We start from the raw sequence: 57,671 nt of genomic DNA on the forward strand, positions 1-57,671 counted from the left end.
ACAGGAGGAGCTCCATGAATGATAGATACCTTGTTATGACGCGCTTACCTTTTTAGCATGCCCTTTTATGGATCAATAAGTGATAAAAATAAGACAGTAACCTCAGAATAGCTACTGTCTTATCTCTTTTTAGTGACGGTAAAGTTTTTACCATCACTAGCAACCAAAGGGCGCTAGCCCTCAATTTTTCCTCCCAAAATGTGTCTAGGATATTGACAGAAATCCAATGTACAAAATGGAATCCTCAGATTGATGTTCCCCATTTGTATTTTAACCAAAAAGTGTTTCTTATCAAAAATAAACTTTCCTGTTCGGATTATATTATAAATAATTTTTTTAAAATACCTTATTGAGACTATCAAAATATACATGAAATACCGTAGTTAGATAATAATCGAGCATATATTATATCGCAGATAATCTCCCCTCACCCCTCAAAGAAAGAACATTTACGGGAAAGGTAGCGGCTCTGTATTTAATTCTTTATAGTTCAAAATTTTATCTGAGTAACCATTTTTATAAGCCACTTCATAGAATCTTTTATGACCTAAGCAGGGATAGTTTGGTAAAAATGCCTGAGTTAATTCAGGAATATATGATTTCATTAATTTTATGTACTTGAAATCTTTAGGAGTAAAATCGAAAATAATTGGATCAATCTGATATGTCCCTAAGATCGATTTGAAAACTCCCTCTCCATCACTAGCACGTCCTTTTGTTTCTCTTGTCTTATATTCTACGCCATCTTTTATATACCAATCCAGTTTATGCCGAGTATCTTTTAAACCATAATAAGGTACAATCTCATAAAATAAACGTATATTGTGTACATCAAACTCCTCGGGCTCAAAGCCAAAAAGCTCAATCATTGATCGTGATGAATACCAATTTGGATTATAAAAAAGTAATTTTAGATTCAGTTCACTTTGACCGTATTCTTTAAACGAACTCTCTACAGACTCAATAAGGTCGTCTCCTGCCCCTCCACCAGCACAAAATGAAAATTTATCTAAACTATTATCATAGGAAATTGTAGTTATGACTGGGAAGTCATGCATATCCATATTATGATACTGTGAACTAATAATTTTGTTTGTTTTCTTTGCTTCAGATAAAATAATTTTGCCATATAAACTCAACCCCTCTAACTGATCATAATTGATTCGTTCGGGTGGAATTTTATTGTACCATCTTAGGTTGATCTGGTCACGTTCAATACATTCGGTGATACCATGGTAGAGTGCTAAAAATTCATTATCATGTAGTGATAAACCTCCACTAGTACTGTAACCAATCTTATCTTCGCCAGATTGTTCAAATGGAAAGAATAAATAGACCAATTGTGCTGGAACCCAAATCTCGTTTCCAGAAATCCACTTCTTCCCTCTAACCCACCTTAGCTGACTTTCAATTGTAAATTCCTGATAGAAAACTTCATTATTTTTCAGTTGCTCTTTGGCAAATATTTGTAAATCTTTAGGATTTAATAAGTTGTATTCCTTACTAAGTTCTTTGTAACTACCAAAAAGAAAATTCTCTTTATCTTCATAATATGCAAATGAACCTAGAATTCTTTCAAACATTTCTCCTAGTGTCGAAATCAAAATTTTACTAAAGTTATTCCCTTTTCCCCCTCCAAAGAGTGACTTAGTTAATTCAGGATTAAAAGAGTCTCGATGAACAATTTTTTGGAGAATATAGTCGATATTTGAATACACTCCCTTACCAATATAACTTGGTAGCTCGCTAACAGAACGAAAATAAGTTGTAACTTTAGTAAAAAGTTCATAGGGACCATAATAACGTTCTAATTCCTCATAAGCTTTATATGTTTCGTAAGTCTCTAAGTAATTATGACTGATATTGCAACTATTTATTATATAAATCTTCATTCATCAACCTCTTCTCTCTGTGCCCACCGTTCTAAATTTTCTAAATTTGAAACAATATACTGTTTGACTTTTTTGGGAATAGGATGTTTAGCAATACTTAAACTCACTTTATTTTGCATCTCCTCTAAAGTTAGCATTTCTGTGAATTCTCCATTCTGAAAACAACTGCTGCAGTAGTTTTCAGAAAAAACCCCGTTGTCAAGTGTACCTTTATTTTCTCTGTTCAAAATCTTCCCGCAACTCTGGCACATCTTTTTAATCATCTTTTTTCATCCTTTGTAGATTAATATAACTTGTTAGAGTTGGAACACCCCAACAAAGAATTGGCCACATTGCAAAGAAATTTTTTGGAAAAGAGTAATTTTCATTTAACATAATAACGACTAAGTTAAATATGATAAACAATCCATTAAAAATAATGTAATTCCTTAGGTTTTTAAATACTTTTATTTTATAAGATTGATATTTACTACTTGTGTTCATTTAGTCCTCCTTATTAAAAATACAATTTGAGAGATATCTGATTTTTCACCAAAAATAGAGAAGAATAGTTGAGTTATTAACATGGCAATAACTGCATTTCTATATAAAAATTGGTAATAAAAACAAAATAATAATAGAATTCCTGTCGCTAGTGGTCCTACAATATAAATAATAATCTGCTTTATTGTGGAGAGTGAATGTTCTATCTTAAATTTAACAGAACCACTAAAAGGTAGTAAGCCTATGGATATTTTTGAAAAATATAAAACTTCTAATTTGCCAATTTGGATTTTAGTTATATTCTGTCCGAAAAGTTTTACTGCTAATGCATGTGAAAATTCATGAATAGCAACACATCCTGTTGCTATTACCCAAATTGTTATTAATTCCTTCATCTTTTTTTCCTAATTTTTATTAAAATACTGAAGCATATAATAGCAATACTAAACCATAAGATATTTATCATAAGTGTATGAAATACAATGTTTTCATTCCAAATACCATCTAAGGTAGAGTACACAATATATGTAGGGGAAAAATAAATAAGTCCCTGCAAAGCTTGTGGTAGGTTTTCTTTGGGTATTACTATTCCTGAGACAAATAATAAAATGAAAAAAATACCTGATAGAATGAGCTGAAGAGTTCTTGCACTATAGTTAAAAGATACAACGAATTTAACAAAGGTAACAAAAACATAATAAGAAACAATCATAAAGAAAGCATATAAACTAACTGAGCCTTTAAATTCAATACCTGAATAATTGAAATATGTATACATACTAACTAGAAGTGTGGAAATAAATAAAAGCAACAAATAAGATATAGACTCAACAATTAATTTCATTGTATTACTAATAGGAAGTAGTTCATTGGCTTCAGAAATACCACTTTCTTTCTGGATAGCCAAGTCATTACCAACACCCATTAGAGTTAAATTGGATATTAAGAATGCAAGATCAATTGAAACTAGAGAATTATAGTATGTTACCCCTGTTTCTCCATTTGATGCCGAACCAAAACTATCTCCAAAAACATAAATTAGAATAATTGGAAAAATCAGAGTAAAAAATAAACTAATGGGTTCGCGTATAAAACGCAATAATTCAATTTTTAGATAGGTCAGAAATACTTTCATCCTAAATCTCCTCACTAATTGCCAAAAAGTAATAATCTTTAATTGTCAAAGGAAATATTAATTCCTTCTGAATTTCTTTGCAATCCTCCTCAGATAACAATAAATAGGAAGAACCAAAAATATCGACACTTGCTTTGTTAGTTTTTTGAGCTAAATTTGGTGTAGATTTAACTTTGACTAGATTTTTAAATTTATCTAAAAATTCCTTTACATTTCCCTCGAAAACTTTGCCTCTATTTATAATCAATAAATTATCGCAATTTTCAAAAAAATCTTCTAAATCGTGAGATGATACTAGAATATCAACTCCTTGGGTTCGAAGATAATTTAAAACCTCTATTATTTTAACCTTTATTTCAACGTCAATTCCTGCGGTGGGCTCATCTAATATTATTAAGTCTTTATCTCCGATAAGCGCTAAAAAAAGTGATAATTTTTTCTTTTCACCGCCCGAAAGATTGAATGCATACTTATTAAATAGACTATTGACTCCTAATATATTTTTTATTTTTTCAATATCATACTTCGAACTAGTATTACCATAAACTTGAGAGTACAATTCAATATATTCTTTAACTTTTACGGATTTAAGGAAACTGTCGTTCTGTAGTTGTAAACCAATTTTCCGTTTTAATTGATTATCTAAGACACCTTTCACAACAGTATTACCATATAGTGCTATCTCCCCTGAATCTGGTCCAATTAGCCCAAGAATTATCTTTATTAAAGTGGATTTCCCTGCCCCATTAGGCCCGGCAAGTAGAGTTACACCTCTCTTACAAGTTATAGAATCATTTTCAAAAATAATTGTTGATTGATATTTTTTATATAAGTGTTTTATATCTAAGTAAACATCATTCATGAGTAATTCCTCCAACTGAAATTCCTAAAAGAGGCAACTCCGTCTGATCTAAGTTAAGATTTTTCGAAACTGCATCGTCAACAAAAGCAGCTATCATACAAGAACCTAACCCAAGATATGTTGATAACAGTGATATATTCTGTGAAAGGATACCACAGTCAATATTTGAAAATCTATAGCCTCTTTCTCCATACTTCCAAAGGAAGCGGTTAATATCTGTGACTACAAAGATATTTATATTTGCATATATAGGGAATTCTGTAGAATAGTTACTAAACAAATCAATTTCTGTAGAACCGACATACAGCTCGACCAAACAATTTTCACTTGGTGAGTAGTAGTAAAGTCCATCCTCTAACTCTGCGACTTTCTTTACATATAGATAAAGATTAAATGGATTTAAACCTCCTGCCGCTGGAGAAAATGGCACAGGATAGTGCTTTTTGTTGTATGCATATTCGCGATATTTCTTAATACCATACGAATAATAAAGTAAGTTACTCAATTTCTCAAATGAAATTTCATTCTTGGCGTAGTCTCTTTTTGACTCTCTCTTTTCCAAAATGTTATATAGATTATCTGTATTAGTAAGGTTTAAATCTATGCGTAATGGAATTCTTTTTAACGACGACGAGAATATCTTCTCCGTATCTGGAGCTTGCTTATTTTTGGCTGCCGTCAGTGTTTTCAAGTCTACATTTTCAAAATGTTTATGGATTTCAATAATTGAATCTTTCATCTCTAGCCTCCCATTAGATAATCACTGATGTATCTCAAAGATATGTGATAAAATGCGATCAGAATCTTCGTAACCTATTATATTCAACCAATTCAAATCATAAAATTGTTGAATTGCTCTCATTTTTAAAGTATTCTCTGGAATTGAGGATAATAAGCTTTGTAGTAAAAACGAAAGTTGACCAGCTAAAAGCAATGATTTCTGATAAGATTTTTCACCACAAGCTACTGCAAGACGCTTTGGGTTAACAAGGATACAAATCATTTCTTGTAGGGAATCCAAGTAAGCTTGTTCAGGATGAAGTTTTTGGATTTCATTTGAATCGTAGCTATAAATTTTCAAAAATAAATTTTCCTTAAGTAAATAGCGATAAACAATACCGTTTTTTAATAAAATAATATCACAAGCTAATAGCATCTCTTTTGCCATTTCAAAGTTTTTATGTAGAATATCGAAAAGATTTCCAGATGCTAGTTCATTATTTTTCTTCAATATTTCTTCATTGTCACTAAGAATATCTTTTTGCAAACTATAAACAGTAGAATGATACCAATCAATGGTCTCAGCTAAATTCTGGGCTATCATTTCGAGGGAATCATAGTCTGATTTAGAACTTCTTGAAAGTAGAATCTGTTTCTCAAATTGATAGGCATTTCCTAAACGTAAAAAATACTGAGTTTCATTATTCTTTTGTAAGTCAAATGAATCTGGGTAGGGTATTAAAGTTTCTTCCAAATTTAATTTGCTATCTTTAAATTCCATACTAATCTCCTATAAAAAGTCATGAGCTTTTTTATTTTCATTTCGACAACCTAAACAATATGGTTCTGGTAGAATATCAACAATATCATAGCGTAAACTTTCTAAATCAAATAAAAGTGCCCTGTTTTTTGTTTTTAATCGATTTGTAATTAAATAGTCTATAGTAAAATGTATTGAGTAGAAGATCAGTTGGCCTAATAAAAAGTTTGGAATCTGGTAATGCCCCTCTGTGTCGTTTTTATAAGCTAAGTAACTATCTTTATAAAAAAGTGCTGCTTCAAGTTGTACTTCCATTTCGTTATAACAAACTGTTTCCTGACCAATAAAAATTGGGGAAATAAATGTTGTATTACCATCTAGAAAATTAATCATGAAAGGTATTTTTTTCTTAACTAGAATATTATTAATTTGATGGAAGGTTAATGAATCGAAATGATCTGAAATAACTAAAACAAAACTAATTGATTTAAAATCTCCATTTAAGTCATCTAATGTTAAATCTTTAACTTGTATAAATGCCTCTTTAAGGTTTTCTTTGACTTGCTGATTAGCAAATTTGTTGTGGCAAAGCAATCCAACACTCTTTCCCTTCAATAGTTTGTTATCTTTTCCTGAATTAATTAATTGATAATATTTTTCCGAATCTGACAGATGTTCTTCTATTAAAATGGACTCTTCCATTAAAAATTCTACCAACTTGCTTGAATACCCATTATTTGTATCAATTTCTACAGACTCTCCAATTGCAATTTGATTTAATAATTTAATGTCAGCATCAATTAAATCATCAGTTTCCAGAATAAAGGACTTTGAACTAATAATTCCTTGTTTAATTAAATATTTTTTTAGGCCAGCTTTTCTTATAGTTACATAAGGGTTAACAGTATATTTGATTTGTTTCATTTTATATCCTTTTTAGTATGTATATTTCAATAACGTAATAAAGGAGATTTGCACAAAACAAATCTCCTTTACTTTTTTTAGGCACACCAGCACCAACAACACCAACCATCACCAAGAGCGGCTACAGCATCTTTCTTGAAGACTGATTCTGCTTTATTCACTTTTTTCATGATCTTAACTCCTTCCTTTTTTTCTTTAATTCTAAACTTTTTTTTATGTCTTGTCAATAGAATAATCACATTTTTTTGTTTTTTATAATTATTCGCTAACTTCTCAAAGTAACTTCCACTTGCCTAACCGAAGTGGAAATTAGTCTAAAACGGATTTTTATGGTGGAATTAAGTGTGAGACGTTTGAGTTAGAAATGAGATCTACTATGACAAAACATAAACATCTTACCCTTTCAGACCGTAATGATATCCAATTGGGCTTAGAGCGCGGTGAAACCTTCAAAGCTATTGGGCAACTTATTCTAAAAGACCCAACTACTGTTTCCAAAGAAGTCAAACGAAACAGACAAGTCCGAGAGTCTACATGCCATAACCTTCCTTGCCCTCTACTCGACAAAGCTCCCTTTGTCTGTAACGGCTGCCCTAAAAGAAGACAAAACTGTGGCTATAAGAAGATTTTCTACCTCGCTAAACAAGCTAAAAAACAATACGAACAAACTCTTGTTGAATCTCGTGAAGGAACTCCCCTCAATTCCAAGACCTTCTGGGACATGGACAAAGTTATTTCTGATGGGGTTAAAAAGGGACAACACATCTATCATATCCTCAAAACTCATAATCTTGATGTCAGCTCCTCAACCGTCTATCGACACATCCGAAAAGGTTACCTGTCTATCGCTCCTATTGATCTAGCCAGAGCCGTTAAATTCAAAGAAAGAAGAAAAAGTAAGCTACCTTCTATCCCTAAAGAAGCTAAAAAAGGCCGTTCCTATGAGGATTTCCAAAGCTATTTAGCCCTTAATAAACTAGACTCTTGGCTAGAAATGGATACAGTTATGGGTAGAATGGGAGGTAAAGTCCTACTCACCTTCAATCTATCTTTCTGTAACTTTATCTTCGCTAGACTTCTGGATAATAAAACTGCCCTTGAGGTTACCAAACACCTCTATGACATCAAGAACACTTTTCACCAAGCGGACAAAGATTTCTTCCAACTCTTTCCTGTCATCCTGACAGATAATGGTGGAGAGTTTGCAAGGGTTGATGACATCGAAATGGATGTACGAGGAGAGAGTAAACTCTTCTTTTGTGATCCTAATCGCTCTGACCAGAAAGGGAGAATTGAGAAAAATCACACGCTGATTCGCGACATTCTACCTAAAGGAACTTCTTTTGACGATTTAACTCAAGAGGATATTAATCTCGTCTGTTCGCATGTCAACAGTGTCAAACGCGCTGCTTTGAATGGAAAGTCAGCCTATGAACTCTTTGCCTTTACTTACGGAGAAGAAATTCCTAAGCTTCTCGGCATTTCTAAAATACCTGCAGAAGATGTCTGCCAGTCTTCTACATTACTCCAACATAAAATCTAAATACTAACCTAAAACCCCATTCAAACGTCTCACACTAACTTCCACCATAGCGGAACTTAATCTGAAACGCTTTCAGATGAGGGGATTTTGTGCGCTCTTTTTTTCGATTCATTTTGGCTGCAAAAGCGATGAAATCAAGCATGATTCAAACCAGTGGAACTTACCCTGACACGGAATTCCACTGGTTTTTACAATTTTTATCAGACTAACTTCCACTTGGATTAGCGGTGGAACTTAGTTTGGGAATTTACCTTTTTTTTGCATATCTTCTTACCAAGTACGGATATCAAATTCTTTAAACACAATACGTAAGTCTCTTAACACTCTTTGACGCCCTCGGAATCGTTCATTTCTTAAAATGCGTTCTAGCTCTTCTTGTTTCTCTTTACTTTGTTTGTTTCTATAATCTCTTAGTGTTTCATAAAAGAGATAATAGTCATCTATCCACAGACCTCCCTCACTTATACGATGACTAATCTCACCTACTTCTTCATATGGTTCTTTATTATATCTTCGTTTGTAGCTTTCTTGTTTACGGATATAGTCTAGAATTCGATTCCGAAACTTAGTCTTAAAATATTTCCTTAAACGAGAGATATCTTCTACTAATCCTTCTTCTTTACTAATCAATTCATATAGACATATCATTCCCTCTTGGTCCCAATCCGACAATTCCCATAAATGAAGGTAATATTCATTTCTACACTTATACACAGTCCCTTGGACTTCTTCATATAATTCTTTAATCATAATTTTCCCCTTTCTAGATACAGTCTAACAGATTAGAAACACTTTTGGTACATTTCATCCATTCTGCACCCTTTAGCTCCTCAACTGCACAAAAAAGAGAGGTCTTGCCTCTCTTTGGGTTATTTTTCATCATTCATTTTTGACTTTACTTCATCATAAGATAATGCATGAGATTCCTCTTCTACTGCTTCAGGCATCTTTCCTGTTTCATAGAGAGATTTAATTTGTGTACTATCCAATGTTTCGTATTTCAATAGTGCTTCTGCAATCAACTTGTGAGTTTCACGATTTGACTGAATAATTTCAGCAGCTTTATTTCGTGCTTCATTCAATAATAAACGAACCTCTTCGTCAATTTCATAAGCTGTTTGTTCTGAAATTGATTTTTGAGGACTCTGTGCACCAAACATAGCATGATTTCCTTCATATTGTACTGGGCCAAGTTTTTCACTCATACCGTACTCTGTAACCATTGCACGCGCCATTTGTGTCGCCTGTTCAAAGTCGTTTGAAGCTCCTGTAGTTTGGACATTAAAGATAATTTCTTCAGCTACACGTCCACCCATTAAGCCAGCCAATTGCTCTTTCATATCTTCTTTAGATAGAAGCATTTGATCTTCTTTAGGAAGTGCAATCATGTAACCCCCTGCACGACCTCTTGGTACAATTGTAACCTTATGAACAACGCGGGCATTCGATAAGACTAGGCCAACAATGGTATGTCCTGCCTCATGGTAGGCAACCAATTCACGTTCTTTTTGTGAAACTGTCTTATCTTTCTTAGAAGGTCCAGCAATCACTCTATCTTCTGCTTCATCAATATCTGAAGCATCAATTATCGATTTATTGCGACGAGCAGCAACCAAGGCTGCTTCATTCAAGACATTCTCTAAATCAGCACCAACAAAGCCTGGAGTTTGTTGAGCCACTAATTTCAAATCAACATCTTCTGCTAAAGGCTTGTTCTTAGCATGAACTTTCAAGATTGCTTCACGACCTTTAACATCAGGGCGACCAACCAATACTTTTCTATCAAAACGTCCTGGACGTAAAAGGGCCGGGTCTAGTACATCTGAACGGTTTGTCGCAGCAATGACGATAATCCCTTCATTTCCCTCAAAACCATCCATCTCAATCAAGAGTTGGTTCAAGGTTTGCTCACGTTCATCATTTCCTCCACCGAGGCCGACACCACGTTGGCGACCAACAGCATCAATTTCATCGATAAAGATGATAGCTGGCGCTGCTTTTTTGGCATCTTCAAAAAGAGAACGAACACGACTAGCTCCAACTCCGACAAACATTTCTACAAAATCAGAACCTGAGATACTCAAGAATGGAACACCTGCTTCTCCGGCGACTGCTTTAGCAAGCAAAGTTTTACCTGTTCCCGGAGGTCCCTCCAGAAGGACACCTGCTGGAATACGAGCCCCAAGTTTTGTAAATCGTTTTGGATCTTTTAAGAATTCAACAACTTCAACTAGTTCTTGTTTTTCTTCCTCAGCTCCAGCAACATCTGAAAATCTTACTTTAATATCTTCTTTATTTGCAGCTTTAGCCTTACTACGTCCAAAACTCATTGGATTACGGCCATTTCCTCCTCCCATATTTCCCATCATAGAGAATAGGAAGAAGAATAGAATTCCAAATGGCACAATGGATACGAGTAGATTAATCCACATACCACTTGAACTTTCATGCTTAACAGTTACTTCTGCTTTATGGTCAGTAGCAAGTTTTTGCAATTCTGATACGGTAGTATCTGCAGGAAGAATAGTGCTGGTAAATTTCTCTACCTTAGTAACAGATGGCGTGAAAAACTGAATGCCTGTTTCTTCTCTACTTGTTTTAGGATTTTTATAAACACCCGAAACTTCGATAACACTGCCATTTGGTTGGTAGGTTAATTCTTTTACATTGTCATCGGTAATTTCTTTTACCAATTCTGTATAATTAATTTGCTCACTTTTCCCTGCAACACTACCTGTACTAAAATACTGGTAAGCTGTAACTAGGAAAAAAATAAGTAATAACCATAGAAATGGATTTTTAATTAAACCATTATTTTGTTTTTTCATTAAAAATTATTCTTTCTAATTTGAATACACTTCTTCTTTCAATACTCCAACATAAGGAAGATTACGATAATTTTCTTTGTAGTCTAAACCATAACCTACTACAAACTCATTTGGGATAGTAAAGCAGGTATAGTCTGCCTCAATTTCTACAACACGTCCTTCTGGTTTATCCAACAAGGTTGCAATCTTAACAGAAGCTGCTTCTCTTGCAATAAACATATCTCGCAAATTCTTCAAAGTTTGACCTGTATCAATGATATCTTCTACAAATAGAACATGTCTTCCTTTGATATCTTGAGTCACATCTTGTTTAATATTGATAACACCACTACTTGCTGTTCCACCATGGTAGCTAGAAACCATCATGAAGTCCATTTCAATATGTGTATCAATATGTTTGACCAATTCAGCCATAAAAGGAATAGATCCTTTTAAAATCCCAACCAAGATTGGATTTTTTCCTGCATAGTCTTTAGTGAGTTGAGCACCTAATTTTTTAGCAGCTTCTGTAATTTCATCGTGTGAAACGAGAATTTTTTTAATATCGTTTTCTAACATTTTTTTACCTATCTATTTTTTCTATATAAAGTACAGTGTTCATTATATCATTTTTCGTGTTTTTACTCAAATTACTGGTCGCAATTCCCAAAATTGAGACAATTTCACCAAATTGCTCAATAATCAGAGCAGATTTTCGCTTTTCCATAGGGATTTTCAAATCAATAAAGAGACGTCTGAGTTTTTTTCTATGCCCATTTTGAATCAAAACATCTCCTGTTTTTCGATGACGAATGTGTATGGATGTTTCACGTGAAACAGGTATTTGTTGAATTGATTCACCTTCTAATGGAAGTCCAAAAGAAAATAAATATCCTTGATAAGCTACCTGATTTTGATAGTGTAACACAAGTTCATCTTCCTTTTCATCAGCCTGCGGACTGATTTTACAAATCTGAAACTGTTGGTACTCTTTTATCAATTCATAGCCATTTTTAAGTGGATGACGATACTGGCTTTTAGATTTTAAAATCTGCCGAACTTCAGCAAACTGCACTTTTGTAAGATTCAAATCTGGAAAACGATTCAGATAAGTTTGAAGTAAAACTCTTTGTGTAGACTCAGAATAAGAAAATAACTGCTGTAAATTTTCCACATCAATATTATTAGATAATTCAGCTATAGCTAGGTCATAATCTAAAATTTCATTGCCGATGCTTAAGATTGCATCTCTAAATCGAGGATTTTCTTTTTCCAATTCTGGTAAATAAGAATTTCGAATACGATTTCGAAAATAATGATTTTTCTTATTTGATGTATCTTCAAAGTGAAAAATTGGTGGAAAGTCTTTTTTCTGGAAATGCAAGAAGGGCCGAATAAGTTCTATCTCTCCGACTACTTGCTTCTCCTTAATTCCTGATAGATAGCGCAAGCGAGTACCTCGAATCAAGCGCATCAAAATCGTTTCCACCTGGTCATCCGCATGGTGGGCAGTGACTAAGGCTGTCGCACCTGTCTTTTTCATGACCTCTTGAAAAAAATCATAGCGAAAATTTCGTGCACGCGCTTCTGAAAATTCTCCTGAAAAATTGCTGACATAAATAGGAAATCCAGATTCAGCAGCCAACTTCCTTAATTCCTGTTCTTCCCAATCTGATTCAATTCTCTGCTTATGATTCACATGAGCCAGAATCAATTCAATCTCTAACTCTTTTTGATAAGTAGACAATACCTTAAATAGAAACATAGAATCTAATCCACCAGAAAGAGCTAGCACCACCTTAGTATGCTTTTTAAAATATCCTCTCTTGAGAAAATGATTTAAAAAATCTTGTTCTCTCATTTTAGAACCTCATAAACATCCTTGGCTATCTTGGAAATCGTATCGTAATCAGAATCTTTAGTAAAAATAGAAAGCACAAATGGAGAATCTGCATAGACGACACCCGTATCATGCTTAAATTCATCCGCATCCCCAATTTTATGAGCTACCTTCACAGAAACACCTTTGGCAATGCGCTGATTATCAAAATCTGTTTTAGTCAAAGACTCCAATACAAATCCATTTTGATTATAAATAGCTTCCATGACTTTTCCAGCCATTTTAGAAGAAATCAATTTTTCTTTTGGATCCCAATCATCTCCCATAATAGCAGACATCTTGGATTTAAATGTGGCATCAGATTGGTTTGAAATGTAATATCCCAATATGTTATGAGCTACATTATCCGATTCTTTTGATACTTTTGTGATTAAGTCCTTGAGAGAATACTCTTTATTATCCTCTTTTTTAGGAAGACTACCACTTCCCTCTGGTTTATAAGAACCTGGAAAATCATTGACTTCAGATACGTATTTTACAGTCGTATCTAACTGATAAAGACCCTCATTTATTTTTTCTTGCGCATAATAGAGATAAGGGAGTTTCAAAACACTAGCTGCATACATCTTTTCATCTTGATTGATATCAGCTTCTTTTCCAGTAGTCAGTTGCTTAACATAAATAGAGAATGAATCCTTCTGATATTTTTCCGATAACATTTCTTGGACCTTACTCATCCGATTATCTTCTTCAGAAGTTGATTCTTTAGCTACCCATCCAACCTGATCAATATGTAGAAATTCTCTTCCTTCTACAAATATGGTCTTGTCGATTGATACTTGTGAATAAGCTGATAAGGATGATTTCACTTCTTTTAAATCATAAGGACTATTGTACAGTTTAAAATCAGATTCTAACCATACTTTTTTTATTATTGGAGTTACCTCTGACTGATCATATAAAAATCGTTTGTCCGCAGCTATGAATTGATGATTTGATAGCTTAAATACCGGAATCCCTTGTTTATTTAAGCGCCACTCAGTTATTTGAAAACTTGTTTTGGGAGTCAATTTTCCAGATTCCACTACTAAATCTTCATTTGCATAAACAGGAACTTCTCCATAAACCATAGGAGAACTTAGCTTTTCTCTAAAATAAATACCAAAGTCAGATTGTGAAAGGTAATAAATTTCTTTCGAAGTATAGACGACTTCTTTTTCTGTGCTAACGACTTTTGAAATGGTCAAAAAACTTGGTAGCAACAAAATAATTAAGAATTTACGCATTCTTCCTTTCCTTTTCTTCTTGTAAACGCAATAATTGATTTTTATCAGTCAATTCTTCCAGCTTTTCATCCGATAGACTCAAAAATTGCTCAATTACGTCTAATAAATTTTCCATTTTATCACCTTTGAAGCAAGTCAGGAATCGTATAAACTATTTCCCTCGACTTAGAATAATAGTACTTCGCTCGTGTATATTTGGCAGCATAATCCTCATCTTTCAACTTGGTAGCAAATGCTGTCTCCTTATCCTTTTCATCACTCAAGGTTTGATACTGAGTTTGCAAGTCTGCTAATTGCTGACGTCTTTGAAGTAATTGTTGATAGCTCTGCGCTAAATTAAAAGTTGGCAAGATAAATAATAGCATAATCAAAATCAATACCCACCCCATAAAACGATTCCGTTTTTGTCGTTCTTTCATCAGGTAGCGACGACGTTGATATTCATTTTGAATAAAAGAATTATTCAATTGTACGATATTTTTAGACATTTTCTTCTACCCGTGTTTCACTGATAATTTCATACATGCCTGCTGCATCTTCTTTTTTTGTACTATCTTTCATCTCCAGTACTTTTACAAGTAACAATTTATTTCCAAAACGAATTTCAACTTGGTCATTAACTTTCAAGTCCGTTGAACTTTTGGCCAAGATTCCATTCACCTTGATTCTACCTTTATCTGCTACTTCCTTTGCGACTGTACGACGCTTGATAATTCGCGATACTTTTAAATATTTGTCTAATCTCATCCTTATTACCTCAACTTATTATTGTACCATTTTTATCTATTTTATAGAAGAAAAATGTCAAAGAGAATTGCCTTCTTTCGACTCTTTTATCCCTAATAAACTTTCTCCAAAAATCCGCAGACCTTCTAAAATTTCATAATCTTTCTTATTTTGGACATCAAATACAAGCTCCATTAATCCCTTATTCTCAGCTATAGCTACTTTTAAGTTTGTTGCCGATAAAGCTTTAAAATAATCTTGAGCCAAAAACAGTCGTTGAGTGACTTTTTCAAATTGAACTGTAATTTTATTATCTTTTCTTTCCACACGTTGAACAAAGACCTTGTCCAAATATGACTTGACCAAACCAATCTCTAAAAGATAAGCAACCACATCTGGGTATTCTCCAAAACGGTCTATCAACTCCTCTTGTAACTCTTCATAATTGACACGGTTGTCAATTTGACGAATTTTCTTGTAAATTTCAATCTTATGTCGTTGGTCTGAAATATAAGTCTCAGGAAGATAGGCATCAATTTGCAAAATCAACTCAGCATTCCCTTTGGTTCTTGTGTTAGTGTTAGCATTACCGTTTCGTTTAGCAATAGCTTCCTCCAATAACTGCGAATACAATTCAAAACCAACAGAATCAATGAAACCAGACTGGGATTTTCCTAAGAGGTTTCCTGCTCCACGAATAGAAAGATCTCGCATAGCAATCTTAAATCCTGAGCCCAATTCTGTAAATCCTTTTATCGCTTCTAATCTCTTTTCAGAGACTTCACTGATTAATTTTTCTGGACGATACATGAGATAGGCATAAGCAATACGATTACTACGACCAACTCTTCCTCTTAACTGATACAAGGTTGACAAACCCATATGGTCCGCATTTTCAATAAATAAAGTATTAGCATTTGGAATGTCCACCCCAGTCTCAATAATGGTAGTCGTTACTAAAATATCGTATTGTCCCTCAATAAAGTCTAATAGAGTATTTTCCAACTGGATTTCACTCATTCGACCATGAACATAACCGATCGAAGCCTCTGGAATCAACTCCTGTAATTCTGAAACCTTCTGGTCAATCGTGTCAACTTTGTTGTAAAGGTAGTAAACTTGACCTCCACGCTCCATTTCACGCAAAACAGCATCACGAATGACACTATCATTTTTTTCCAAAACATAGGTCTGAACAGGATAGCGATTAGTCGGCGGAGTTTCAATGACAGACAAATCTCTGATTCCCAACATAGACATATGGAGGGTACGAGGAATTGGCGTAGCGGTCAAGGTTAGGACATCCACTTGTTTTTTTAACTCTTTCAACATTTCCTTATGCTTGACACCAAATCGCTGTTCCTCATCAATAATCATCAAGCCCAAATCTGAAAACACAACATCCTTTGACAAAACACGATGTGTTCCAATCAAAATATCAACTTGACCCTTTTTCAATTTTTCAAGTGTTTCAGTCTGCTCTTTTTTACTTCTAAATCGACTCAATACATCAATATTAACTGCAAAATTTTGGAATCGTTCCTTAAAATTCGTATAGTGCTGTTGCGCTAAAACCGTCGTCGGAACTAGAACGACAACCTGTTTGTGATCATTGACTGCCTTAAAGGCTGCACGCATAGCAACTTCAGTCTTTCCAAAACCAACATCCCCAACTAAAAGTCGATCCATTGGATTAGAATTCTGCATATCTCTCTTGATTTCCTCAACACTACGAAGTTGATCATCCGTTTCAACATAAGGGAAGGCATCATCAAAAGCATGTTGATCCTCATCATCAGCTGAGAAAGCAAAACCCTTCAACTGACTGCGTTCAGAATAGAGTTTGACTAAATCATCAGCTATATCCTCTACCTGGTTCTTAACTTTTTGCTTGGCCTTTTTAAAATGACCGTCATTTAATTTATTGAGTTTAGGAGCTTTCCCATCACTTGAAATATATTTGGACAGTAGATGAATCTGTTCCACTGGTATGGAGATTTGATCCCCATTTTGATACTGGACACTGACATAATCACGGTGAATCCCCTTAATTTCAATGGTTTCAATTCCTAGATATTGACCAATCCCATGAATATGGTGAACAACGTAATCCCCTTTTTCAAGTTCATTGTAATCTTTTAATCTCTCTGCATTCGAAACATGTTGTCTTCGAAAACGACGTTTTAATTTCTTTTGAAAAATCTCATGTTCAGTAATCACCAGAATTTTTTCATCTACAAAATGAAAACCATGTCTTAGGTTACCCTCAATTAAGTTTACAGATTGTTGACAGATTCTTGACTTATCTCTGAAATCCAATTTAATCTGATATTCCTCTAACATATCCTCCAATGCCTTACTTCCCATTGAATTGCTAGATTGCAGGATAATAGTGTAATCCATTTTTTTGTATCGTTCAATTTCTTCTTTTAGAAAAGAAAACTGATTGAAAAACTCCTGCATAGGATATTGATTAAATTGATAAATCTGGTCAAACTTGAGATTTCCTAGTCCCTTTTGAAGATTAGAGAAAAAGGTCACCGGACTTTGTTTTTTATAGATTTGTTCAATATCAGCAAAATACTGCATATCAGAAAATGCTTTACTATTCTGTAATTCTTCTGTAAAGTACTGCGCTAATTCTCTTTCAAAGACTTCATACTGATTCATCAATTTTTGATAATCATCAAAGAATATTGGAGTATCTTTTTCAATATAATCAAAAACAGTCCATATCTTATCATAGCACAAAGATAAAAACTTCCGAGAATCTGCATGGCTTTGTTTTTGGTGAAAACTTGAAAGAATTTCTTCTAGGTAGGATTTCAAAATAGGTGATAAAGTCTTTGAAATTTGTTTTTCTAAAGCTGACTGACCTCTTTGATAATCCTTTTCTCTCAAAAGCATATCGCTAGCTGGAAAGATTGTGAGTTCTGTCTGATTTTCTTTCGATAATTGTGTTTCTACTTCAAATGACCTGATACCATCAATTTCATCACCAAAAAACTCAATTCGGCAAGGTTCTAACTGGGATATTTCAAAAATATCTAAAATATCTCCTCGCAGACTAAATTCGCCCTGAGTTTGTACTTGTGTAACTTTTCGATAGCCAATTTCCTTTAACTGATGGATAATCGCGTGTTGATCATATTCTTCACCGATTGAGATTTTTACAATACTATCTTTGAATACATTTGGAGACGGTAAAATCAATCGACTTGCTGCGATATTACAAACTAAAATCCCTTTCTTAGATGAATCAGTCAAAAAACGCAAGGCTTCAACCCGTGAAATGATTTTTTCTTGTGAAGACATCAAAAATTCTACCATAGGGGAGTCATCTACCAAAAACGGATAAACAAGTTCCTCACCCAAGATAGAGATAAGATCACTAACAAGTCCTTCTGCTTCTCCATAAGTTGACGTCAATAACACAATCTTATCTTCCTGTCTCAAACTACTAGCTATTGCTAAAGCTTTTGTAGAAGTTGACAAACCTAACATTAATTGTCTTTTCTTATCTGTCAGATTTTGATTCCATTTTTTTATCTGATCATTTTCTGAGAATAAATCTAATAAGGTCACCATTTATCCATTATACCTCTGCATTGTTTTCTCAAAATTTTTCTCTTGTAAATAGTAGTTTACAGAATCGTCAACCTTGTCAATAGACTGTAAAATACCGATATAATCATCCCTGTCAAAGGTACTCAAAACATGGTGAACAACTGACATACCATTTTTAGGTCTCCCAATTCCAATCTTAACACGGTTAAAGACCTGAGTTCCAATATGTTGAATAATAGACTTAATACCATTGTGACCACCTGCTGAGCCCTTTGCTCTTAAACGAATCTTTCCAACTTCCATGTCAAGGTCATCGTAAATGATAAGTAAATCTTCAATATCCAAACCATAGTAAGTCAATAAAGCATGAACTGCTTTTCCACTTTCATTCATAAAGGTCGTTGGTTTAACCAGATAAATTTTTTCTCCATTGAAGAAAAAGGATGCTAGGTCTGCTTGAAATATCTTATCGTGTGTAAAAGTGACATTTTGTTTTTTCGCTAGTTGGTCAATCAACATGAAACCAACATTGTGTTTTGTTTCAAAATATTTATCCCCTGGATTTCCCAAGCCTACAAGTAATTTGGTCATTTATTTTTCCTTTCAAAAGCCAAAAGGGTTGGAATTTTTTTCCAACCTAATTGACACCATTTATTAATTTTTTAGACATTAAAGCGGAATTCCATGATATCGCCATCTTGAACGATATATTCTTTTCCTTCTTCACGCAAGCGTCCAGCTTCTTTTACGGCCTTTTCAGATCCGTATTTCACTAAATCCTCATATGACATGGTTACTGCACGAATAAATCCTTTTTCAAAGTCTGAGTGGATAATCCCAGCTGCTTGAGGAGCCTTCATACTACGTTTGAAAGTCCAAGCGCGAACTTCTTTTTCACCAGCTGTGAAGTAAGTTCCCAATCCAAGCAAGTGGTAAGCTGCACGCGTCAACTTATCTACACCTGATTCTGTCAAACCAATGGCTTCAAGAAACTCTTTTTTATCTTCATCGTCCAATTCAGAAATTTCTTCCTCAGCACGCGCAGAAATGACGACTACTTCAGCATTTTCTGTCGCTGCAAATTCACGAATTTGTTTGACATAGTTGATAGAGTCAGGTTCTGAAACCACATCCTCGTCAACATTAGCAACATAGAGCACTGGTTTAGTCGTCAAAAGGAAAAGACCTTTTACAACCTTTTGTTCCTCATCTGTAAATTCAATAGTTCGAGCTGATTTCCCATCTTCAAGGACTGGTTTAATCTTTTGAAGAACATTAAACTCAGCTACTGATTCTTTATCTTTTTGCGTACGTGCCATCTTTTCTACACGCGCATATCGTTTGTTCACCGATTCTAAGTCAGCAAGAATCAATTCTAGGTTAATGGTGTCAATATCGGCAAGTGGATCTACAAAGGCGTCTTCACGTCCTTGCTCGCGCATCACATTTTCATCATCAAAAGCACGAACTACGTGAACAATCGCATCTACTTCACGAATATTGGCCAAGAATTTATTCCCTAGCCCTTCTCCTTTTGAAGCTCCTTTTACAATCCCTGCAATATCTGTAAATTCAAATGTTGTTGGCACTGTCTTTTTAGGAGTAATCATTTCAGTTAGTTTTTGTAGGCGTTCATCTGGAACTTCAACCATTCCAACGTTTGGATCAATCGTCGCAAATGGGTAGTTTGCTGCCTCTGCTCCTGCTTTTGTAATTGCATTAAATAGTGTTGATTTACCAACGTTTGGCAAACCAACGATACCTGCTGTCAAAGCCATATTTCTCATTCTCCGTTTTCATTTCAATCCCTAATATTATAACACAAAAAGGGAAAACTTGCTAACCCTCTAACTAAGGGTTCTCAGTCAATAATTTTATTCATTTTTCGATCAAAATCATAGCGTCCCATCATGACAACATGGTCACAATTACTGCATTTGATTTTGATATCTGCTCCTACACGTGTAATTTCCCAACGATTAGCTTTTTTTCCTGTTGACTTGATGGTGCAAGCATGTGGTTTTTTCATTTCAACAAAATTTCCAACTTGATACATACTATTCTCCTTTTCTTTTTCGATTATATCATAAAAGAGGCGAGCTAAGCTCAACCTCTTTCACTTAATTTGTACGAACTGGTGTAATGAGCTGCATGAAGTCTTCGTCAGTATCTGCTGGCACAAGAGTAAATGGACGAACAGCTGAGATAAAGCTAATGGTAACCTTTTCGCTATTTAAAGCTTTAAGAGAATCAATTAAGTAAGTTGGGTTGAAACTAATGGTCAAATCTTCACCAGTAACCTGATCAGTATCGATTTCTTCGTTTACTTTACCAACTTCTGGAGAGTGAACATGGGCGCTAACAATACCACCTTTAATTTCAAGTTTCACAGTACCATTTTGAGTCGCACTTGATAAAAGACGAGCACGCTCCATTGACTGGCGTAAGTTTACCACATCAAAAGTAATAGTAGTGTTAAAGTCTGTTGGAATCAAGCGATCTGTATCAGGATAGTTTCCTTCTAGGAGACGAGTATAGAAGCTAATATTTTCGCTTCTAAAGAGGATTTGGTTATTGGCAAAGAAAATCTCTACAGTTTCGATATCATCTGTAAATACCACTGAAAATTCGCGTAGAGAACGGCTAGGAATCACGACATCAAAATCATCACTATTTTTCTCAAGCATTAATTTTTTCTGGCTTAGACGATGAGAGTCTGTTGCCACTGTTTTTAGCTCCTTATGCTGACTCAATACAAAATGAACACCTGTTAAAATTGGACGACTTTCTTGTGTACTTGCAGCAAAAGCTGTTTCATTGATAATTTTCTTGAGCAATTTTGTTTCAAGAACCAAAGGAGTGCTTGCTGAAATTTCTTGGATTCGTGGATACTGTTCACTATCTTTTCCTTTTAAGGTAATTTCTGATTTGCCGCTGGTTAAAACAATTTGATTTTGTTCAATTTCTTTAAAATCAAGAGTTACATCAGGTAGGCTAGATACCACATTGATAAAGAAAGAAGCTTCAAGAAGGATCGAACCTAAAGAAGTAATTAATAGACCAGCATCTTCATTTTTTTGAGAAATAAAATTTTCAATTGAAATTTGACCATTTGAACCAATTAAAGTAACACCTTCATTGGTCACGTCAATTTTGACAGTTGATAAAATAGGAATGGCATTTTTAGAACTAATAGCTCTTTTAGTTGTATTTAAGGCTTGTAGAAATAAATTTTTATTAATTGAAAAATGAATCATGGATTCTCCTTTATTTATTTTTAGTATTAGAAGGATAATAGTAATAATAGAGTCTGTGAAATCTGTGGAAAACAGACTTTAAACAAGTCATATCAAGTTTTTTGGCTTGTTTAAAAAATGTGGATAAAAAAGATAATAAAGTAAAAGTTATCCACAACTTATTTGATTTTCTTTTTGATTGATTCAATTTCTAAGCGTAAATTATCGTCTTCATCAATCAAAGATTTAATTTTAGCATGGGCATGAATAACTGTTGTATGATCTTTTCCACCAAATTCCTTCCCAATTTTTGGAAGACTATTATCTGTTAGTTCTCTAGATAAATACATGGCTACTTGACGGGCTAACACAATGTTTTGAAGGCGTCTGCTTCCCTTCATTTCTTTGACACTAACTCCATAGAAGTTACCAACTTCATTTTGGATTTTGTCAATTGGGATGACGAGCATTTGGCTAACATCTTGTTTTCGAGCTCTAATAGCTTCTGCAGCAATATCAATAGTGATATCCTTGATATTTTTTACTCTGGCAATTAAAGTGATGTCGTTTATGGCTCCCTCAAGATCTCGAACATTTGAATCAAATTGCCCAGCTAGGTATTCTAGAGTATCACTTTGGAAATTGTAGCCTAAATGTTCCGTTTTACTTTGTAAAATGGCAATGCGTGTTTCAAAGTCAGGGGGTGTGATAGTTTGTGTCAATCCCCAACTAAAGCGCGTGACAAGCCTCTCCTCGAGCCCTTCTAAATGTTTTGGACTACGATCACTGGTTAGGACAATCTGTTTTTGCTTGTCATGAAGGGCGTTAAAGGTATTGAAAAATTCTTCCTGAGTTGCGACTTTTTTTCCGCTGAGTGACTGGATATCATCGATTAACAAAAGATCAAGACTACGATAGGTTTTTTTAAATTTTTCCATTTCCCCAAGTCTTAGGTGATCAAGAAAGTCATTAATAAAGCTTTCAGCAGGTATGTATTTGACACGTGCATTTGGAATATTTTTTAGAATTTCATTTCCAATAGCGTTTAATAAGTGAGTCTTACCAAGGCCTGGTCCTCCATAGATAAAAAGAGGGTTATAGGTCAGAGCCAAATCTTCAGAGACAGCTAAAGCGGCTGATACAGCCCAAACATTTCCATCCCCTTGAATAAAGTTATCAAAGGTATACTTTTCTTTTAATCCCGTATCTGAATAAGGAATAGATACTAACTTTGGACTATAGTCATAAAGAGTTAAATTTGTAGTTTCTTCAACTTGTGAGCTAGTCGTATCTTGAGGTTTGGTGAAAATATAGTGGGGAGTTATTTCAGCGTCATAAATTTCAAAACCAGCTACTACAATAATATCTTTTAGTTGTTTTTCCCAGACCATTTCCATTTCAGAGCGAGGTAGAAATATAGTGGCAACATTTTCCTCTACCTTGATGAGTTCAGCTTGAATAGCATAGAAATCATACATGGATCGAGTCAGTCTTTCTTGTGCAAATTCTAATATACGATTCCAAAATTGTTTTTCTTTCAATCTTTTCTCCTCCTTTACTATTTAAAAGTTTAATACTAGAGATATTTTACCATAGATAGCAAGAATTTTCCACAAGCTGTGAAAAATAATCCACAATGTTACCAAACTTTATCCACAGGTTGGGGATAAAAGAAGAAATTATTGATTTATTAAGCTTTTTATCGAAAAACATAGTGGATAACCTTGTGAGATAAAAAAATAAAAGAACAGCCTTATTTCAGGCTGTTGATAATTCTACTATATTCTTCTTGATTTGAAAAAGAAATAATGATTTTTCCACTGTCTTTTTTAGATAGTTTAATTTCTACATCTAATCCGAGTAGTTTTCTTAACTGTTTTTCTTCATTTTGTATGAAATGATTCGTTTTTTGCTGTTTCTTTTGTTTTTTCTCTGTCAGAAGAGCTTCTAACTTCCTTACAGAAATATCTTCTTCTATAATCCGTTGAAAGAAATAGTCTTGTTGTTCCTTATTTAACCCAACTAGGGAACGCGCATGGGCTTGTGATAGTTTGCCATTTTCTACTTCTGAGAGAATCTGTTCTGGCAAGGAAAGTAAACGAATGGAGTTGCTGATATATGGACGAGACTTGCCCATTTTATCTGCAATTTCAGCATGGGTGAATCCTTTCTCTACGAGAGATTCATAGGCGCGTGCTTCTTCTATTGGGTTTAAATTTTCTCTCTGTAAATTTTCAATAATGGACTGAACCATCATCTCTTGGTCTGAAATCTGTTTAACAACAGCTGGGATAGACCGTAGACCAGCTAAAAGTGAAGCCCGATAGCGTCTCTCTCCTGCAAGGATTTCATAACCAATAACAGGAGATTGACGAACAATAATCGGTTGAATGACCCCATTTTCTTTGATAGACTGTGCTAGTTCATCTAGTTTTTCTCTATCAAATTCTTTTCGGGGTTGATAGGGATTTTTTTGTATATCTGTGATAGAAATCATTTCAAATTTTTCCATGATTCTACACTAACACATCTTTTCTCTTATGTAAAGCTTTCTTTACATAGATGTCAATTAAGATTCTAAATCACCTGAACTCTTGTCAAGTTTAATAGATGTAGTTTCTTCTTTACCGTTGCGATAGTAAGTGATCTTAATGGTGTCTCCGATAGAATGATTGTAAAGAGCACTTTGTAAGTCTGTTGATGAAGCAATCTCTTTGTCATCTACTTTTGTAATTACATCGTATTTTTCAAGGTGACCATTGGCAGGCATATTACTTTGTATCGAACGAACAACTACACCAGATGTAACATTACTTGGAATATTGAGTCTTCTGATGTCGCTTGTACTCACATTAGATAAATTAACCATCTGGATTCCCAAAGCTGGACGCGTCACTTTTCCGTTTTTTTCTAACTGTTCAATAATATTGATAGCATCATTTGCAGGAATTGCGAAACCAAGACCTTCTACAGATGTTCCTCCATTTGTAGCAATTTTACTTGAGGTAATTCCGATAACCTGCCCTTGAATATTGATCAGTGGGCCGCCAGAGTTACCTGGGTTAATAGCAGTATCAGTTTGGATGGCTTTTGTAGAAATAGCTTGTCCATCTTCCGATTTTAAGGATACATTTCTATTGAGACTAGATACGATACCTTGAGTAACAGTATTTGCATATTCAGAACCTAACGGGCTACCGATGGCAATAGCAATTTCTCCTACAGTTAACTTACTAGAATCACCAAACTCAGCTACTGTTGTCACTTTTTCTGAAGAGATTTTGACGACAGCAATATCAGAGAAAGTGTCAGCTCCGACAATTTCTCCAGGTACTTTAGTCCCATCTGACAATCGAATATCTACTTTGCTGGCGCCATTTATAACGTGATTGTTGGTGACGATGTAAGCTTCTTTATCATTCTTTTTATAAATAACTCCAGATCCTTCACTAGAGATTCGCTGAGAATCTGTGTCAGTATCATCATTGCCAAATACGCTATTTTGTCTGTTTGCCGAATAAGTAATAACAGAAACAACAGCATCTTTTACTTTGTTAACAGCCTGTGTTGTTGAATTTTCGTTCTTATAGGCAATTTGTGTAATAGTACTATTGTTGTTAGAGTTGTTTACACTACTTTTTTGAGTTAGTTGAGTTATTGAAAAACTACCCAAGGCTCCACTAAAAAAGCTAATGACGATAACGACTAATAATTGAAACCATTTTTTGTAAAATGTTTTTAGATGTTTCATATTTGCCTCCATATGTTTGAATTACTGAAAGTATAAACTGACTAGCTTAATTATAACTTAAACACAAAAGTTTTACACAAACTGTGGATAACTCTTTTGAAGCTGTGATTTTCTTAATTGAAATCTATTTTTTATTTTGTGAATAAGATGTGAAAAAATAGAGAATATGTTAGAATAGAGTCATGAAAATTAAAGTTGTAACAGTTGGGAAACTGAAAGAAAAGTATTTAAAAGATGGTATCGCAGAGTATTCAAAACGAATTTCTAGATTTGCTAAGTTTGAAATGATTGAGTTATCAGATGAAAAAACACCAGATAAGGCCAGTGAATCAGAAAATCAAAAGATTTTAGAAATAGAAGGTCAGAGAATTTTATCAAAAGTTGCTGACCGTGATTTTGTTATTGCATTAGCTATTGAAGGGAAAATGTTCTCTTCAGAAGAATTTAGTAAGCAGTTAGAAGAAGCTTCTATAAAAGGATTTTCTACTCTTACCTTTATTATTGGGGGAAGTTTAGGATTGTCATCAGCTGTAAAAAATAGAGCCAATCTTTCTGTCAGTTTTGGTCGCCTAACCTTGCCCCATCAGTTAATGAGACTAGTTCTTGTTGAACAAATCTATCGCGCTTTTACGATTCAGCAGGGATCACCCTATCATAAATAAATTGACTTTTAATTGAATTTTTGGTAGAATAATTGTGTTAGGTCTCATAGCTCAGCTGGATAGAGCATTCGCCTTCTAAGCGAACGGTCGCAGGTTCGAATCCTGCTGGGATCAATATAATAGCAAAGCTGGGAATTTTCCCGGCTTTTTTCTTAAAAAAGTACACTTTGGGAGAAAAAAATGACAGTTGAGAGAATTTTATCTAAAACGAAATTCCATTTTGTATAATGGTTTTTGTAAGTTAGCTTACAAGAAAAAACATTTTAGGAGATTTTATTATGAAAAACACAGTTAAATTGGAACAGTTTGTAGCCTTGAAGGAAAAAGACTTGCAAAAGATTAAAGGTGGGGAAATGAGACTTCCAAAAATCCTCCGTGATTTTATTTTCCCAAGAAAAAAGTAATAAAATAAGGGGAAAGAGTAATGAATTTATTTGGATTTGGGACAGTTATTGGTCATTTTTTAATTATTAGTCACAGTTACCGTTTAATTTGTAAAGGTCAAATAAAATCAAAGGAACTATATTTTTTTGGTCTCTATACATTACTAGTAGAAGCAGTACTTGAACTTTCCTTTTATCTTCTATATTTAGATGAAATAGTGATTGAAAGATTTTTATTTCCTTTGGGCCTATATTCCTATTTTCGATGGATTAAACAGTATGAGAGGGATAGAGGACTATTCCTAAGTTTACTACTATCTCTTTTATGTGAGAGCACTCATAACTTTCTGTCCGTAACTTTCTCTTCTATAACAGGAGACAATTTTGTTTCACAATATCATGCCCCATTCTTTTTCGTTGTAACGGTGTTGACCTATTTTGTTGTCTTAAAAATCATTCATTATTTCCATTTGGAACTAGCCTATTTTGACAAAGACTACCTCTATCCTTTCTTGAAAAAAGTATTTTTTGCCTTACTACTGCTCCATATTGTATCTTTCGTTTCAGATATGGTAAGTACGGTTAAACATTTGAATAGTTTTGGAAGTATTTTGTCATCTATTGTTTTTATCTCGTTACTTTTGACCTTCTTTGCAATGAATTCGCATAAAGAACAAATGGAAAAAGAGATTGCTTTGAAGCAGAAGAAATTTGAACAGAAACATTTACAAAACTATACAGACGAAATTGTCGGACTGTATAATGAAATCCGTGGTTTTCGACATGACTATGCTGGAATGCTTGTCAGCATGCAGATGGCAATTGACAGTGGTGATTTACAAGAAATTGACAGAGTTTACAATGAAGTTTTGGTCAAAGCTAATCACAAACTGCGTTCAGATAAGTACACTTACTTTGATTTGAACAACATAGAAGATTCAGCTTTACGAAGTTTGGTTGCTCAGTCCATTGTCTATGCTCGAAATAATGGTGTAGAGTTTACACTGGAAGTAAAAGATACGATTACCAAGCTCCCAATTGAACTATTGGATTTGGTTCGTATTATGAGTGTTTTATTGAACAATGCTGTCGAAGGATCGGCTGATAGTTATAAAAAGCAGATGGAAGTAGCAGTTATTAAGATGGAAACTGAAACAGTGATTGTGATTCAGAATTCATGTAAAATGACGATGACTCCTTCAGGAAATCTATTTGCCTTAGGATTCTCCACTAAGGGAAGAAATCGCGGAGTCGGATTAAATAATGTGAAGGAACTACTAGATAAGTACAACAATATTATTTTAGAAACAGAGATGGAAGGCAGTACATTTAGACAAATCATTAGATGTAAGAGGGAATTTGAATGAAAGTTTTAATTTTAGAAGATGTTATTGAACATCAAGTGAGACTAGAGAGAATATTGGATGAAATTTCGAAAGAATCGAATATTCCAATATCATACAAGACAACGGGAAAAGTCCGTGAATTTGAAGAATACATTGAAAACGATGAAGTAAATCAGCTTTATTTCCTAGATATTGATATTCATGGAATTGAGAAAAAGGGATTTGAAGTGGCTCAGCTCATTCGTCATTACAATCCTTACGCTATTATCGTCTTTATCACCAGTCGATCAGAGTTTGCGACTCTAACCTATAAATACCAGGTATCAGCCCTAGATTTTGTTGATAAGGATATCAACGATGAGATGTTTAAGAAGAGAATTGAGCAAAATATCTTTTACACGAAGAGTATGTTACTTGAAAATGAAGATGTGGTGGATTATTTTGACTACAATTACAAGGGAAATGATTTAAAAATCCCTTACCATGATATTTTGTATATTGAAACGACAGGAGTCTCTCATAAATTACGTATTATTGGTAAGAATTTTGCCAAAGAGTTTTACGGTACTATGACAGATATTCAGGAAAAGGACAAACATACTCAGCGATTTTATTCTCCTCATAAGTCATTTTTGGTAAATATAGGCAATATTAGAGAGATTGATCGAAAAAATCTAGAAATTGTTTTCTATGAAGATCATCGTTGTCCTATTTCAAGATTAAAAATTAGAAAATTAAAAGATATTTTAGAGAAAAAATCTCAAAAGTGATTGACAATTAGGAAGAAATTGATATAATGGTTATATCTGCTACAGATAGAAGGTCCGTTGGTCAAGGGGTTAAGACACCGCCTTTTCACGGCGGTAACACGGGTTCGAATCCCGTACGGACTATTTTATCCGCCATAGCTCAGTTGGTAGTAGCGCATGACTGTTAATCATGATGTCGTAGGTTCGAGTCCTACTGGCGGAGTATAGATAAAAGGGAACACAGCTGTGTTCCTCTTTTTGTATCAATTTGTATCACCAAGCATTTTCATAAGGAAGTTTGTTATTTCTTGAGAACTTTCTTTTTTTCCATGTGCAATCCAAGTTTGGCAGACACCAAAAAGTGCATGAGTTAGATAGATGCTACTATATTCTAATTCAGTGGTATTTAGATTCAGTTGCATAAATCGCTTTTGTAAATCTGTACTGAGCATGATATGAAGTTTATTTCGTAAGAAATTTTGGATTTCTTTAGTCCCATTTTCAGAAAGAAGGGCAGCCAGAAGTGGTTCTGACTCTAGATATTCAAAAACTTCTAAAATAGCGTCTCTTTTGTGATGAGCATGTTTTTGAAAAATATATTCAAATGTATGAAATAGCTTGCTTTGATAGTGCTCAATCATATCATACTTATCCTTATAGTGCGTATAGAAGCTGGAACGGCTAATTCTGGCTTTTTCTGCTAACTTGACAGTAGAAATTTGATCAAATGGTTGTTCCATTAGTAATTGTACCATAGCATTTTCAATAGTTCGCTTTGTTTTTAAGCGTTTGTTACTTTCTTGCATATTTCCTCCTTGTAAACAAATTAGACTATATGTCTAAAAATGGATTTTTTATATTGTAATTTAGATTTTTTATTGTATAATCTATTATATCAAAATTTTAGACAATATGTTTAAAAAAGGAGAAACTATGTTTAAAGAATGGAAAGCAATTTTTAAAAAACCAACCTTTATTATTGTCATGATAGGGATTTCTCTTATTCCAGCTCTGTACAATATCATATTTTTGTCATCAATGTGGGATCCATATGGGCAATTGTCTGACTTACCTGTGGCAGTTGTCAATAATGATAAAGAGGCTTCCTATAATGGTAATAGCATGTCTATAGGAAAAGACATGGTGTCCAATTTAAAAGAAAATAAAACCTTGGATTTTCATTTTGTAGATGAAGAAGGTAAGAAGGGTTTAGAAAATGGCGATTACTATATGGTAGTGACTTTACCAAGTGATTTATCTGAAAAAGCAGCTTCTATTTTAACGGATTATCCAGAGCAAATGCAAATCGATTATCAGACTTCAAGTGGTCATAGTTTTATTGCCAGCAAGATGAGCGATTCTGCTATGACACAATTAAAGCAGAGTGTTTCTACCAATGTAACCGAGACCTATACTAAAGCTTTATTCAACAAAATGGTCTATTTAAAGGATGGTATGAGCCAAGCAGATTCTGGAAGTGAAAAACTAACTGATGTAGCGAATCAGTTAGTGGCAGGAAGTCAAACATTAACTACTAACCTACACTCTTTAGCAGCTTCAAGTTTAACATTTTCAAATGGACCGGAGCAGTTTACTAAAGGATTATCCTCTTATGTCTCTGGTGTTGAACAACTTCATCTTGGCTTAGGGAATTTTAATAGTGGTTTAGTTACATATACTGGTGCAGTGAGTCAATTAGATAGCGGATTAGGTCAATTATCTTCTAAAAGTCCTGAATTAGTAGGAGGAATCAATCAGTTATATTCTGGTGTAGAATCCTATACTGGCGGTGTTTCTCAGCTTAATGCTGGTCTTAATCAATTTTCATCTGGTGTTAGTGCCTACACCAATGGAGTGGGAAGTCTTGCAACAGGTGCTAATCAGTTATCTAATCAATCAGCTACACTTCGAATAGGGGTGGAGCAATTAAGTGAAGGGATTCAACAACTTTCTAGCAAGTTAGATGCTTCGTCTGGGAAAAAAGATCAAATTAATCAATTATCTTCTGGTCTGAATCAGTTAAATCAAGCCATTCAAAATATTGATGTTGGAGATACAAAACAATTAGATTCTGTTTTATCAAGTATAGTATCTCTTTCTAATCAAATGTTAGCAAGTGCTCAGTCTGCTAAAGCGACTACATTAGCCAATATTCAATCGACAGCAGCTTATCAATCTTTGACAAGTGAGCAACAAGCTGAAATAAGTGCTTCTGTATCTCAAAATTCGACTGATAGTATTCAATCAGCACAGTCAATTGTAGCTGTAGTTAAAGGTTTACAGGGAAGTTTAGAAAACTTACAAAATCAATCTTCTAATCTTGCGACTTTAAAAAATCAAGCTAATCAAGTATTACCTATTGCTTCTACTTCTTTGACAAGATTGTCAAGTGGATTAACAGAGATACAAGGAGCTGTTACTAGCAAATTAGTTCCTGATAGTCAGTCGATTGCATCAGGTGTAAACGCATATACTACAGGTGTTGATAAAGTTTCTCAGGGAGCAAGTAAACTAAGTGAAAAAAATGCCACCTTGACAGGTAGTTTGGATCAACTAGTTTCAGGCTCAAACACCTTGACACAAAAATCTTCTAGCTTGACAGCAGGAGTTAGTCAATTAGTTGAAAAAACTCCAGAATTAGTATCTGGTATTGAAAAATTATCAACTGGCTCTAACCAATTGAATCAAAAGAGTCAAGAATTGATAGCAGGAGTTGATAAATTGCAGTCAGGATCTAGCCGACTAGCTGACAAATCCAGTCAGTTACTTTCAGGTGCTTCTCAATTAGAAAGTGGAGCTAATAAATTGGCAGATGGAGCTGGGAAATTAGCAGAAGGTGGAACAAAGTTAACTTCTGGATTGGAAGGTTTACAGACAGGAGTTGCTTCTTTAGGACAAGGACTAAGTAATGCTAGTGATCAACTCAAATCAGCATCTACGGAATCTCAAAATGCAGATATTTTGTCAAATCCACTCAATCTTTCCAAAACAGACAATGACCAAGTTCCTGTAAATGGAATTGCAATGGCTCCTTATATGATATCAGTTGCTCTCTTTGTTGCAGCAATATCAACGAATATGATCTTTGCGAAGCTGCCTTCAGGACGTCATCCAGAGAGCCGTTGGGCTTGGTTGAAATCTCGGGCTGAAATAAATGGTATTATAGCTGTTTTGGCAGGAATTTTGGTATATGGAGGAGTTCATCTTATTGGTCTAACGGCTAATCATGAGATGAGAACATTTATTCTCATTATCCTAACAAGTTTAGTATTCATGTCCATGGTGACCGCATTAACAACATGGAATAGCCGTATAGGAGCTTTCTTCTCACTTATTTTGCTTTTATTACAGTTAGCATCAAGTGCCGGTACTTATCCACTTGCCTTGACAAATGATTTCTTTAGAACTATTAGTCCTTGGTTACCAATGAGTTATTCAGTTTCGGGATTACGACAAACAATCTCTATGACAGGAAATATTCATCAGCAAGTCATTTTCCTAGATGCCATACTAGCTCTATTTACTGGTTTAGGTATGCTAGCCTATCAACCTAAGAAAATGGAAGAAGATTAAAAAAATCGACCGATTAATTGGTCGATTTTTTATGCCTTAGATGACTTTCGTCTGTGATTATAGGTTCCAAATAGTAAGAGAGAAGTAAAGGAACAAATTGCTCCAGTAATAAAACCATTGGGAATGAAGGAGAGTGTAATAGTTCCTTTCCCCTTGGGAACCTCAACTTTCATAAATCCAGTTTGAGCTTGTTTAATTTCTATTTTCTTACCATCTTGGTAGGCAGACCAACCTTTGTCATAAGGAATGGTGAAGAAAATGGACGTATCTTGTTTAACATCATATCTAGCAAAGACCTTGTTTTTAGAAGTTGATACTGTGACAGGTTGTTCTTTAATTTTTTGAATTGCCTCGGTGAATGTTTTGGTATCTAAACGGTAGAAGGTAGGAGATTCAAATGATACTTGTGAATTTCCAGGGAAACTAACATTGATATTGAAAGTTTTTTTCTCTTTTGTATAGCCTAGATTAAAGAAGGAGAAGATATTATCAGTTGTAAAAGTTTTCTTTTCTCCATTTACAAGGATGTCAACCTTTTTTTGTTTATCATTAGAAAAGTGAAGGTTTGTGAAAGAAAGATAAACTTGGCTGTTTTCTGGCACTTCAATTTGATACTGGATTGCTGCATCCTCATTTGAAGAACTTGTGACAATAATCAAATCATTAGTATTTTCTGTTTTGTCATAAGGGATTGTAGAAAAATAATCAAAATCGACGTTAGCAAGTTGATTTAAAAACGAGGCTTGATTATCTAAAGTATGTTCATTGAACTTGACATCATTGTAAACAGATTGACTAGCAAAGGCAATCGGAAGAGAGAATTGATTTTCATATAGGGTAAGATTATCTTTTTGATAGATATCTTTAAAACCATACTTATCACTAGGACTGTCTGAGATATTGTACTGGATACCAAATAAACTATCAGCCAAAATACTATTATTTGCATAGCGTAGATTGAGATTAGTCCCAGAGGATTTAAACCCAAGTTTATCCAAAGTAGAGCTTGCTGAACGATTTCGAACAGATGAAAATTGAGATATTCCATTGTAGTTGAATTTCATACTGTCATTTCCTGTTTGAGTCTCTAGTTTTTCAGTACGAGTAAATTGATTTCCAATATATGTTGAGAAAGATTTCATAGCTGGGATATCTCGATTATATGCACTTCGAGAAGCAAATCCCCATTCTTTAGCAATTCCGTCTATTTGAGATGAAGCATTTAAACTTATTTCAACCATTATAAATAAAGAGATTAGAATGGCAAATAGATTTACAGAGATAAACTTTTTGATAACTGCAAGGAGTAAAAGAGAATAGACAACTAAAAATTCAAGAGTCAGTAGAATATTCAAATCTGTTAAAAAAGAATAATGTGATTTTAGATAGATGGTAGCTAAAAATCCTGTTACTATAAGAAAAAGCGAAACTAAAAAATTCCAGATTTTAATTTCTTTCAGACGATTTAAGACTTCCGCTGCTGTGTAAATTAACAAGGTAGAGAAAATCCAAGAATAGCGATGTAAAAACATATTTGGAGTATGCATACCTTGCCAAAATAAGTCAAGAGCTTCTATGTAAAAGCTTGCAATTAGAAATGCAAAGAATATTACATATATGAGTTTCACGTGAAACTTAATAGATTTCAGCGTAAAAAATAAAATGGTCAAAATAAAGGGAAGTAGTCCAACAAAAATCATTGGGATGGCCCCATACTTTGTTGTGTCAAAGGAACCAATGAATTGCTTAGCAAAGAGATCAAGATACCAGCTACTTTCAGTTTGAAACTTTGTAACTTCAGTCAATTTTTCCCCATGTGTCTGTAAATCAAACAGAGTGGGAAGAGTCATAATCAAACTAGCCATACCAGCTAAAAAGGAGATAACTATGAAATCAAGAACAGATGATTTTCGAGTCTTAAAGTCCCACGAAATTTGACAGAGATACCAGAAAATAAGAAACAATACTGTCATATATCCAAAATAATAATTTTGAATAAATAAGATTGACAGACTTGTAAAGTACAATAGGAGTTTCTTTTCAGTTATCAGTAGATGTAAACCAGTTATAATTAAAGGAATCAAGATAAAAACATCTAGCCAGGTTTTTATCTCTAATTGACTGACAGTGAAACTCATCAGAGTATAGGAAGTAGATAAGGCTAGTTTTAAAGTCTGAGGGATAGATTGAAACAATTTATTCAAACTAAAAAAGGTTGACAGACCAATCAATCCAAATTTTAAGAGAGTGGTCAGATAGACAGCATCTGGCATATTCGTTAGATCAAAAAAGTAAACCAGAGGTGAAAGAAAACTACCCAAGTAATAACTAGATAGAGCATAGAAGTTTAGCCCTAGACCACTTGTAAAGGTGTAAAACAGACTACTATTTCCATGTAGGATATTTCTTAGAGCTATATCAAAAATAACGTATTGATGAAAGCCATCTCCTAATAGAGGAGATTTGTCGCTATTCCAGTAGATACCTTGAGATAGATATACTCCTATCATAATTACTACAGGAATGATGAAAGAAACAAAATAGATCCAATATGTTTTAAAAAATAATTTCATGTTACCTCATAAAATGTTAGAAAACTCAGCTGGTTAACCCAACTGAGTTTTGAATTTTTTTAGTCTTTCCAAAGTTCTTTAACTTTTGCTTGTACTTCTGCATTTTCTAGGAATTCATCATAGGTTTCATCGATACGGTCAATGACGCCATTTTTAGACAAGACAATGATATGGTTAGCTAGAGTTTGAATAAACTCGTGGTCATGGCTGGCAAAGATGATTGATTCTTTAAAGTTTTTCAATCCATCATTCAAGCTTGAGATAGATTCCAAGTCCAAGTGATTTGTTGGATCATCAAGTACAAGGACATTTGATTTTAAAAGCATGAGTTTTGAAAGCATGACACGAACTTTTTCTCCCCCTGACAAGACATTTACAGGTTTGTTAACCTCATCTCCAGAGAAGAGCATACGGCCGAGGAAGCCACGTAGGAAAGTATTGTCATCTTCTTCTTTACTTGCGAATTGACGCAACCAGTCAAGGATTGACTCTCCTCCTGCAAAATCTGCCGAGTTATCTTTTGGCAAGTAAGAACGGCTAGTAGTTACTCCCCACTTGACAGTTCCTTCATAGTCAATGTCCCCCATGATTGCACGAATTAATGCAGTCGTTTGGATGTCATTTTGACCAATAAGCGCTGTCTTATCACCTGGACGCAAGATAAAACTGATATTATCTAAAATAGTCTCACCATCAATCTTTACAGTTAGATTTTCTACTGTCAGGAGATCATTACCTATTTCACGCTCCGCTTTAAAGTTAATAAATGGATATTTACGACTAGATGGTACAATCTCTTCTAGTTCAATCTTATCAAGCATTTTCTTACGTGATGTTGCTTGTCTTGATTTAGAAGCATTAGCAGAGAAACGAGCAACGAATTCTTGCAATTGTTTAATTTTTTCTTCTGCTTTAGCATTACGGTCTGCTAGCAATTTAGCAGCGAGTTCAGAAGATTCCTTCCAGAAGTCGTAGTTTCCGACATAGAGTTTGATTTTTCCAAAGTCAAGGTCGGCCATGTGAGTACATACTTTGTTTAAGAAGTGACGGTCGTGGGATACTACGATAACTGTGTTATCAAAGTCAATCAAGAAGTCTTCTAACCATGTAATTGATTGGATGTCTAAACCGTTGGTAGGCTCGTCCAAGAGAAGAACATCTGGTTTACCAAAAAGTGCTTTGGCAAGGAGAACCTTTACTTTCTCACCGTTGGCCAATTCGCTCATGTTTTGGTAGTGTAATTCTTCTGGAATGTTTAGGTTTTGAAGGAGTTGAGAGGCTTCGCTTTCTGCTTCCCAGCCTCCAAGCTCAGCAAACTCTTCTTCGAGTTCGGCAGCACGAACCCCGTCCTCGTCTGAGAAATCTTCCTTCATGTAGATAGCATCTTTCTCTTTCATGATGCTATAAAGTTTTTCATTTCCCATGATAACAACATCAATGGCACGTTCATCTTCATAGTCAAAGTGATTTTGACGAAGAACAGAGAGACGTTCATCTGGACCAAGAGAGATGTGACCAGTAGTAGGTTCGATATCTCCGGCTAAAATTTTTAAAAAGGTTGATTTTCCGGCACCATTAGCACCGATTAATCCGTAAGTATTTCCTTCTGTAAATTTGATATTGACATCATCAAAAAGTTTGCGATCACTAAAACGTAGTGAAACATCAGATACTGTAAGCAATGTTTTTCTCCTATATGTGTAATATATTTATTCTACTAGAAAATACGGAAATATTCAAATTTTTATCTGTCAATTTTGTGTAAATTAATTTTACAGCATACTTTACACAAATCCGTGAATAGTAAGGTTGATTTATTTTGATAAATTGCGGTTATTTCATTAAAAAAATGCTATAATTGAAGGGACTATATCGAAGGAGAACAAAATGACTAAACCCATTATTTTAACAGGAGACCGTCCAACAGGAAAATTGCATATTGGACATTATGTTGGAAGTCTCAAAAATCGAGTATTATTACAGGAAGAGGATAAGTATGATATGTTTGTGTTCTTGGCTGACCAACAAGCCTTGACAGATCATGCCAAAGATCCTCAAACCATTGTAGAGTCTATCGGAAATGTGGCTTTGGATTATCTTGCAGTTGGATTGGATCCAAGTAAATCAACTATCTTTATTCAAAGCCAGATTCCAGAGCTGGCTGAGTTGTCTATGTATTATATGAATCTGGTTTCATTAGCACGTCTGGAGCGTAATCCAACTGTCAAGACAGAAATTGCTCAGAAAGGATTTGGAGAAAGCATTCCGACAGGATTCTTGGTCTATCCAATAGCTCAAGCAGCTGACATCACAGCTTTCAAGGCTAACTATGTTCCTGTTGGGACAGATCAGAAACCAATGATTGAGCAAACTCGTGAAATTGTTCGTTCTTTTAACAATGCATATAACTGTGATGTCTTGGTAGAACCGGAAGGTATTTATCCAGAAAATGAGAGAGCAGGGCGTTTGCCTGGTTTAGATGGGAATGCTAAAATGTCTAAATCACTCAATAACGGTATTTATTTAGCTGATGATGCGGATACTTTGCGTAAAAAAGTAATGAGTATGTATACAGACCCAGATCATATCCGCGTTGAGGATCCAGGTAAAATTGAAGGAAATATGGTTTTCCATTATCTAGATGTTTTTGGTCGTCCAGAAGATGCTCAAGAAATTGCTGAAATGAAAGAACATTATCAACGAGGTGGTCTTGGTGATGTGAAGACCAAGCGTTATCTACTTGAAATATTAGAACGTGAACTGGGTCCTATTCGTGAGCGCCGTATCGAATTTGCTAAGGATATGGGAGAAGTTTATAATATGCTTCAAAAAGGTAGTGAAAGAGCGCGTGAAGTTGCAGGTCAAACCCTATCTGAGGTTAAAGGAGCAATGGGACTTCATTACTTTAACTAAGTTTATTTTACAAGAAACTATCATTTCTATCTCGAAGAAAAGATAGTTTTTTATTTACCCCTGTAACATTTGACAAATTTTTATAGAATGGTATGATAGATACAATATAAAAAGAGTCAAGCTCAAAAAGAAAGAAAAGAGGAAACTTCGAATGTCTAATTGGGACACTAAATTTTTGAAAAAAGGTTTTACCTTTGATGATGTATTACTTATTCCAGCTGAAAGTCATGTGTTGCCTAACGATGCAGATTTAACAACTAAATTGGCAGATAATCTGACTTTAAATATCCCAATTATTACCGCTGCCATGGACACAGTTACAGAGAGTCAAATGGCTATTGCTATTGCTCGTGCAGGCGGTCTCGGAGTTATCCATAAAAACATGTCAATTGCTCAACAAGCAGACGAGGTTCGTAAGGTAAAACGTTCTGAAAATGGAGTTATTATTGATCCGTTCTTCTTGACACCTGAACATACAATTGCTGAAGCAGATGAGCTTATGGGTCGTTACCGCATCAGTGGTGTTCCAGTTGTTGAAACACTTGAAAATCGTAAATTGGTTGGTATTTTGACAAACCGAGATCTTCGTTTTATTTCAGATTATAACCAACCAATCTCAAACCATATGACTAGTGAAAATCTTGTTACTGCTCCTGTGGGTACAGACCTTGCAACAGCTGAGAATATTCTTCAAGAACACCGTATTGAAAAACTTCCGTTGGTAGATGAAGAAGGTCGTCTTTCTGGCTTGATTACTATCAAAGATATTGAAAAAGTTATTGAGTTTCCAAATGCTGCTAAAGATGAGTTTGGTCGTCTTCTAGTTGCAGGTGCAGTAGGTGTTACTTCAGATACATTTGAACGTGCAGAGGCTCTTTTTGAGGCAGGAGCGGATGCGATTGTTATTGATACTGCACATGGTCATTCTGCAGGTGTCTTGCGTAAAATTGCTGAGATTCGTGCTCACTTCCCAGATCGTACTTTGATTGCTGGAAATATTGCTACTGCTGAAGGAGCGCGCGCACTTTACGAAGCAGGTGTGGACGTTGTCAAGGTTGGGATTGGACCAGGTTCTATCTGTACTACTCGTGTGATTGCTGGTGTTGGTGTTCCGCAAGTAACAGCTATCTACGATGCTGCAGCTGTTGCGCGTGAATATGGAAAAACGATTATTGCTGACGGTGGAATCAAGTATTCTGGAGATATTGTAAAAGCCCTTGCTGCAGGTGGAAATGCAGTTATGCTTGGATCAATGTTTGCTGGAACTGATGAAGCTCCAGGCGAAACTGAAATCTTCCAAGGACGTAAGTTTAAGACTTACCGTGGTATGGGATCAATTGCTGCTATGAAGAAAGGTTCAAGCGATCGTTACTTCCAAGGTTCTGTCAATGAAGCAAACAAACTTGTTCCAGAAGGAATTGAAGGTCGTGTTGCTTATAAAGGTGCTGCAGCTGATATTGTCTTCCAAATGATTGGTGGTATTCGCTCTGGTATGGGTTACTGTGGTGCAGCTAACCTTAAAGAACTACACGATAATGCTCAATTTATTGAAATGTCTGGTGCTGGTTTGAAAGAAAGCCATCCTCATGATGTACAAATTACGAATGAGGCACCAAATTATTCTATGTAAAAAAACAATGAAAAGAACTCCCGTGGAAACAGGAGTTCTTTTACAATGTTGTCAATTTTCATTTACAATAACTTTACCATCTTGAATAGTGAAGATACTTAGATTTTCTGGTAGATTTTGAAGATGGTCTAAGCTTGTTGTTGTGATAAAGGTTTGGATTGAATGAGAAATCGTTTCTAATAATTTTAGTTGTCTAGTGTTGTCAAGTTCGCTCATAACATCGTCAAGCAGTAATATTGGAGATTCTGTAGTAATGCTTTCCATTAACTCGATTTCTGCTAATTTTATCGAGAGGACGAGACTACGATGTTGACCTTGACTTCCAAAACTAGCATCCATACCATTTATATAAAAAGAAATATCATCTCGATGAGGACCAACACCAGTATTCTTTTTAAATAAATCTCTGGACCTACTTTTTTCTAAAGCAATTTTGAAAGATTCTGATAAGCCTTCCTTGTCAGTTATCTTTACAGAAGATTGATAGGATATTGACAACTCTTCAATCTGATTAGAAAGTTCAAAATGTGTCTCACGACCAAAATATTCTAGTTTTTTTATGAAATCTAAGCGGTGATTCATTACACGACATCCATAATCAACTAGCTGATCATCTAAGACTGAAAGGAAGGTTTCATCTATTTTTTGAGCTGATTTTAGGTAAGTGTTTCTTTGTTTTAGGATGTGGTTATAATTGGTTAAATCCGATAAATAGATTGGCTTAATTTGCCCAAGCTCCATATCAATGAATTTTCGTCGAACTGAAGGTGCCCCTTTAATTAGTTGTAAATCTTCAGGAGCAAATAAGACAACATTCATGTGTCCTACATAGTCTGAAAGTCGTGCCTGTTTTAAGTGATTAACTTTTGTAACACGTCCTTTTTGTGTTAGTTCAATTTCGAGAGGAATAGATCCCGTTTTTTTCTGAACGAGACCTGAAAGATGAAGTTGTTCCTCATCAAAATGAATGAGATTTTTATCTGTTCGAGTTCGATGGCTACGTGTTAAGGCTAAAAAATAGATAGCCTCTAACATATTTGTTTTACCTTGTGCATTACGTCCTAAAAAGACATTTAATTTAGGATTAAAGTCTATTTTCGTCTCTTTGTAGTTACGAAAAGTTTTGAGAGATAGGTGTTGTAGCCACATGATTATCTACCAGGGAATCGTGGAGCTTGTTTGCTTTTTGGTGATGAAGCAGGTTTCGATTTGTCTTTTTTAACTCCCTTATTCATCTTTTTGACAAGTTTAGCGATCCGTTCTTTTTCAACTTTATCAGCTTGGTATTCATCTTGTTCTTCAGAAGTAGGTTGTGTCAACAAGATGTCAATGTTCATGTCAGGGATGTCAACTTTATCGCCAATACGAAGTTTTTTTCCACGACGACTCTCTAATTCCCTATTAAAGTAAACAGAATGTTCAGAGAGAAATGATTTAATAGCTCCTCCGCTATGTGTAATTCCAAGTTCTTTGAGTAGTGCTTGGAGGGTAATAAATTCTTCAAATAATTTGTATTCCATAATTCACCTCAATCTTTGGTATTATACCATATTTTCCTAAAAATAGTGAGAGAGACAGCGAGAAATGTAAGCGATTTTTATTTCAAAAGTGTTACAGGGAACAAGAAAATTTCAGGTTTTCGTGATATAATAGAAGTCTGTATATAAGGAGGTAAATCATGGAGTTAGTGCATGGAATTTCAACACATTTTATCCAATCAAAAAAGTTTAAAACAAACAAAATTACCGTGCGTTTTACCGCTCCATTATCCCTTGATACGATTGCAGGTCACATGTTGAGTGCAAGTATGCTAGAGACTGCTAATCAGATGTACCCCACTTCTCAAGATTTGAGGAGACACTTGGCCAGTCTATACGGTACAGATATGTCAACCAATTGTTTCAGAAGAGGGCAAAGCCACATTATAGAATTGACATTTACCTATGTTCGTGATGAGTTTTTAAGTAGGAAAAACGTGCTAACCTCTCAGATTTTGGAACTTGTAAAAGAAACTCTTTTTTCACCCGTAGTAGTTGATAATGGGTTTGATCCGGCCTTATTTGAAATTGAGAAAAAACAATTGCTAGCAAGTTTAGCAGCTGATATGGATGATTCTTTTTATTTTGCACATAAAGAATTGGATAAATTGTTTTTTCATGATGAACGTCTTCAATTGGAATATAGTGATTTACGAAATCGTATTTTAGCTGAAACTCCACAAAGTTCTTATTCTTGTTTCCAAGAATTTTTGGCCAATGATCGAATAGATTTCTTTTTCCTAGGTGATTTTAATGAGGTTGAAATTCAAAATGTATTAGAATCATTTGCCTTTAAAGCTCGAAAAGGAGATATGAAGGTTCAGTATTGTCAACCTTATTCCAATATCCTTCAGGAAGGTATGGTTCGGAAAAATGTGGGACAGTCTATTTTAGAGTTGGGATATTATTGCTCTGCTGAATATGGCGATGAGCAACATTTACCCATGATTGTAATGAATGGTTTACTTGGTGGATTTGCTCACTCTAAGCTCTTTACAAATGTCCGTGAAAATGCTGGATTAGCTTATACCATTTTAAGTCAACTCGATTTGTTTAGTGGATTCTTGAGAATGTATGCTGGTATCAATCGAGAAAATAGGAATCAGGCTCGAAAAATGATGAATAATCAATTACTTGATTTAAAAAAAGGTTATTTTACAGAGCTTGAGCTAGAGCAGACCAAGGAAATGATTCGTCGGTCTTTGTTGCTTTCTCAAGATAATCAAGGTTCATTGATTGAACGTGCTTATCAAAATGCCTTACTTGGGAAATCTTCAGCAGACTTTAAAAGTTGGATTGCAAAACTCGAGCAAGTTGACAAAGATGCTATTTGTAGAGCAGCTAATAATGTGAAACTACAGGCGATTTACTTTATGGAAGGAATAGAATGACAAAGGTTGTTTTTGAAGAAAAATACTATCCAGCTGTAAAAGAAATGATTTATCGAACTCGTTTGGCCAACGGATTGACAGTTGCTCTTTTGCCTAAAAAGGAATTTAAAGAGGTTTACGGGAGTGTAACTGTACAATTTGGTTCGGTAGATACGCTTGTCACAGAAGTTGACGGAGATGTAAAAGAATATCCTGCGGGAATTGCTCATTTTCTTGAACATAAATTATTTGAGAGAGAAGATTCTAGCGATTTGATGTCGGCTTTTACGAGTCTAGGTGCAGATAGTAATGCCTTTACAAGCTTTACAAAAACAAGCTATCTTTTTTCAGCAACGGATCATTTTTTAGAAAATTTAGATTTACTTGATGAATTGGTAACATCAGCACATTTTACTGAAGATTCCATTTTAAGAGAGCAGGATATTATTCAGCAAGAACGAGAAATGTATCAAGATGATCCAGATTCGTGTTTATTCTTTTCAACCTTAGCGAATTTGTATCCAGGTACACCTTTAGCGACGGATATAGTTGGAAGTGAGGAGTCCATTTCCCAAATAAATCTAACTAATTTGCAAGAAAATTTTGCAAGATTTTACAAACCTGTAAACATGTCTCTGTTTTTAGTTGGTGATTTTGATGTGGAGCGAGTACAGGACTATTTTGAAAGCAAAGAACTGAAAGATTCAGATTTTCAGGAAGTAGCAAGAGAAAAGTTGTTTTTACAGCCTGTAAAGCCAACAGATAGTATGAGAATAGAAGTATCTTCTCCCAAACTAGCGATTGGAGTTAGAGGTAAGCGAGAAGTTTCTGAAGCGGATTGCTATCGACATCATATTTTATTAAAATTATTGTTTGCAATGATGTTTGGTTGGACTTCGGATCGTTTTCAAAAATTATATGAATCAGGTAAAATTGATGCGTCCTTATCTCTTGAAATTGAAGTAACAAGTCGTTTTCATTTTGTTATGTTGACAATGGATACGAAAGAGCCAGTTGCTTTATCCCATCAATTTAGGAAGGCCATTCGTAATTTTACAAAGGATTTAGATATTACAGAGGATCATTTAGATATTATCAAAAGAGAGATGTTTGGAGAATTTTTCAGTAGCATGAACTCTCTTGAATTTATTGCAACGCAATATGATGCTTTTGAAAATGGTGAGACAATTTTTGATTTGCCGAAAATTTTACAGGAAATTACTTTAGAGGATGTCCTTGATGCTGGACATCATTTAATAGATGATGGTGACATAGTTGATTTTACAATATTCCCATCGTAGTAACCTATTATAATAGACACTAGAAAGAAGGGATGACAAGTATGAGAAAAAAAACAATTGGAGAGGTTTTACGATTAGCTAGAATCAATCAGGGATTGAGTTTAGATGAATTGCAGAAAAAGACAGAAATCCAGTTAGATATGTTGGAAGCAATGGAAGCAGATGATTTCGATCAACTTCCAAGTCCTTTTTACACACGTTCTTTCTTGAGAAAATATGCATGGGCTGTTGAGTTAGATGACCAAATTGTCTTGGATGCTTATGATTCTGGGAGTATGATTACTTATGAGGAAGTAGATGTTGATGAAGACGAGTTGACAGGGCGCAGACGTTCAAGTAAGAAAAATAAGAAAAAACCATCCTTTTTACCTTTATTTTATTTTATCCTTTTTGCCTTATCTATTTTAATTTTTGTGACCTATTATGTTTGGAACTATATTCAAACTCAACCAGAGGGGCCTTCTCTTTCTAATTACAGTGTGGTTCAATCAACAAGTTCAATAAGTTCAACTAGCTCTGTTCCCCACTCCTCAAGTAGTAGTTCATCTAGCAGTTCTTCTAGTATAGAATCAGCTATAAGTGTATCAGGTGAAGGAAATCATGTAGAAATCGCTTATAAGACAAGTAAGGAAACAGTTAAATTGCAATTGGCAGTTTCAGATGTTACAAGTTGGGTCAGCGTTTCAGAAAGCGAACTTGAGGGCGGTGTAACCTTATCGCCAGAGAAGAAAAGTGCAGAAGCAACAGTTGCAACTAAAAGTCCTGTAACAATTACCTTAGGTGTTGTAAAAGGTGTTGCTTTGACAGTAGATAATCAGACTGTTGATTTATCGAAATTAACAGCTCAGACTGGACAAATCACTGTAACCTTTACTAAAAATTAAGGAAAAACGAATGAAAAAAGAACAAATTCCCAATCTTTTAACAATAGGTCGAATTCTCTTTATACCTATTTTTATCTTTATTTTAACGATAGGAAATTCGATAGAGAGTCATATAGTGGCAGCTATTATCTTTGCTATTGCTAGTATTACAGATTATTTAGATGGATATTTAGCTCGTAAATGGAATGTGGTCAGTAATTTTGGTAAATTTGCAGATCCTATGGCGGATAAGTTACTAGTTATGTCGGCTTTTATTATGCTGATTGAGTTAGGTATGGCTCCAGCTTGGATTGTTGCAGTGATCATCTGTCGTGAGTTGGCTGTGACAGGTTTAAGGCTTTTATTGGTTGAAACTGGTGGAACAGTTTTAGCAGCAGCAATGCCTGGAAAAATTAAAACTTTTAGTCAGATGTTTGCCATTATTTTCTTGCTATTACATTGGACTTTGCTTGGTCAAGTTCTACTTTATGTAGCCTTGTTTTTCACTATCTACTCTGGCTATGATTATTTCAAGGGTAGTGCCTATGTATTTAAAGGGACATTTGGTTCGAAATGAAATCAATAATTGATGTAAAAAATCTTTCTTTTCGTTATAAGGAAAGTCAAGAATACTATGATGTGAAGGATATTACGTTTCACGTGAAACGTGGAGAATGGCTTTCGATTGTAGGGCATAATGGTAGTGGTAAATCAACGACGGTTCGATTAATTGATGGCTTACTGGAAGCAGAATCTGGAGAGATTGTAATAGATGGTCAACGGTTGACTGAGGAAAATGTTTGGAAAATACGTCGTCAAATCGGTATGGTTTTTCAAAATCCAGACAATCAATTTGTTGGAGCGACTGTTGAAGATGATGTAGCCTTTGGTTTGGAAAATCAGGGTCTTTCTCGTCAAGAAATGAAAAAGAGAGTGGAGGAAGCTCTAGATTTGGTTGGCATGTTGGACTTTAAAAAGAGAGAGCCGGCGCGTCTATCAGGTGGCCAAAAACAACGTGTGGCCATTGCAGGTGTTGTAGCCCTAAGACCAGCTATTTTAATCTTAGATGAAGCAACGAGTATGTTGGACCCTGAGGGGCGTAGAGAACTGATTGAGACAGTACAGGGAATTCGGAAAGACTATGATATGACGGTCATTTCTATTACCCATGATTTGGAAGAAGTTGCCATGAGTGACCGCGTATTGGTCATGAAAAAAGGGGAAATTGAATCAACTAGTAGCCCAAGAGAACTTTTCTCTCGAAATGATTTAGATCAAATTGGATTAGACGATCCTTTTGCCAATCAAGTAAAATATTCTTTGAGCCAGAATGGCTATGATTTACCTGAAAATTATTTGACAGAAAGTGAGCTAGAGGATAAATTATGGGAATTGCTCTAGAAAATGTGAGTTTTACATATCAAGAAGGGACTCCCTTAGCTTCAACAGCTTTGTCGGATGTTTCTTTGACGATTGAAGATGGTTCTTATACGGCTTTAATTGGGCACACAGGTAGTGGTAAATCAACTATTTTACAACTCTTAAATGGTTTATTGGTGCCAAGTCAAGGGAGTGTGAGGGTTTTTGATACCTTAATCACCTCGACTTCTAAAAATAAAGATATTCGTCAAATTAGAAAACAGGTTGGCTTGGTATTTCAGTTTGCTGAAAATCAGATCTTTGAAGAAACAGTTTTGAAGGACGTTGCTTTTGGACCACAAAATTTTGGAGTTTCTGAAGAAGATGCGGAGCAGATTGCGCGTGAAAAACTGGCTCTGGTTGGAATTGATGAATCACTTTTTGATCGCAGTCCGTTTGAGCTATCAGGTGGACAAATGAGACGTGTCGCCATTGCAGGCATACTTGCCATGGAACCAGCCATATTAGTCTTAGATGAGCCCACAGCAGGCCTAGATCCCATGGGAAGAAAAGAGCTGATGAATTTGTTCAAAAAACTCCACCAGTCAGGGATGACAATTGTCTTGGTAACGCATTTGATGGATGATGTTGCTGAATATGCGAATCAAGTCTATGTGATGGAAAAGGGACGTTTGGTGAAGGGTGGTAAACCAAGTGATGTCTTTCAAGATGTTGTCTTTATGGAAGAAGTGCAGTTGGGAGTACCTAAAATTACGGCCTTTTGTAAACGATTGGTGGATAGAGGCGTGTCATTTAAACGATTACCGATTAAGATAGAGGAGTTCAAGGAGTCGCTAAATGGATAGTATGATTTTGGGGCGTTATATCCCAGGGGATTCGATTGTTCACCGATTGGATCCACGTAGCAAATTGCTTGCTATGATGCTACTGATTTTGATTGTGTTTTGGGCTAATAACCCCTTGACGAATCTGATTCTTTTTATAGCGACAGGGATATTTATTGCCTTGTCAGGAGTATCTCTTTCATTTTTTATTCAGGGCTTGAAGTCTATGTTTTTCTTGATTGCCTTCACAACTATTTTTCAACTATTTTTCATTTCTAATGGGAATGTTTTATTTGAGTTTTCGTTTGTGAGAATCACGGATTATGCTTTGCAACAAGCTGGAATTATTTTTTGTCGTTTTGTATTGATTATTTTCTTTTCAACTTTGTTAACCTTAACGACCATGCCCTTAAGTTTAGCATCAGCTGTCGAAGCTTTGTTAGCGCCTTTAAAGCGTGTGAAAGTTCCAGTTCATGAAATTGGATTGATGCTGTCCATGAGTCTACGTTTTATCCCAACATTAATGGATGATACGACGCGGATTATGAATGCGCAGAAAGCGCGTGGAGTGGATTTTGGTGAAGGAAGCATTGTTCAAAAAGTAAAGGCGATGATTCCCATTTTGATTCCTCTTTTTGCAACAAGTTTAAAACGTGCGGATTCCTTGGCTATCGCTATGGAAGCGCGTGGTTATCAGGGTGGAAAAGGCAGAAGTCAATACCGACAATTGAAATGGACTCTAAAGGATACGCTGACCATTCTTGTTATTATCGTACTTGGTTGTTGCTTATTTTTCTTAAAATCTTAGTAGCTTTCAGGAATTGATAAAAAAGTTACTGTAACAGTTCTTGATATAAAGGTAGGGATATGAACCGTTTTAAAAAATCAAAATATGTCATTATTGTTTTTGTCACTGTTCTGCTTGTCTTAGCTCTCTTAGCGACGACTTATTCAAGTACAATTGTGACAAAATTAGGAGATGGAATCTCATTGGTTGATAGGGTTGTGCAAAAACCTTTTCGGTGGTTTGATTCTGTCAAATCAGATTTGGCTCATTTGACACGAGCATATAATGAAAATGAAAGTTTGAAGAAACAGCTTTACCAGTTAGAAGTCAAATCAAATGAGGCGGAAAGTTTAAAGACGGAAAATGAACAACTGCGTCAATTGCTTGATATGAAGTCTAAATTGCAAGCCACAAAGACTTTGGCAGCAGATGTTATTATGCGTTCTCCGGTATCTTGGAAGCAGGAGTTGACCTTGGATGCAGGTAGATCAAAAGGTGCTTCTGAGAATATGTTAGTAATTGCAAACGGTGGTTTGATTGGGAGTGTTTCAAAAGTGGAGGACAACTCTACTATGGTCAACCTTCTGACAAATACGGAAAATGCTGATAAGATTTCTGTTAAAATTCAACACGGCACTACCACAATTTATGGTATTATTGTTGGCTACGACAAGGAAAATGAAGTTCTTAAAATTAGCCAATTAAATAGTAATAGCGATATTAGTTCAGGCGATAAGGTGACAACGGGTGGATTAGGAAACTTTAATGTTGCGGATATTCCTGTTGGTGAAGTGGTTGCCACAACGCATAGTACAGACTATTTGACACGAGAAGTAACTGTTAAATTGAGTGCAGATACTCATAATGTGGATGTGATAGAATTAGTGGGGAATTCATAATGAGACAGTTGAAGCAGGTTGGAGTATTTTTATTGCTTCCTTTCTTTGTTCTAATTGACGCCCATATTAGCCAGCTTCTGGGCTCATTTTTCCCCCATGTACATTTGGCTAGTCATTTTCTGTTTCTATTTCTCTTATTTGAGACGATAGAAGTATCAGAGTATCTCTATCTAGTCTATTGTTTTGTTATAGGCTTGGTTTATGATGTTTACTTTTTCCATCTAATAGGGATTGCAACTCTCTTATTTATCTTATTGGGAGCCTTCCTTCATAAATTGAATAGTGTTATTTTGTTGAATCGTTGGACAAGAATGCTAGCTATGATTGTGCTGACATTCCTGTTTGAAATGGGTAGTTATCTTTTGGCTTTTATGGTAGGGTTGACAGTAGATAGCATGTCGATTTTTATAGTCTATAGCTTGGTACCGACGATGATTTTAAATTTTTTATGGATTACTGTTTTTCAATTTATTTTTGAAAAATATTATCTATAAGAACGACATATAAATGTAACAAAGGCGTAATGTTTATTGGAATTTTTTTTGGTATACTAGTATTGTCTTAAACAGAAGGAGTATTTATTAGCCATGAAGAAAAAAATCTTAGCCTCGCTTTTATTAAGTACAGTAATGGTTTCCCAGGCAGCAGTATTGACGACTGCCCATGCAGAAACGACTGATGACAAAATTGCTGCTCAAGATAATAAAATTAGTAATTTAACAGCACAACAAGAAGAAGCACAAAAACAAGTTGATCAAATTCAGGAGCAAGTATCTGCGATTCAAGCAGAGCAATCTAACTTGCAATCTGAAAATGATAGATTACAAGCAGAATCTAAGAAACTCGAGGGTGAGATTACAGAACTTTCCAAAAACATTGTTTCTCGTAACCAATCTTTGGAAAAACAAGCTCGTAGTGCTCAAACAAATGGAGCTGCAACTAGCTATATCAATACCATTGTAAACTCAAAATCAATTACAGAAGCTATTTCACGTGTTACTGCAATGAGTGAAATCGTATCTGCGAACAACAAAATGTTAGAACAACAAAAGGCAGATAAAAAAGCTATTTCTGAAAAACAAGTAGCAAATAATGATGCTATCAATACTGTAATTGCTAATCAACAAAAATTAGCTGATGATGCTCAAGCATTGACTACGAAACAGGCAGAACTAAAGGCTGCTGAATTGAGTCTTGCTGCTGAGAAAGCGACAGCTGAAGGGGAAAAAGCAAGTCTATTAGAGCAAAAAGCAGCAGCTGAGGCAGAGGCTCGTGCAGCTGCGGCAGCAGAAGCAGCTTATAAAGAAAAACAAGCTAGCCAACAACAGTCAGTACTTGCTTCAGGTAATACAAACCTAACAGCACAGGTACAAGCAGTATCTGAATCTGCAGTAGCACCTGTTCAGGCTAAAGTACGTCCAACATATAACACAAATGCCTCAACTTATCCAATTGGTGAATGTACATGGGGAGTTAAAACATTAGCACCTTGGGCTGGAGACTATTGGGGTAATGGAGCACAGTGGGCCACAAGTGCAGCAGCAGCAGGTTTCCGTACAGGTTCAACACCTCAAGTTGGAGCAATTGCATGTTGGAACGATGGTGGATATGGTCACGTAGCGGTTGTTACAGCTGTTGAATCAACAACACGTATCCAAGTATCAGAATCAAATTATGCTGGGAATCGTACAATTGGAAATCACCGTGGATGGTTCAATCCAACAACGACTTCTGAAGGTTTTGTAACATATATTTATGCAGACTAATTATAGAGGGACTCGAATAGAGCCCTCTTTTCAGATTTTACCAGAGACAATAACTATTAAAAATCCCATCAAAATAGCTTGAAAATATCGAAAAAGTATGGTAGAATAAAAATTGTCGTATGAACGATAATACTCATTCTTGATGAATTGTGAAGCAGTTGCCCTTGGGTCGTTTTGCGAGTTGAAGTCAAGAAGAGGAAAAAACAAAAAGGAGAAATACTCATGGCAGTAATTTCAATGAAACAACTTCTTGAGGCTGGTGTACACTTTGGTCACCAAACTCGTCGCTGGAACCCTAAGATGGCTAAGTACATCTTTACTGAACGTAACGGAATCCACGTTATCGACTTGCAACAAACTGTAAAATATGCTGACCAAGCATACGACTTCATGCGTGATGCAGCAGCTAACGATGCAGTTGTATTGTTCGTTGGTACTAAGAAACAAGCAGCTGATGCAGTTGCTGAAGAAGCAGTACGTTCAGGTCAATACTTCATCAACCACCGTTGGTTGGGTGGAACTCTTACAAACTGGGGAACAATCCAAAAACGTATCGCTCGTTTGAAAGAAATCAAACGTATGGAAGAAGATGGAACTTTCGAAGTTCTTCCTAAGAAAGAAGTTGCACTTCTTAACAAACAACGTGCACGTCTTGAAAAATTCTTGGGTGGTATCGAAGATATGCCTCGTATCCCAGATGTGATGTACGTAGTTGACCCACATAAAGAGCAAATCGCTGTTAAAGAAGCTAAGAAATTGGGAATCCCAGTTGTAGCGATGGTTGACACAAACACTGATCCAGATGATATCGATGTAATCATCCCAGCTAACGATGATGCTATCCGCGCTGTTAAATTGATCACAGCTAAATTGGCTGACGCTATCATCGAAGGACGTCAAGGTGAAGATGCAGCAGCAGTTGAAGCAGAATTTGCAGCTTCAGAAACTCAAGCAGATTCAATTGAAGAAATCGTTGAAGTTGTAGAAGGCGACAACGCTTAATTCATAATAAATAGTAATTACCTAGGAGGGCGGGGCTTAGCCCGGCTCTCCTATTTTTAAAAAATATAGGAGAATCAAAATGGCAGAAATTACAGCTAAACTTGTTAAAGAGTTGCGTGAAAAATCTGGTGCTGGTGTTATGGACGCTAAAAAAGCATTGGTTGAAGTGGAAGGCGATATCGAAAAAGCGATTGAATTGCTTCGCGAAAAAGGTATGGCAAAAGCAGCTAAGAAAGCTGACCGTGTTGCTGCAGAAGGTTTGACTGGTGTTTATGTTGACGGTAACATTGCAGCAGTTGTTGAAGTAAATGCTGAAACTGACTTCGTTGCGAAAAACGCTCAATTTGTTGAGTTGGTAAACGCAACAGCTAAAGCAATCGTTGAAGGAAAACCAGCTAACAACGAAGAAGCTCTTGCTTTGACAATGCCTTCAGGTGAAACTCTTGAAGCTGCATACGTATCTGCAACAGCGACTATCGGAGAAAAAATCTCATTCCGTCGCTTTGCTTTGATTGAAAAAACAGATGCACAACACTTCGGAGCATACCAACACAACGGTGGACGTATCGGTGTTATCTCTGTAATCGAAGGTGGAGACGAAGCACTTGCTAAACAAATTTCAATGCACATCGCAGCGATGAAACCAACAGTTCTTTCATACAAAGAATTGGATGAGCAATTTGTTAAAGATGAGTTGGCACAATTGAACCACGTTATCGACCAAGATAACGAAAGCCGTGCAATGGTTAACAAACCAGCTCTTCCACACTTGAAATATGGATCAAAAGCTCAATTGACTGATGATGTTATTGCTCAAGCTGAAGCTGACATCAAAGCTGAGTTGGCTGCAGAAGGCAAACCAGAAAAAATCTGGGATAAAATTATCCCAGGTAAAATGGATCGCTTCATGCTTGACAACACTAAAGTTGACCAAGCTTACACACTTCTTGCACAAGTTTACATCATGGATGATAGCAAGACAGTTGAAGCATACCTTGAATCAGTTAACGCTTCAGTAGTTGAGTTCGCTCGCTTTGAAGTTGGTGAAGGTATCGAAAAAGCTGCAAACGACTTCGAAGCTGAAGTTGCAGCTACAATGGCAGCAGCCTTGAATAACTGATTATAGAAAGGAAGTAAATTTGCTTCCTTTTTTCTATGCAGTCGATCCCTATAGGGAGAGCTTCCTATTTTTAAGGTAAAAATAAAAAGCCCTATAATAAGGGCCAATTGTATTTAGGAGACTAAACTTCAAATTCATAGAGTGCTGTAGAGAGATAACGTTCACCGTTATCTGGTGCTAGAGCAAGGACCTTTTTACCTGTACCTAATTTTTTGGCAACCTCGATGGCTCCGTAGATAGCTGCAGCTGAAGAAATCCCTACAAGGAAGCCTTCTTTTCCACCAATTTCACGTCCGAGTGCAAGAGCATCATCTGATGTTACACGAACAATACCATCATAGGCGTTTGTATCAAGTGTATCAGGAATAAATCCAGCTGAGATACCTTGAATTTTGTGAGGACCAGGTTTTTCACCAGATAGAATAGCAGATTCATCAGCTTCCACTGCATAAACTTGAATGTTTGAATTTGCTGATTTGAGTGCATGAGAAACACCAGAAATCGTTCCACCGGTACCCACTCCAGCAACAAAGGCATCTAGTCCATCTTTACCGAAAGCAGCTAGTATTTCAGCTCCTGTTGTTCTTTCGTGTACTTCTGGATTAGCTGGATTGTCAAATTGAAGAGGAAGGAAGCCATCACGTTCAGCAGCGATTTCTTGAGCCTTAGCAATAGCACCCTTCATTCCTTCGCTACCAGGCGTAAGGACGAGTTCAGCACCATAGGCTTGGATAATCTTACGGCGTTCTACACTCATAGTTTCAGGCATAACGATGACAACTTTATACCCTTTAGCAGCCCCTACCCATGAAAGTCCAATACCAGTGTTTCCACTTGTTGCTTCAACAATAGTAGAACCAGGTTTCAGAATACCATCTTGTTCAGCTTTTTCAATCATGCTAAGGGCAATACGGTCTTTTACAGATGAACCAGGATTAAATGCTTCAAGTTTTACATAGACATCTGCAGCACCTTCTGGCACAATGTTGTTGAGTCTAACAATCGGTGTTTGACCGACTAGTTCAGTAATGTTGTTATAAATAGACATATGAATACCTCTTTGTATAAGATATTTCTAGTATAACGCTATCTATACCATTTGTAAAATATAGAAATCCTATCGAAGTGATAGGATTTTTTTATATCACAGGTCTAAGCCATTAATTTTTAAGCGATTGTGTTCAGCTAATTCTAGTAAATAGGTGTAAAGGAAAACGATATCAGGTTTCGTTTGAATTGCTTCATTTTCTAGTATATTTTGGTACGCATCTTTTTATTTTGCTAATTAAAGTAGCGGTGGAAATATCAGTGAAACACTGTATTATCTATTGTTTACACTAGGTTTACAGGAACCTCAACTTCGCGTAAACCTTGATCAGTTAAAGTGACTTTTCCATTAAAAAATTCTACCAGTGCAGCTTTAATAGTTTCTTTTTCTTCTTTATCAACATAAATCATCGTATCGACTTGATCTGTAAAGTTTGTATCCAGCTCCATGAGATTATGTTCTTTAAGAAAGTTACTGTACTCTTGGTACTGAGCATAAGACATTTGAATAGCAATGCCCGCCTGTTCCTTTATTTCAATGATGCCAATTTCTTTGACAGCTAAGGCGACACTGCCGGCGTAAGCACGAATTAGTCCTCCAGCGCCTAGTTTAATACCACCAAAGTAGCGTGTCACAACCACACAGACATTAGTGAGATTGTGATTTTCTAGTACCCCAAGCATGGGAACACCAGCAGTACCACTAGGCTCACCATCATCACTTGTACGTTTAATTTCACTACGTTCTCCAATAATAAAGGCAGAGCAGTTATGCGTAGCTTTGTAGTGTTCTTTTTTGATAGCAGTAATGAAGTCACGAGCCTCTTCTTCGCTATAAACACGCTTGGCATGACAGATAAAGCGGGATTTTTTGATTTCTTCTTGGACTTGACCGTCCTCTTTAATTGTTCTAAATTCCATGATTTAATTGTACTAAAAAATCATCTAAAGTGCTAGTTTTTACGAATAAAGAAGTATGAAAGTAAATTTAGATTATCTCGGTCGTTTATTTACTGAGAATGAATTAACAGAAGAGGAGCGTCAGTTGGCGGAGAAACTTCCAGCAATGAGAAAGGATAAGGGGAAACTTGTCTGTCAACGTTGTAATAGTGCTATTCTGGAGGAATGGTATTTGCCCATTGGTGCTTACTATTGTCGGGAGTGCTTAATTATGAAGCGAGTCAGGAGTGATCAAGCTTTATACTATTTCCCGCAGGAGGATTTTCCGAAGCAAGATGTTCTCAAATGGCGCGGCCAATTAACTCCTTTTCAAGAGAAGGTGTCAGAGGGACTACTTCAAGCAGTAGACAAGCAAAAGCCAACCTTAGTTCATGCGGTAACAGGAGCTGGAAAGACAGAAATGATTTATCAAGTAGTGGCTAAAGTGATTAATGGAGGTGGTGCAGTGTGTTTGGCTAGTCCTCGCATAGATGTTTGTTTGGAGGTGTATAAGCGCCTGCAACAGGATTTTTCTTGCGGAATAGCTTTGCTACATGGAGAATCGGAACCTTATTTTCGAACACCACTAGTTGTTGCGACGACCCATCAGTTATTGAAGTTTTATCAAGCTTTTGATTTGCTGATAGTGGATGAAGTAGATGCTTTTCCTTATGTTGATAATCCCACGCTTTACCACGCTGTCAAGAATAGTGTAAAGGAGAATGGATTGAGAATCTTTTTAACAGCGACTTCGACCAATGAGTTAGATAAAAAGGTCCGTTTAGGAGAACTAAAAAGACTGAGTTTACCGAGACGGTTTCATGGAAATCCGTTGATTATTCCAAAACCAATTTGGTTATCGGATTTTAATCGCTACTTAGATAAGAAGTGTTTGTCGCCAAAGTTAAAGTCCTATATTGATAAGCAGAGAAAGACAGGTTATCCGTTACTTATTTTTGCTTCAGAAATTAAGAAAGGGGAGCAGTTAAAAGAAATCTTACAGGAGCAATTTCCAAATGAGAAAATTGGCTTTGTATCTTCTGTAACAGAGGATCGATTAGAGCAAGTACAAGCTTTTCGAGATGGGGAGCTGACAATACTTATCAGTACGACAATCTTGGAGCGTGGAGTTACATTCCCTTGTGTGGATGTTTTCGTAGTAGAGGCCAATCATCGTTTGTTTACCAAGTCTAGTTTGATTCAAATTGGTGGACGAGTTGGACGAAGTATGGATAGACCGACAGGAGATTTGCTTTTCTTCCATGATGGGTTAAATACTTCAATTAAGAAGGCGATTAAGGAAATTCAGATGATGAATAAGGAGGCTGGTCTATGAAGTGCTTGTTATGTGAGCAGACTATGAAGACTGTTTTAACTTTTAGTAGTCTCTTACTTCTGAAGAATGATGCCTCCTGTCTTTGTTTAGATTGTGATTCTACTTTTGAGAGGATTGGAGAGAAGCACTGTCCAAACTGTATGAAAATAGGATTGTCAACAAAGTGTCAAGATTGTCAATTTTGGTGTAAAGAAGGAGTTGAAGTCAGTCATAGAGCGATTTTTACTTACAATCAAGCTATGAAGGATTTTTTCAGTCGGTATAAGTTTGATGGAGACTTCCTTTTAAGAAAAGTGTTTGCTTCAGTTTTAAGTGAGGAGTTAAAAAAGTACAAAGAGTATCAATTTGTAGTCATTCCCCTAAGTCCTGATAGATATGTTAACAGAGGATTTAATCAGGTTGAGGGCTTGGTAGAGGCAGCAGGTTTTTCGTATCTGGATTTACTAGGGAAAAGAGAAGAGAGAGCCAGTTCTTCTAAAAATCGTTCAGAACGCTTGGGGACAGAACTTCCTTTCTTTATAAAAAGTGGAGTCCGCATTCCTAAGAAAATCCTACTTATAGATGATATCTATACTACAGGAGCAACTATAAATCGTGTCAAGAAACTGTTGGAAGAAGCTGGTGCTAAGGATGTAAAAACATTTTCCCTTGTAAGATGAGGAAAAAATTTGCAAAAATAGAATGAAAGCGTTATAATAAAATCATAAAAACAAAAATGTTTAGAAAGAAGGTACTCATATGATTAAATATAGTATACGTGGTGAAAACCTAGAAGTAACAGAAGCAATTCGTGATTATGTAGTTTCTAAACTCGAAAAGATCGAAAAGTATTTTCAAGCTGAACAAGAGTTGGATGCTCGAGTTAACTTGAAGGTGTATCGTGAAAAAACTGCTAAAGTGGAAGTAACGATTCCGCTTGGCTCTATTACTCTTCGTGCAGAAGATGTATCTCAAGATATGTATGGTTCAATTGACCTTGTAACTGATAAAATTGAACGTCAGATTCGTAAAAATAAAACAAAAATCGAGCGTAAAAATAAAAATAAGGTAGCAACTGGTCAATTATTTACAGATGCTTTGGTGGAAGATTCAAATGTTGTCCAGTCTAAAGTTGTTCGTTCAAAACAAATTGATTTAAAACCAATGGATTTGGAAGAAGCAATTCTACAAATGGATTTATTGGGGCATGATTTCTTTATCTATGTGGATGTTGAAGATCAGACAACCAATGTGATTTATCGTCGTGAGGATGGCGAAATTGGTTTGTTAGAGGTTAAAGAATCTTAATTTCAATATGTGTAAAGGTAGGTTTACTGAATTGTAAACTACCTTTTTCTTATAATTGATAGAATTACTGATTACACTTTTAAAAAGTCGCTTTTTGAGGGGTATTATGGTATAATGGGTGCCAAGAGGTTTTGAATGAAAAAATTTTATGTAAGTCCAATTTTTCCTATTCTAGTAGGATTGATTGCGTTTGGAGTCTTATCCACTTTCATTATTTTTGTTAATAATAATCTGTTGACGGTTTTAATTTTGTTTCTTTTTGTAGGAGGCTATGTTTTTTTATTTAAGAAACTGAGAGTGCATTATACAAGGAGTGATGTAGAACAGATACAGTATGTAAACCACCAAGCGGAAGAAAGTTTGACATCTCTATTGGAACAGATGCCTGTAGGTGTTATGAAATTGAATTTATCTTCTGGAGAGGTTGAGTGGTTTAATCCCTATGCTGAATTGATTTTGACCAAGGAAGATGGCGATTTTGATTTAGAAGCTGTTCAAACGATTATCAAGGCTTCAGTAGGAAATCCGTCTACTTATGCTAAGCTGGGTGAGAAGCGTTATGCTGTTCATATGGATTCTTCTTCCGGTGTTTTGTATTTTGTAGATGTATCCAGGGAGCAAGCCATAACAGATGAATTAGTAACGAGTCGACCAGTGATTGGAGTTGTGTCTGTGGATAATTATGATGATTTGGAGGATGCAACTTCTGAGTCAGATATTAGTCAAATCAATAGTTTTGTAGCTAATTTTATATCAGAGTTTTCAGAAAAATACATGATGTTTTCTCGTCGGGTAAGTATGGATCGATTTTATCTATTTACTGACTATACGGTGCTTGAGGGCTTGATGAA

56 protein-coding genes, 3 tRNA genes and 1 pseudogene (1 of these 60 running past the window's edge) are annotated in these 57,671 nt (G+C 35.4%); 27 read left to right on the forward strand and 33 right to left on the reverse strand.

Features of this window, described 5'->3' with window-relative positions; translation table 11 throughout:
• Positions 1 to 449: 449 nt before the first annotated feature.
• From HT709_RS00005 to HT709_RS00045, 9 genes are read right to left on the reverse strand one after another with little or no spacing between them, the layout of a single operon-like run.
• On the reverse strand, positions 450 to 1,892 hold the full coding sequence (locus HT709_RS00005) for a YcaO-like family protein (RefSeq protein WP_172925375.1): 1,443 nt from the start codon (positions 1,890 to 1,892) through the stop codon (positions 450 to 452).
• Positions 1,889 to 2,155 carry a zinc ribbon domain-containing protein gene (locus tag HT709_RS00010; RefSeq protein WP_172925378.1) on the reverse strand — a complete coding sequence of 89 codons (267 nt, stop codon included), beginning with the start codon at positions 2,153 to 2,155 and terminating at the stop codon, positions 1,889 to 1,891. Before HT709_RS00010 ends, HT709_RS00005 begins: the two co-directional genes overlap by 4 nt.
• A complete protein-coding gene (locus tag HT709_RS00015) occupies positions 2,148 to 2,375 on the reverse strand; it encodes a 2TM domain-containing protein (RefSeq protein ID WP_172925380.1) in 228 nt (75 codons plus the stop codon). The genes HT709_RS00010 and HT709_RS00015 overlap by 8 nt, the downstream gene beginning before the upstream one ends.
• Complete coding sequence (locus tag HT709_RS00020; protein WP_172925382.1) at positions 2,372 to 2,770, reverse strand: site-2 protease family protein; 399 nt, start codon at positions 2,768 to 2,770, stop codon at positions 2,372 to 2,374. The genes HT709_RS00015 and HT709_RS00020 overlap by 4 nt, the downstream gene beginning before the upstream one ends.
• Positions 2,767 to 3,510 carry an ABC transporter permease gene (locus HT709_RS00025; RefSeq protein ID WP_172925384.1) on the reverse strand — a complete coding sequence of 248 codons (744 nt, stop codon included), beginning with the start codon at positions 3,508 to 3,510 and terminating at the stop codon, positions 2,767 to 2,769. The genes HT709_RS00020 and HT709_RS00025 overlap by 4 nt, the downstream gene beginning before the upstream one ends.
• A 1-nt stretch (position 3,511) precedes the next feature.
• Positions 3,512 to 4,372 carry an ABC transporter ATP-binding protein gene (locus HT709_RS00030; protein WP_172925386.1) on the reverse strand — a complete coding sequence of 287 codons (861 nt, stop codon included), beginning with the start codon at positions 4,370 to 4,372 and terminating at the stop codon, positions 3,512 to 3,514.
• Positions 4,365 to 5,111, reverse strand: a complete 747-nt coding sequence (locus HT709_RS00035; RefSeq protein WP_172925388.1) for a SagB/ThcOx family dehydrogenase — start codon at positions 5,109 to 5,111, stop codon at positions 4,365 to 4,367. Before HT709_RS00035 ends, HT709_RS00030 begins: the two co-directional genes overlap by 8 nt.
• 21 nt (positions 5,112 to 5,132) lie before the next feature.
• A complete protein-coding gene (locus tag HT709_RS00040) occupies positions 5,133 to 5,873 on the reverse strand; it encodes a hypothetical protein (RefSeq protein WP_172925390.1) in 741 nt (246 codons plus the stop codon).
• Between the two features lie 9 nt (positions 5,874 to 5,882).
• On the reverse strand, positions 5,883 to 6,776 hold the full coding sequence (locus HT709_RS00045) for a hypothetical protein (RefSeq protein ID WP_172925391.1): 894 nt from the start codon (positions 6,774 to 6,776) through the stop codon (positions 5,883 to 5,885).
• A 376-nt stretch (positions 6,777 to 7,152) separates the two neighbouring features.
• Between HT709_RS00045 and HT709_RS00050 the strand changes: the two genes are divergently transcribed.
• Entirely contained in the window at positions 7,153 to 8,319 is a 1,167-nt protein-coding gene (locus HT709_RS00050) for an IS30 family transposase (protein ID WP_138704654.1), read from the forward strand.
• A gap of 270 nt (positions 8,320 to 8,589) precedes the next feature.
• On the opposite strand, the gene HT709_RS00055 is transcribed toward HT709_RS00050, so the two are convergent.
• From HT709_RS00055 to HT709_RS00125, 16 genes are all read right to left on the reverse strand, one after another.
• Complete coding sequence (locus tag HT709_RS00055) at positions 8,590 to 9,069, reverse strand: sigma-70 family RNA polymerase sigma factor (RefSeq protein ID WP_172925392.1); 480 nt, start codon at positions 9,067 to 9,069, stop codon at positions 8,590 to 8,592.
• Positions 9,070 to 9,188: 119 nt separating this feature from the next.
• The gene (ftsH, locus tag HT709_RS00060) at positions 9,189 to 11,147 is read right to left on the reverse strand and encodes an ATP-dependent zinc metalloprotease FtsH (RefSeq protein ID WP_000744568.1); all 1,959 of its coding nucleotides are present in this window, start codon (positions 11,145 to 11,147) and stop codon (positions 9,189 to 9,191) included.
• Positions 11,148 to 11,162: 15 nt separating this feature from the next.
• A complete protein-coding gene (gene hpt / locus HT709_RS00065) occupies positions 11,163 to 11,705 on the reverse strand; it encodes a hypoxanthine phosphoribosyltransferase (protein ID WP_000892175.1) in 543 nt (180 codons plus the stop codon).
• A 4-nt stretch (positions 11,706 to 11,709) separates the two neighbouring features.
• The gene (tilS, locus tag HT709_RS00070) at positions 11,710 to 12,987 is read right to left on the reverse strand and encodes a tRNA lysidine(34) synthetase TilS (RefSeq protein WP_172925393.1); all 1,278 of its coding nucleotides are present in this window, start codon (positions 12,985 to 12,987) and stop codon (positions 11,710 to 11,712) included.
• Positions 12,984 to 14,252: a serine hydrolase gene (locus tag HT709_RS00075; RefSeq protein ID WP_172925394.1), complete on the reverse strand. Its 1,269-nt coding sequence runs from the start codon at positions 14,250 to 14,252 to the stop codon at positions 12,984 to 12,986. Before HT709_RS00075 ends, tilS begins: the two co-directional genes overlap by 4 nt.
• Positions 14,245 to 14,367: an SP_0009 family protein gene (locus tag HT709_RS12010; RefSeq protein ID WP_000429337.1), complete on the reverse strand. Its 123-nt coding sequence runs from the start codon at positions 14,365 to 14,367 to the stop codon at positions 14,245 to 14,247. The genes HT709_RS00075 and HT709_RS12010 overlap by 8 nt, the downstream gene beginning before the upstream one ends.
• Before the next feature lie 4 nt (positions 14,368 to 14,371).
• Positions 14,372 to 14,740: a septum formation initiator family protein gene (locus HT709_RS00080; RefSeq protein ID WP_000041912.1), complete on the reverse strand. Its 369-nt coding sequence runs from the start codon at positions 14,738 to 14,740 to the stop codon at positions 14,372 to 14,374.
• Positions 14,733 to 14,999, reverse strand: a complete 267-nt coding sequence (locus HT709_RS00085) for an RNA-binding S4 domain-containing protein (protein WP_001234978.1) — start codon at positions 14,997 to 14,999, stop codon at positions 14,733 to 14,735. Before HT709_RS00085 ends, HT709_RS00080 begins: the two co-directional genes overlap by 8 nt.
• Positions 15,000 to 15,056: 57 nt before the next feature.
• Positions 15,057 to 18,566 (reverse strand): transcription-repair coupling factor, encoded by a 3,510-nt coding sequence (mfd, locus tag HT709_RS00090; protein WP_172925395.1) that lies wholly within the window; start codon positions 18,564 to 18,566, stop codon positions 15,057 to 15,059.
• The gene (gene pth / locus HT709_RS00095; protein ID WP_000163917.1) at positions 18,567 to 19,136 is read right to left on the reverse strand and encodes an aminoacyl-tRNA hydrolase; all 570 of its coding nucleotides are present in this window, start codon (positions 19,134 to 19,136) and stop codon (positions 18,567 to 18,569) included.
• 71 nt (positions 19,137 to 19,207) lie between these two features.
• A complete protein-coding gene (gene ychF / locus HT709_RS00100) occupies positions 19,208 to 20,323 on the reverse strand; it encodes a redox-regulated ATPase YchF (protein WP_001218715.1) in 1,116 nt (371 codons plus the stop codon).
• An 83-nt stretch (positions 20,324 to 20,406) separates the two neighbouring features.
• On the reverse strand, positions 20,407 to 20,601 hold the full coding sequence (locus HT709_RS00105; protein ID WP_000285186.1) for a DUF951 family protein: 195 nt from the start codon (positions 20,599 to 20,601) through the stop codon (positions 20,407 to 20,409).
• Positions 20,602 to 20,665: 64 nt separating this feature from the next.
• Entirely contained in the window at positions 20,666 to 21,802 is a 1,137-nt protein-coding gene (dnaN, locus tag HT709_RS00110) for a DNA polymerase III subunit beta (RefSeq protein WP_023940601.1), read from the reverse strand.
• Positions 21,803 to 21,960: 158 nt separating this feature from the next.
• Entirely contained in the window at positions 21,961 to 23,322 is a 1,362-nt protein-coding gene (gene dnaA, locus HT709_RS00115; RefSeq protein ID WP_172925396.1) for a chromosomal replication initiator protein DnaA, read from the reverse strand.
• A gap of 212 nt (positions 23,323 to 23,534) precedes the next feature.
• On the reverse strand, positions 23,535 to 24,293 hold the full coding sequence (locus HT709_RS00120; RefSeq protein WP_000410378.1) for a ParB/RepB/Spo0J family partition protein: 759 nt from the start codon (positions 24,291 to 24,293) through the stop codon (positions 23,535 to 23,537).
• 57 nt (positions 24,294 to 24,350) lie between these two features.
• Entirely contained in the window at positions 24,351 to 25,532 is a 1,182-nt protein-coding gene (locus tag HT709_RS00125; protein ID WP_023936253.1) for a S1C family serine protease, read from the reverse strand.
• A 182-nt stretch (positions 25,533 to 25,714) separates the two neighbouring features.
• Here HT709_RS00125 and rlmH point away from each other — a divergent pair, with 182 nt between their 5' ends.
• From rlmH to HT709_RS00160, 7 genes are all read left to right on the forward strand, one after another.
• Entirely contained in the window at positions 25,715 to 26,194 is a 480-nt protein-coding gene (gene rlmH / locus HT709_RS00130) for a 23S rRNA (pseudouridine(1915)-N(3))-methyltransferase RlmH (protein WP_000695932.1), read from the forward strand.
• 40 nt (positions 26,195 to 26,234) lie between these two features.
• A tRNA-Arg gene (locus HT709_RS00135) sits at positions 26,235 to 26,308 on the forward strand.
• A gap of 164 nt (positions 26,309 to 26,472) precedes the next feature.
• Positions 26,473 to 26,598 carry a competence-stimulating peptide ComC gene (gene comC, locus HT709_RS00140; protein ID WP_000799687.1) on the forward strand — a complete coding sequence of 42 codons (126 nt, stop codon included), beginning with the start codon at positions 26,473 to 26,475 and terminating at the stop codon, positions 26,596 to 26,598.
• Positions 26,599 to 26,618: 20 nt separating this feature from the next.
• Positions 26,619 to 27,944, forward strand: a complete 1,326-nt coding sequence (gene comD, locus HT709_RS00145; RefSeq protein WP_172925397.1) for a competence system sensor histidine kinase ComD — start codon at positions 26,619 to 26,621, stop codon at positions 27,942 to 27,944.
• The gene (comE, locus tag HT709_RS00150; RefSeq protein WP_000866065.1) at positions 27,941 to 28,693 is read left to right on the forward strand and encodes a competence system response regulator transcription factor ComE; all 753 of its coding nucleotides are present in this window, start codon (positions 27,941 to 27,943) and stop codon (positions 28,691 to 28,693) included. Before comD ends, comE begins: the two co-directional genes overlap by 4 nt.
• A gap of 51 nt (positions 28,694 to 28,744) precedes the next feature.
• Positions 28,745 to 28,816: transfer RNA gene (locus HT709_RS00155), tRNA-Glu, on the forward strand.
• A 5-nt stretch (positions 28,817 to 28,821) separates the two neighbouring features.
• Positions 28,822 to 28,895 (forward strand) — tRNA-Asn (locus HT709_RS00160).
• A 40-nt stretch (positions 28,896 to 28,935) separates the two neighbouring features.
• Here the strand turns inward: HT709_RS00160 and HT709_RS00165 are convergent.
• Positions 28,936 to 29,478, reverse strand: coding sequence for a TetR-like C-terminal domain-containing protein (locus HT709_RS00165; RefSeq protein WP_050223254.1), 543 nt, complete (start codon positions 29,476 to 29,478; stop codon positions 28,936 to 28,938).
• Between the two features lie 127 nt (positions 29,479 to 29,605).
• Between HT709_RS00165 and HT709_RS00170 the strand changes: the two genes are divergently transcribed.
• The gene (locus tag HT709_RS00170; RefSeq protein ID WP_050261854.1) at positions 29,606 to 32,245 is read left to right on the forward strand and encodes a YhgE/Pip domain-containing protein; all 2,640 of its coding nucleotides are present in this window, start codon (positions 29,606 to 29,608) and stop codon (positions 32,243 to 32,245) included.
• A gap of 29 nt (positions 32,246 to 32,274) precedes the next feature.
• On the opposite strand, the gene HT709_RS00175 is transcribed toward HT709_RS00170, so the two are convergent.
• Positions 32,275 to 34,818 (reverse strand): YfhO family protein, encoded by a 2,544-nt coding sequence (locus HT709_RS00175; RefSeq protein ID WP_050261855.1) that lies wholly within the window; start codon positions 34,816 to 34,818, stop codon positions 32,275 to 32,277.
• 59 nt (positions 34,819 to 34,877) lie between these two features.
• Entirely contained in the window at positions 34,878 to 36,500 is a 1,623-nt protein-coding gene (locus HT709_RS00180) for an ATP-binding cassette domain-containing protein (protein ID WP_000958762.1), read from the reverse strand.
• A gap of 205 nt (positions 36,501 to 36,705) precedes the next feature.
• Here HT709_RS00180 and trpS point away from each other — a divergent pair, with 205 nt between their 5' ends.
• On the forward strand, positions 36,706 to 37,731 hold the full coding sequence (gene trpS, locus HT709_RS00185) for a tryptophan--tRNA ligase (protein ID WP_000165458.1): 1,026 nt from the start codon (positions 36,706 to 36,708) through the stop codon (positions 37,729 to 37,731).
• 151 nt (positions 37,732 to 37,882) lie between these two features.
• Complete coding sequence (guaB, locus tag HT709_RS00190) at positions 37,883 to 39,361, forward strand: IMP dehydrogenase (RefSeq protein ID WP_000073412.1); 1,479 nt, start codon at positions 37,883 to 37,885, stop codon at positions 39,359 to 39,361.
• Positions 39,362 to 39,412: 51 nt separating this feature from the next.
• On the opposite strand, the gene recF is transcribed toward guaB, so the two are convergent.
• Both recF and yaaA read right to left on the reverse strand, forming a co-directional pair.
• Positions 39,413 to 40,510, reverse strand: a complete 1,098-nt coding sequence (gene recF / locus HT709_RS00195; RefSeq protein ID WP_050261857.1) for a DNA replication/repair protein RecF — start codon at positions 40,508 to 40,510, stop codon at positions 39,413 to 39,415.
• Between the two features lie 2 nt (positions 40,511 to 40,512).
• Positions 40,513 to 40,881, reverse strand: coding sequence for a S4 domain-containing protein YaaA (gene yaaA / locus HT709_RS00200; protein ID WP_000455902.1), 369 nt, complete (start codon positions 40,879 to 40,881; stop codon positions 40,513 to 40,515).
• Positions 40,882 to 41,039: 158 nt separating this feature from the next.
• Between yaaA and HT709_RS00205 the strand changes: the two genes are divergently transcribed.
• The 12 genes from HT709_RS00205 (at position 41,040) to tsf (ending at position 52,211) form a co-directional block, all read left to right on the forward strand.
• Positions 41,040 to 42,290, forward strand: a complete 1,251-nt coding sequence (locus HT709_RS00205; protein ID WP_023933017.1) for a pitrilysin family protein — start codon at positions 41,040 to 41,042, stop codon at positions 42,288 to 42,290.
• On the forward strand, positions 42,287 to 43,570 hold the full coding sequence (locus HT709_RS00210; RefSeq protein ID WP_023933019.1) for a pitrilysin family protein: 1,284 nt from the start codon (positions 42,287 to 42,289) through the stop codon (positions 43,568 to 43,570). The genes HT709_RS00205 and HT709_RS00210 overlap by 4 nt, the downstream gene beginning before the upstream one ends.
• Before the next feature lie 41 nt (positions 43,571 to 43,611).
• Complete coding sequence (rodZ, locus tag HT709_RS00215) at positions 43,612 to 44,454, forward strand: cytoskeleton protein RodZ (protein WP_023936269.1); 843 nt, start codon at positions 43,612 to 43,614, stop codon at positions 44,452 to 44,454.
• A gap of 10 nt (positions 44,455 to 44,464) precedes the next feature.
• Positions 44,465 to 45,010, forward strand: coding sequence for a CDP-diacylglycerol--glycerol-3-phosphate 3-phosphatidyltransferase (gene pgsA / locus HT709_RS00220; protein WP_000712127.1), 546 nt, complete (start codon positions 44,465 to 44,467; stop codon positions 45,008 to 45,010).
• Entirely contained in the window at positions 45,007 to 45,834 is an 828-nt protein-coding gene (locus HT709_RS00225) for an energy-coupling factor ABC transporter ATP-binding protein (RefSeq protein WP_000835726.1), read from the forward strand. The genes pgsA and HT709_RS00225 overlap by 4 nt, the downstream gene beginning before the upstream one ends.
• Positions 45,819 to 46,658, forward strand: a complete 840-nt coding sequence (locus HT709_RS00230) for an energy-coupling factor transporter ATPase (protein ID WP_138699845.1) — start codon at positions 45,819 to 45,821, stop codon at positions 46,656 to 46,658. Before HT709_RS00225 ends, HT709_RS00230 begins: the two co-directional genes overlap by 16 nt.
• Entirely contained in the window at positions 46,651 to 47,445 is a 795-nt protein-coding gene (locus tag HT709_RS00235; RefSeq protein WP_172925398.1) for an energy-coupling factor transporter transmembrane protein EcfT, read from the forward strand. The genes HT709_RS00230 and HT709_RS00235 overlap by 8 nt, the downstream gene beginning before the upstream one ends.
• Positions 47,446 to 47,504: 59 nt before the next feature.
• The gene (mreC, locus tag HT709_RS00240) at positions 47,505 to 48,323 is read left to right on the forward strand and encodes a rod shape-determining protein MreC (RefSeq protein ID WP_023933021.1); all 819 of its coding nucleotides are present in this window, start codon (positions 47,505 to 47,507) and stop codon (positions 48,321 to 48,323) included.
• Positions 48,323 to 48,817 carry a rod shape-determining protein MreD gene (mreD, locus tag HT709_RS00245; protein WP_023933023.1) on the forward strand — a complete coding sequence of 165 codons (495 nt, stop codon included), beginning with the start codon at positions 48,323 to 48,325 and terminating at the stop codon, positions 48,815 to 48,817. Before mreC ends, mreD begins: the two co-directional genes overlap by 1 nt.
• Before the next feature lie 93 nt (positions 48,818 to 48,910).
• Positions 48,911 to 50,089 carry a CHAP domain-containing protein gene (locus HT709_RS00250; protein ID WP_000727004.1) on the forward strand — a complete coding sequence of 393 codons (1,179 nt, stop codon included), beginning with the start codon at positions 48,911 to 48,913 and terminating at the stop codon, positions 50,087 to 50,089.
• Positions 50,090 to 50,311: 222 nt separating this feature from the next.
• Entirely contained in the window at positions 50,312 to 51,091 is a 780-nt protein-coding gene (rpsB, locus tag HT709_RS00255; RefSeq protein WP_014017378.1) for a 30S ribosomal protein S2, read from the forward strand.
• 79 nt (positions 51,092 to 51,170) lie between these two features.
• A complete protein-coding gene (gene tsf, locus HT709_RS00260) occupies positions 51,171 to 52,211 on the forward strand; it encodes a translation elongation factor Ts (protein WP_000808091.1) in 1,041 nt (346 codons plus the stop codon).
• Between the two features lie 121 nt (positions 52,212 to 52,332).
• Here tsf and cysK read toward each other — a convergent pair whose 3' ends face one another.
• From cysK to HT709_RS00270, 3 genes and pseudogenes are all read right to left on the reverse strand, one after another.
• A complete protein-coding gene (cysK, locus tag HT709_RS00265; RefSeq protein WP_000029891.1) occupies positions 52,333 to 53,259 on the reverse strand; it encodes a cysteine synthase A in 927 nt (308 codons plus the stop codon).
• 96 nt (positions 53,260 to 53,355) lie between these two features.
• Positions 53,356 to 53,439: pseudogene (locus HT709_RS11605) on the reverse strand (PH domain-containing protein); the annotation flags it as partial.
• A gap of 104 nt (positions 53,440 to 53,543) precedes the next feature.
• The gene (locus tag HT709_RS00270; RefSeq protein ID WP_000395743.1) at positions 53,544 to 54,179 is read right to left on the reverse strand and encodes a YigZ family protein; all 636 of its coding nucleotides are present in this window, start codon (positions 54,177 to 54,179) and stop codon (positions 53,544 to 53,546) included.
• 55 nt (positions 54,180 to 54,234) lie between these two features.
• Here HT709_RS00270 and HT709_RS00275 point away from each other — a divergent pair, with 55 nt between their 5' ends.
• From HT709_RS00275 to HT709_RS00290, 4 genes are all read left to right on the forward strand, one after another.
• Positions 54,235 to 55,533 (forward strand): DEAD/DEAH box helicase, encoded by a 1,299-nt coding sequence (locus HT709_RS00275; RefSeq protein ID WP_138699733.1) that lies wholly within the window; start codon positions 54,235 to 54,237, stop codon positions 55,531 to 55,533.
• Positions 55,530 to 56,192, forward strand: coding sequence for a ComF family protein (locus tag HT709_RS00280; protein ID WP_172925399.1), 663 nt, complete (start codon positions 55,530 to 55,532; stop codon positions 56,190 to 56,192). Before HT709_RS00275 ends, HT709_RS00280 begins: the two co-directional genes overlap by 4 nt.
• Positions 56,193 to 56,271: 79 nt before the next feature.
• On the forward strand, positions 56,272 to 56,820 hold the full coding sequence (raiA, locus tag HT709_RS00285) for a ribosome-associated translation inhibitor RaiA (protein ID WP_000599099.1): 549 nt from the start codon (positions 56,272 to 56,274) through the stop codon (positions 56,818 to 56,820).
• A gap of 135 nt (positions 56,821 to 56,955) precedes the next feature.
• Positions 56,956 to 57,671, forward strand: the 5' end (the start) of a protein-coding gene (locus HT709_RS00290; RefSeq protein WP_050261867.1) for a DHH family phosphoesterase. 1,258 nt of this gene lie beyond the right edge of the window; 716 of the gene's 1,974 nt are visible here — the first part of the coding sequence; it begins with the start codon at positions 56,956 to 56,958; its stop codon lies off the right edge, out of view.

Origin of the sequence: Streptococcus sp. 1343 (assembly GCF_013277355.1) — a bacterium.
Lineage (GTDB): Bacteria > Bacillota > Bacilli > Lactobacillales > Streptococcaceae > Streptococcus > Streptococcus pseudopneumoniae.

Excerpts from the sequence above, each read along its gene's own strand:
- HT709_RS00005 (WP_172925375.1), bottom strand. The coding sequence starts at position 1,892 with ATGAAGATTTATATAATAAATAGTTGCAATATCAGTCATAATTACTTA.
- HT709_RS00010 (WP_172925378.1), bottom strand. The coding sequence starts at position 2,155 with ATGATTAAAAAGATGTGCCAGAGTTGCGGGAAGATTTTGAACAGAGAA.
- HT709_RS00015 (WP_172925380.1), bottom strand. The coding sequence starts at position 2,375 with ATGAACACAAGTAGTAAATATCAATCTTATAAAATAAAAGTATTTAAA.
- HT709_RS00020 (WP_172925382.1), bottom strand. The coding sequence starts at position 2,770 with ATGAAGGAATTAATAACAATTTGGGTAATAGCAACAGGATGTGTTGCT.
- HT709_RS00025 (WP_172925384.1), bottom strand. The coding sequence starts at position 3,510 with ATGAAAGTATTTCTGACCTATCTAAAAATTGAATTATTGCGTTTTATA.
- HT709_RS00030 (WP_172925386.1), bottom strand. The coding sequence starts at position 4,372 with ATGAATGATGTTTACTTAGATATAAAACACTTATATAAAAAATATCAA.
- HT709_RS00035 (WP_172925388.1), bottom strand. The coding sequence starts at position 5,111 with ATGAAAGATTCAATTATTGAAATCCATAAACATTTTGAAAATGTAGAC.
- HT709_RS00040 (WP_172925390.1), bottom strand. The coding sequence starts at position 5,873 with ATGGAATTTAAAGATAGCAAATTAAATTTGGAAGAAACTTTAATACCC.
- HT709_RS00045 (WP_172925391.1), bottom strand. The coding sequence starts at position 6,776 with ATGAAACAAATCAAATATACTGTTAACCCTTATGTAACTATAAGAAAA.
- HT709_RS00050 (WP_138704654.1), top strand. The coding sequence starts at position 7,153 with ATGACAAAACATAAACATCTTACCCTTTCAGACCGTAATGATATCCAA.
- HT709_RS00055 (WP_172925392.1), bottom strand. The coding sequence starts at position 9,069 with ATGATTAAAGAATTATATGAAGAAGTCCAAGGGACTGTGTATAAGTGT.
- ftsH (WP_000744568.1), bottom strand. The coding sequence starts at position 11,147 with ATGAAAAAACAAAATAATGGTTTAATTAAAAATCCATTTCTATGGTTA.
- hpt (WP_000892175.1), bottom strand. The coding sequence starts at position 11,705 with ATGTTAGAAAACGATATTAAAAAAATTCTCGTTTCACACGATGAAATT.
- tilS (WP_172925393.1), bottom strand. The coding sequence starts at position 12,987 with ATGAGAGAACAAGATTTTTTAAATCATTTTCTCAAGAGAGGATATTTT.
- HT709_RS00075 (WP_172925394.1), bottom strand. The coding sequence starts at position 14,252 with ATGCGTAAATTCTTAATTATTTTGTTGCTACCAAGTTTTTTGACCATT.
- HT709_RS12010 (WP_000429337.1), bottom strand. The coding sequence starts at position 14,367 with ATGGAAAATTTATTAGACGTAATTGAGCAATTTTTGAGTCTATCGGAT.
- HT709_RS00080 (WP_000041912.1), bottom strand. The coding sequence starts at position 14,740 with ATGTCTAAAAATATCGTACAATTGAATAATTCTTTTATTCAAAATGAA.
- HT709_RS00085 (WP_001234978.1), bottom strand. The coding sequence starts at position 14,999 with ATGAGATTAGACAAATATTTAAAAGTATCGCGAATTATCAAGCGTCGT.
- mfd (WP_172925395.1), bottom strand. The coding sequence starts at position 18,566 with ATGGTGACCTTATTAGATTTATTCTCAGAAAATGATCAGATAAAAAAA.
- pth (WP_000163917.1), bottom strand. The coding sequence starts at position 19,136 with ATGACCAAATTACTTGTAGGCTTGGGAAATCCAGGGGATAAATATTTT.
- ychF (WP_001218715.1), bottom strand. The coding sequence starts at position 20,323 with ATGGCTTTGACAGCAGGTATCGTTGGTTTGCCAAACGTTGGTAAATCA.
- HT709_RS00105 (WP_000285186.1), bottom strand. The coding sequence starts at position 20,601 with ATGTATCAAGTTGGAAATTTTGTTGAAATGAAAAAACCACATGCTTGC.
- dnaN (WP_023940601.1), bottom strand. The coding sequence starts at position 21,802 with ATGATTCATTTTTCAATTAATAAAAATTTATTTCTACAAGCCTTAAAT.
- HT709_RS00120 (WP_000410378.1), bottom strand. The coding sequence starts at position 24,293 with ATGGAAAAATTTGAAATGATTTCTATCACAGATATACAAAAAAATCCC.
- HT709_RS00125 (WP_023936253.1), bottom strand. The coding sequence starts at position 25,532 with ATGAAACATCTAAAAACATTTTACAAAAAATGGTTTCAATTATTAGTC.
- rlmH (WP_000695932.1), top strand. The coding sequence starts at position 25,715 with ATGAAAATTAAAGTTGTAACAGTTGGGAAACTGAAAGAAAAGTATTTA.
- comC (WP_000799687.1), top strand. The coding sequence starts at position 26,473 with ATGAAAAACACAGTTAAATTGGAACAGTTTGTAGCCTTGAAGGAAAAA.
- comD (WP_172925397.1), top strand. The coding sequence starts at position 26,619 with ATGAATTTATTTGGATTTGGGACAGTTATTGGTCATTTTTTAATTATT.
- comE (WP_000866065.1), top strand. The coding sequence starts at position 27,941 with ATGAAAGTTTTAATTTTAGAAGATGTTATTGAACATCAAGTGAGACTA.
- HT709_RS00165 (WP_050223254.1), bottom strand. The coding sequence starts at position 29,478 with ATGCAAGAAAGTAACAAACGCTTAAAAACAAAGCGAACTATTGAAAAT.
- HT709_RS00170 (WP_050261854.1), top strand. The coding sequence starts at position 29,606 with ATGTTTAAAGAATGGAAAGCAATTTTTAAAAAACCAACCTTTATTATT.
- HT709_RS00175 (WP_050261855.1), bottom strand. The coding sequence starts at position 34,818 with ATGAAATTATTTTTTAAAACATATTGGATCTATTTTGTTTCTTTCATC.
- trpS (WP_000165458.1), top strand. The coding sequence starts at position 36,706 with ATGACTAAACCCATTATTTTAACAGGAGACCGTCCAACAGGAAAATTG.
- guaB (WP_000073412.1), top strand. The coding sequence starts at position 37,883 with ATGTCTAATTGGGACACTAAATTTTTGAAAAAAGGTTTTACCTTTGAT.
- recF (WP_050261857.1), bottom strand. The coding sequence starts at position 40,510 with ATGTGGCTACAACACCTATCTCTCAAAACTTTTCGTAACTACAAAGAG.
- yaaA (WP_000455902.1), bottom strand. The coding sequence starts at position 40,881 with ATGGAATACAAATTATTTGAAGAATTTATTACCCTCCAAGCACTACTC.
- HT709_RS00205 (WP_023933017.1), top strand. The coding sequence starts at position 41,040 with ATGGAGTTAGTGCATGGAATTTCAACACATTTTATCCAATCAAAAAAG.
- HT709_RS00210 (WP_023933019.1), top strand. The coding sequence starts at position 42,287 with ATGACAAAGGTTGTTTTTGAAGAAAAATACTATCCAGCTGTAAAAGAA.
- rodZ (WP_023936269.1), top strand. The coding sequence starts at position 43,612 with ATGAGAAAAAAAACAATTGGAGAGGTTTTACGATTAGCTAGAATCAAT.
- pgsA (WP_000712127.1), top strand. The coding sequence starts at position 44,465 with ATGAAAAAAGAACAAATTCCCAATCTTTTAACAATAGGTCGAATTCTC.
- HT709_RS00225 (WP_000835726.1), top strand. The coding sequence starts at position 45,007 with ATGAAATCAATAATTGATGTAAAAAATCTTTCTTTTCGTTATAAGGAA.
- HT709_RS00230 (WP_138699845.1), top strand. The coding sequence starts at position 45,819 with ATGGGAATTGCTCTAGAAAATGTGAGTTTTACATATCAAGAAGGGACT.
- HT709_RS00235 (WP_172925398.1), top strand. The coding sequence starts at position 46,651 with ATGGATAGTATGATTTTGGGGCGTTATATCCCAGGGGATTCGATTGTT.
- mreC (WP_023933021.1), top strand. The coding sequence starts at position 47,505 with ATGAACCGTTTTAAAAAATCAAAATATGTCATTATTGTTTTTGTCACT.
- mreD (WP_023933023.1), top strand. The coding sequence starts at position 48,323 with ATGAGACAGTTGAAGCAGGTTGGAGTATTTTTATTGCTTCCTTTCTTT.
- HT709_RS00250 (WP_000727004.1), top strand. The coding sequence starts at position 48,911 with ATGAAGAAAAAAATCTTAGCCTCGCTTTTATTAAGTACAGTAATGGTT.
- rpsB (WP_014017378.1), top strand. The coding sequence starts at position 50,312 with ATGGCAGTAATTTCAATGAAACAACTTCTTGAGGCTGGTGTACACTTT.
- tsf (WP_000808091.1), top strand. The coding sequence starts at position 51,171 with ATGGCAGAAATTACAGCTAAACTTGTTAAAGAGTTGCGTGAAAAATCT.
- cysK (WP_000029891.1), bottom strand. The coding sequence starts at position 53,259 with ATGTCTATTTATAACAACATTACTGAACTAGTCGGTCAAACACCGATT.
- HT709_RS00270 (WP_000395743.1), bottom strand. The coding sequence starts at position 54,179 with ATGGAATTTAGAACAATTAAAGAGGACGGTCAAGTCCAAGAAGAAATC.
- HT709_RS00275 (WP_138699733.1), top strand. The coding sequence starts at position 54,235 with ATGAAAGTAAATTTAGATTATCTCGGTCGTTTATTTACTGAGAATGAA.
- HT709_RS00280 (WP_172925399.1), top strand. The coding sequence starts at position 55,530 with ATGAAGTGCTTGTTATGTGAGCAGACTATGAAGACTGTTTTAACTTTT.
- raiA (WP_000599099.1), top strand. The coding sequence starts at position 56,272 with ATGATTAAATATAGTATACGTGGTGAAAACCTAGAAGTAACAGAAGCA.